The 57,671-nt window shown below is 51.0% G+C and carries 38 protein-coding genes (1 of these 38 running past the window's edge); 16 read left to right on the forward strand and 22 right to left on the reverse strand.

The features are described from left to right. Positions 1 to 282: 282 nt before the first annotated feature. Both IE054_RS16915 and IE054_RS16920 read left to right on the forward strand, forming a co-directional pair. The gene (locus IE054_RS16915) at positions 283 to 720 is read left to right on the forward strand and encodes a hypothetical protein (protein WP_189408383.1); all 438 of its coding nucleotides are present in this window, start codon (positions 283 to 285) and stop codon (positions 718 to 720) included. 296 nt (positions 721 to 1,016) lie between these two features. Continuing rightward, positions 1,017 to 1,457: a cold-shock protein gene (locus tag IE054_RS16920; protein WP_189408385.1), complete on the forward strand. Its 441-nt coding sequence runs from the start codon at positions 1,017 to 1,019 to the stop codon at positions 1,455 to 1,457. A 594-nt stretch (positions 1,458 to 2,051) separates the two neighbouring features. Here IE054_RS16920 and IE054_RS16925 read toward each other — a convergent pair. From IE054_RS16925 to IE054_RS16965, 9 genes are all read right to left on the reverse strand, one after another. Continuing rightward, positions 2,052 to 2,396, reverse strand: coding sequence for a hypothetical protein (locus tag IE054_RS16925; RefSeq protein WP_189408386.1), 345 nt, complete (start codon positions 2,394 to 2,396; stop codon positions 2,052 to 2,054). Positions 2,397 to 3,131: 735 nt separating this feature from the next. Then, entirely contained in the window at positions 3,132 to 3,731 is a 600-nt protein-coding gene (locus IE054_RS16930) for a hypothetical protein (RefSeq protein WP_189408388.1), read from the reverse strand. Positions 3,732 to 4,266: 535 nt separating this feature from the next. Further along, on the reverse strand, positions 4,267 to 5,448 hold the full coding sequence (gene prpF / locus IE054_RS16935) for a 2-methylaconitate cis-trans isomerase PrpF (RefSeq protein ID WP_189408390.1): 1,182 nt from the start codon (positions 5,446 to 5,448) through the stop codon (positions 4,267 to 4,269). A gap of 194 nt (positions 5,449 to 5,642) precedes the next feature. After that, positions 5,643 to 8,243: a Fe/S-dependent 2-methylisocitrate dehydratase AcnD gene (acnD, locus tag IE054_RS16940; RefSeq protein WP_189408391.1), complete on the reverse strand. Its 2,601-nt coding sequence runs from the start codon at positions 8,241 to 8,243 to the stop codon at positions 5,643 to 5,645. Between the two features lie 87 nt (positions 8,244 to 8,330). After that, positions 8,331 to 9,452 carry a bifunctional 2-methylcitrate synthase/citrate synthase gene (gene prpC, locus IE054_RS16945; RefSeq protein WP_189408393.1) on the reverse strand — a complete coding sequence of 374 codons (1,122 nt, stop codon included), beginning with the start codon at positions 9,450 to 9,452 and terminating at the stop codon, positions 8,331 to 8,333. Positions 9,453 to 9,494: 42 nt separating this feature from the next. Further along, a complete protein-coding gene (gene prpB / locus IE054_RS16950) occupies positions 9,495 to 10,370 on the reverse strand; it encodes a methylisocitrate lyase (protein ID WP_189408395.1) in 876 nt (291 codons plus the stop codon). Positions 10,371 to 10,391: 21 nt separating this feature from the next. Beyond that, entirely contained in the window at positions 10,392 to 11,060 is a 669-nt protein-coding gene (locus IE054_RS16955) for a GntR family transcriptional regulator (protein ID WP_189408397.1), read from the reverse strand. Positions 11,061 to 11,249: 189 nt separating this feature from the next. Further along, the gene (locus IE054_RS16960) at positions 11,250 to 13,283 is read right to left on the reverse strand and encodes a multiheme c-type cytochrome (RefSeq protein WP_189408398.1); all 2,034 of its coding nucleotides are present in this window, start codon (positions 13,281 to 13,283) and stop codon (positions 11,250 to 11,252) included. Beyond that, positions 13,280 to 16,468, reverse strand: coding sequence for an FG-GAP-like repeat-containing protein (locus IE054_RS16965; protein ID WP_189408400.1), 3,189 nt, complete (start codon positions 16,466 to 16,468; stop codon positions 13,280 to 13,282). The genes IE054_RS16960 and IE054_RS16965 overlap by 4 nt, the downstream gene beginning before the upstream one ends. Positions 16,469 to 17,177: 709 nt before the next feature. On the opposite strand from IE054_RS16965, the gene IE054_RS16970 reads away from it, so the two are divergent. From IE054_RS16970 to rnr, 8 genes are all read left to right on the forward strand, one after another. Next, positions 17,178 to 17,711 carry a hypothetical protein gene (locus tag IE054_RS16970; RefSeq protein ID WP_189408402.1) on the forward strand — a complete coding sequence of 178 codons (534 nt, stop codon included), beginning with the start codon at positions 17,178 to 17,180 and terminating at the stop codon, positions 17,709 to 17,711. 323 nt (positions 17,712 to 18,034) lie between these two features. After that, positions 18,035 to 21,679, forward strand: coding sequence for a carboxypeptidase regulatory-like domain-containing protein (locus tag IE054_RS16975; protein WP_189408403.1), 3,645 nt, complete (start codon positions 18,035 to 18,037; stop codon positions 21,677 to 21,679). Positions 21,680 to 21,696: 17 nt separating this feature from the next. Next, positions 21,697 to 22,890 (forward strand): hypothetical protein, encoded by a 1,194-nt coding sequence (locus IE054_RS16980; protein ID WP_189408405.1) that lies wholly within the window; start codon positions 21,697 to 21,699, stop codon positions 22,888 to 22,890. Between the two features lie 62 nt (positions 22,891 to 22,952). After that, on the forward strand, positions 22,953 to 23,414 hold the full coding sequence (locus tag IE054_RS16985) for a DUF3592 domain-containing protein (protein ID WP_189408408.1): 462 nt from the start codon (positions 22,953 to 22,955) through the stop codon (positions 23,412 to 23,414). 17 nt (positions 23,415 to 23,431) lie between these two features. After that, positions 23,432 to 33,811, forward strand: a complete 10,380-nt coding sequence (locus IE054_RS16990) for an Ig-like domain-containing protein (protein WP_189408409.1) — start codon at positions 23,432 to 23,434, stop codon at positions 33,809 to 33,811. 8 nt (positions 33,812 to 33,819) lie between these two features. Then, a complete protein-coding gene (locus IE054_RS16995; RefSeq protein WP_189408411.1) occupies positions 33,820 to 34,203 on the forward strand; it encodes a hypothetical protein in 384 nt (127 codons plus the stop codon). Continuing rightward, complete coding sequence (locus tag IE054_RS17000) at positions 34,196 to 35,074, forward strand: thioredoxin domain-containing protein (protein WP_189408412.1); 879 nt, start codon at positions 34,196 to 34,198, stop codon at positions 35,072 to 35,074. Before IE054_RS16995 ends, IE054_RS17000 begins: the two co-directional genes overlap by 8 nt. Positions 35,075 to 35,458: 384 nt before the next feature. Next, entirely contained in the window at positions 35,459 to 37,777 is a 2,319-nt protein-coding gene (rnr, locus tag IE054_RS17005) for a ribonuclease R (RefSeq protein WP_189408413.1), read from the forward strand. Positions 37,778 to 37,899: 122 nt separating this feature from the next. Here rnr and IE054_RS17010 read toward each other — a convergent pair whose 3' ends face one another. The 5 genes from IE054_RS17010 to IE054_RS17030 all read right to left on the reverse strand — a co-directional run bounded on the left by IE054_RS17010 (position 37,900) and on the right by IE054_RS17030 (position 43,168). Next, positions 37,900 to 39,309 carry an MFS transporter gene (locus IE054_RS17010; protein WP_229805229.1) on the reverse strand — a complete coding sequence of 470 codons (1,410 nt, stop codon included), beginning with the start codon at positions 39,307 to 39,309 and terminating at the stop codon, positions 37,900 to 37,902. A 283-nt stretch (positions 39,310 to 39,592) separates the two neighbouring features. Then, positions 39,593 to 40,216 carry a BON domain-containing protein gene (locus IE054_RS17015; protein ID WP_229805231.1) on the reverse strand — a complete coding sequence of 208 codons (624 nt, stop codon included), beginning with the start codon at positions 40,214 to 40,216 and terminating at the stop codon, positions 39,593 to 39,595. Beyond that, the gene (locus IE054_RS17020; protein WP_189408414.1) at positions 40,179 to 40,775 is read right to left on the reverse strand and encodes a phosphoheptose isomerase; all 597 of its coding nucleotides are present in this window, start codon (positions 40,773 to 40,775) and stop codon (positions 40,179 to 40,181) included. Before IE054_RS17020 ends, IE054_RS17015 begins: the two co-directional genes overlap by 38 nt. A 27-nt stretch (positions 40,776 to 40,802) precedes the next feature. Beyond that, positions 40,803 to 41,147 (reverse strand): YraN family protein, encoded by a 345-nt coding sequence (locus IE054_RS17025; protein ID WP_189408415.1) that lies wholly within the window; start codon positions 41,145 to 41,147, stop codon positions 40,803 to 40,805. Between the two features lie 5 nt (positions 41,148 to 41,152). Next, positions 41,153 to 43,168, reverse strand: coding sequence for a penicillin-binding protein activator (locus IE054_RS17030; RefSeq protein WP_189408416.1), 2,016 nt, complete (start codon positions 43,166 to 43,168; stop codon positions 41,153 to 41,155). A 128-nt stretch (positions 43,169 to 43,296) separates the two neighbouring features. On the opposite strand from IE054_RS17030, the gene rsmI reads away from it, so the two are divergent. Continuing rightward, positions 43,297 to 44,139, forward strand: a complete 843-nt coding sequence (gene rsmI / locus IE054_RS17035) for a 16S rRNA (cytidine(1402)-2'-O)-methyltransferase (protein ID WP_189408436.1) — start codon at positions 43,297 to 43,299, stop codon at positions 44,137 to 44,139. A 258-nt stretch (positions 44,140 to 44,397) separates the two neighbouring features. Beyond that, on the forward strand, positions 44,398 to 44,664 hold the full coding sequence (locus IE054_RS17040) for a hypothetical protein (RefSeq protein ID WP_189408417.1): 267 nt from the start codon (positions 44,398 to 44,400) through the stop codon (positions 44,662 to 44,664). A gap of 46 nt (positions 44,665 to 44,710) precedes the next feature. Here the strand turns inward: IE054_RS17040 and nspC are convergent, their stop codons facing one another. The 4 genes from nspC to IE054_RS17060 form a co-directional block, all read right to left on the reverse strand. Further along, positions 44,711 to 45,841 carry a carboxynorspermidine decarboxylase gene (gene nspC / locus IE054_RS17045; RefSeq protein WP_189408418.1) on the reverse strand — a complete coding sequence of 377 codons (1,131 nt, stop codon included), beginning with the start codon at positions 45,839 to 45,841 and terminating at the stop codon, positions 44,711 to 44,713. Positions 45,842 to 45,856: 15 nt separating this feature from the next. Then, positions 45,857 to 47,059: a saccharopine dehydrogenase family protein gene (locus tag IE054_RS17050; protein WP_189408419.1), complete on the reverse strand. Its 1,203-nt coding sequence runs from the start codon at positions 47,057 to 47,059 to the stop codon at positions 45,857 to 45,859. Positions 47,060 to 47,197: 138 nt separating this feature from the next. Then, the gene (locus IE054_RS17055; RefSeq protein WP_189408420.1) at positions 47,198 to 47,599 is read right to left on the reverse strand and encodes a hypothetical protein; all 402 of its coding nucleotides are present in this window, start codon (positions 47,597 to 47,599) and stop codon (positions 47,198 to 47,200) included. A gap of 237 nt (positions 47,600 to 47,836) precedes the next feature. Continuing rightward, positions 47,837 to 48,745: a 1-aminocyclopropane-1-carboxylate deaminase/D-cysteine desulfhydrase gene (locus tag IE054_RS17060; RefSeq protein ID WP_189408421.1), complete on the reverse strand. Its 909-nt coding sequence runs from the start codon at positions 48,743 to 48,745 to the stop codon at positions 47,837 to 47,839. 77 nt (positions 48,746 to 48,822) lie between these two features. On the opposite strand from IE054_RS17060, the gene IE054_RS17065 reads away from it, so the two are divergent. Both IE054_RS17065 and IE054_RS17070 read left to right on the forward strand, forming a co-directional pair. Then, complete coding sequence (locus IE054_RS17065) at positions 48,823 to 49,341, forward strand: chalcone isomerase family protein (protein WP_189408422.1); 519 nt, start codon at positions 48,823 to 48,825, stop codon at positions 49,339 to 49,341. Positions 49,342 to 49,351: 10 nt separating this feature from the next. Beyond that, positions 49,352 to 49,891, forward strand: coding sequence for a DUF3833 domain-containing protein (locus IE054_RS17070; RefSeq protein ID WP_189408423.1), 540 nt, complete (start codon positions 49,352 to 49,354; stop codon positions 49,889 to 49,891). Here IE054_RS17070 and IE054_RS17075 read toward each other — a convergent pair. From IE054_RS17075 to aceK, 3 genes are all read right to left on the reverse strand, one after another. Further along, positions 49,886 to 51,262, reverse strand: a complete 1,377-nt coding sequence (locus tag IE054_RS17075; RefSeq protein ID WP_229805233.1) for a sensor histidine kinase — start codon at positions 51,260 to 51,262, stop codon at positions 49,886 to 49,888. The two genes, IE054_RS17070 and IE054_RS17075, sit on opposite strands and share 6 nt — an antisense overlap. Beyond that, complete coding sequence (locus IE054_RS17080; RefSeq protein ID WP_189408437.1) at positions 51,262 to 51,942, reverse strand: response regulator transcription factor; 681 nt, start codon at positions 51,940 to 51,942, stop codon at positions 51,262 to 51,264. The genes IE054_RS17075 and IE054_RS17080 overlap by 1 nt, the downstream gene beginning before the upstream one ends. Before the next feature lie 84 nt (positions 51,943 to 52,026). Next, the gene (gene aceK / locus IE054_RS17085; protein ID WP_189408425.1) at positions 52,027 to 53,745 is read right to left on the reverse strand and encodes a bifunctional isocitrate dehydrogenase kinase/phosphatase; all 1,719 of its coding nucleotides are present in this window, start codon (positions 53,743 to 53,745) and stop codon (positions 52,027 to 52,029) included. A 215-nt stretch (positions 53,746 to 53,960) separates the two neighbouring features. Here aceK and IE054_RS17090 point away from each other — a divergent pair, with 215 nt between their 5' ends. Then, a complete protein-coding gene (locus IE054_RS17090) occupies positions 53,961 to 54,347 on the forward strand; it encodes a response regulator (RefSeq protein WP_189408438.1) in 387 nt (128 codons plus the stop codon). Here IE054_RS17090 and IE054_RS17095 read toward each other — a convergent pair. Next, the gene (locus IE054_RS17095) at positions 54,344 to 55,030 is read right to left on the reverse strand and encodes an SDR family oxidoreductase (RefSeq protein WP_189408439.1); all 687 of its coding nucleotides are present in this window, start codon (positions 55,028 to 55,030) and stop codon (positions 54,344 to 54,346) included. The two genes, IE054_RS17090 and IE054_RS17095, sit on opposite strands and share 4 nt — an antisense overlap. A 398-nt stretch (positions 55,031 to 55,428) precedes the next feature. Between IE054_RS17095 and thrA the strand changes: the two genes are divergently transcribed. Then, positions 55,429 to 57,671 carry the 5' portion of a bifunctional aspartate kinase/homoserine dehydrogenase I gene (gene thrA, locus IE054_RS17100; RefSeq protein WP_189408426.1) on the forward strand. The gene runs 223 nt beyond the window's last position, so only the first 2,243 of its 2,466 coding nucleotides appear in the window; it begins with the start codon at positions 55,429 to 55,431; its stop codon lies off the right edge, out of view.

Here is a 57,671-nt window from a genome sequence, read left to right on the forward strand (position 1 = left end):
TATATTATTGGCTATTACAACCGACTGAGACCGCATTCATACAACGGTGGTTTAACGCCGAATGAATCGGAGAAGCGTTACTGGAATAGCTACAACGGTGTGGCCAAAATGACTTGACCACTACAGGCGATTCAAATTGCGGCCGATCCAGAGCATGAGAGTAATGCTAAAATCGCTATAGCTGAGGCTTTCATAAAATTTCATCCTTGAAGTTATCACCTGAAACGTAAGACAATACTCGTCGGAAAATCAATATAAATCAGATTACTAAGGAAAGTGCCAATGCGTTTTGCAATTATTCTGCTCTCTTTACTGGCTGCTCAGGCCTCAGCTTTTGAGTTCGCTGGATTCAAAAGCGGCTCAAGTGAAGAAGAGGTACAGGCCAAACTCGAAGCGATGGGTGCATCGAACTACAGCATTCAAACTTCATCGATTATGCCCAGTAGCCTCAAAAGCATCGACTTCAAACCTTCAGTAAGAACCTTTTTCGATCACAATGACCATCTTTACAAGATGGAATTGCAATACTCAAAAAATGATTTTGAAAATCAATTTGGTGATAATGCTGACCTCCAAATGTTTGCCGATGCGTTTGTCACTAAATACGGCGATGCCGAAATTAGCTCCAACAATCGTAAAATCACAGTAACACTTGAAGACAAGAAACTCGCTGAAGCGTTCTACAATCACAAAGTAAATGAGATGGCTGAAAAGCTTTAAGTTACACGAACGGGCAGAATATACCTCTGTTCCTTAACTGTACTAGCTGAGACCTGATCTGACAGTTACCCGGTGGGACCAAGACATATTTAATGAAGCCTCCGTGTACTTTGCAGGGAAGTCAAAGATGTGTACGCGCTCATACATGATTTTGAGCACCTTACTCTACTTTGTTGAGATGATGGTACATGCTGAAGACTGCAGTAAGCAGTTAATCTGTCAATAATGGCGGCGAAGTGGCGCTCATAGAAGACTGACAAATTAGATAATAACGACAATAGTTAGGAGTTGCATTTTTGAAAGGGACAATTAAAAGTTTTCGCCATGATAAAGGCTATGGATTTGTTCGCGCTGAATGCGGGGAGGAGTATTTCTTTCACATCTCGGGGTACTCAGGTGATCACGCATTTTTGAATTCGGGTGAGGCTGTAACTTTTTCCTTAGATAAAGATAATGAAGGCCGGTTCAGAGCTGTTCAGATGATGACTGAACGTGCGGATGTTCCAAAAGTTGCGAAAGCCGATAGTGCAACAGGAACTAGTAATGGCCTGCCATATTGTAAAAGCTGCAAGAAGAGCGTAATGCCTCGGATGGGGTTTTACAAAGGTAAACCCTATAAAGGCTACTGTCCTTACTGCGCTTCAACAGTGAAACATTATTTTATGGCAAAGCTTGGTTATTGGGTGTGGGGAGTTGTATTACTTTTGGGAGTAACGATGTTGATCGCGACATCTTGAATTGAAAGCCGGGCTGTTACCTTATCTGAATTTTAATTTGTAGTGACTCATATCCGATCTGACACATGATGAGAAAGTTTCCATTTGGCCGTACTGGCAGCAATGAGCGATAACCAGACCGTCACCACCGCGAAGGCGGTGGTCTCTTCAAGACAATCAACGGACGTTCTACGCCCGCATAAGGGGCAGTAGAAGAAGCCACTAACCCAATAAAACTATACTGCATTACAAATACAATACTATTTACGCCTACCGACACCGAATCCAGCAACAATATTGGAGTAATAGCTCCCAAAGCCAACCCCAAAATTGCGAATAACAAGCCACTTCGCCATTTTTAAAGGTTTAACTTCGAACGAATATAAATTAGCGGATAGGCAAGAGCCACAGACCAAATAAATGCTACAGGAAAAGCAAACAAGCCAAATAATATTGAAGCCCCAGAATAATCGGGGAGTGCAATAGTTATCAACGCCAATGCGAAAATTAAACTTGCATAAAAGCTTGCGATTAAGCAGTGCTTAAAATTAACTCCCTAGCAATATATAATTTAAATTATGTGGACTCTAAAAACCGCATATTAATTTTTAGGTTTTAACAACAGACGCACCCACTACTGCCGTATACGCAGTGCCTAACACCATTACGAGTACAGCATGAACAACATCTCATTATATTTAAAGATTCATCAACGTATTGTGGTATGACAGTTACTGCACCTTCACAAAGTAACACCGATAAAGATTTTAATTTTGAGGCATCACCAACTTGGCCACTCACATCTAGTTCAGGTATTTCAATTTTGACTTTATCGTCATTGAGGCTCAATAAATTTGCTTTTATAGAAACAGCTTTATCTCCCCCTTTTAATTGCGCTCCAGAAACCTCTATGTCATCAACACCATCACATACACTAATGAAAACCTTTACATCATCCATTTTTATCTCCTTGATTTAGATATATTTTTTACAGCATACTTACTTCCAACCACTAGTACTCATTACTACCACTTAAACGAAATCTATATTTAAATGATGCGGACTCTAAGAACCGCATATTAATTTTTATCATACCGGAACATTTCCCGCTATCCTTTGCCGTGACTGCGCTGGCATCACTTTTAATATTTTGTGAACCTATTTATATGCGAACAACTGTTCGCATATAAATAAATCACTATTGGCATAAAACAGCTTCACGCTGCCAAGTCATACGCTTAGGCGTTCGCAATACTGGTGAGTGAAAAATAAAGCGAATTGATGCTTTCAGCGATTCCCTCAGCGCCAGCAATACGTACGGAGCAGCCTAACAGCGTCAGAGCCTTCTTGAGACAAACAGCAGAGCGTCAGGGGGGGATATCGGACTTCCTAGTTGTGCCATTAGCAGTCGTTGGGTGCTTCTAATGGAAAGACCAAAAAGGAATAAAGTGGATCTGATCCATTTTATTTTCAGTTATCGAAAATTTTACTTTTACATATGACTCTGCACCGAGTGCCCACATTTTCTGCATTTAGTTGTAGGATTACCAACTTCAAAACCTGAACAATTGCATTTATTGCATTTAGAACCTCTCTCTATAGCTAAGGAAATACTTTGTTCTAGTTCCTTAGCTCGATCATCAGACAAGTTCATTTCTTTAATATCTTTATCAGATAAATATTTGTATTTCATAGTTACAATTCCTTATATTTTTTCAAAGTTTTCTCAACTAGCTCAATTCTATTGGTAGCCAAAAAAATTATCCCTATTTCATTAACGGATATAGTAGTTGGCTCATTTAATTGAAACTGCTCTTTTATATAATCCACGCTAAAGTAGCCACTAGCTGAATTGCAATCATTATTTATAGGATCTGCCGAGCAGAACTTCAATCTCAATGAAACTAAAAGAACCCCTGAGTCATCATCGTAGACACAACTTTTTCGCTTAAATATACCATCAGCTATTTTTTTAGGGTGCTTTTTTCCCTGCTCATGGAAGTCGAGCCTTGATATCGATGAATGAATATCTGAATCACCAACAAATGTGCCTTCTGATACACGTAGCGCAGACGAGTATTCATAATTTTCTTTGAAAGTTACAATCCAAATTTTACTTATTGATTGTCCCTTGTTGATGTTTTTATCTTCATCGCAATTTGTTTTCTCAAATAACTCTAACGTCGATTGAGATGGGAATCTAATATCTGGTTCTTTGATTGAAGGAGAGTTCGCAAAAACGAGGTTGTTATAGAAAAGCAGTAATAAAAACAAAAAGCGAGTAATAATAATCACAGTGCTCCCTCACAAAGTTTATATTAAGCTTTTGCCGCTAGGTACTATAACCTAATAGATAGTTTAAAATTTCGGATTGTCAAGAGTATAAGAAAAATACAAGCTGTATTCACCCCCTGCTCTACAGCTATCTTATAGACTAGCTCAGTTTGTTGAATTTTGAATAAATGGGGTCAGATCCACTTTAAATACCATAGTGCGGAGTACTAATCATTTAAAGAAAGGGTTGAGTAAACTAAATTTCCACTTCTTGGCTTCAGCAGAGCATCACCATTAAGGTGTTGACGATCCGCTATTCGCTCAATTTAACAGTTCACTCTGAAAATTCCTGAACGGCTGAAATACGTACTAAGGAGACCCTCGCCTGCGCGAGGGTGACGAACTGAGTTTGGTAAGCTTCAGACGTCATCGTTTGAAAGCGAAGAACGTCTTAATATGTCCATTAATTAACTAAAAACGTGCGATAAACGCCTACGGCCGGAGGCGTGATTAGCGTTCAGTCAGCCATGCTGGCTGAGTAAAAATCCGTTACAGCTTAGAAGGCATCACCGGGGACACGCACATGTCCTTCCATCAGTACCCGCGCTGAACGGCTCATCACCGCTTCTTCAATATGCCAGCGGCCATCAATCAGCTCTGCTTTGGCGCCAACCTGAAGGGTGCCCGACGGGTGACCGAATGTCACAGCACTGCGATCCTTGCCGCCAGCGGCGCGGTTTACCAGCGTATCAGGAATGGCAGCCGCCGCTGCAATAGCCACGGCGGCGGTGCCCATCATGGCATGATGCAGCTTGCCCATGGACATGGCGCGAACCAATACATCAATGTCATTGCCCAGCACATCCTTACCGCTTGAGGCCTTGTAATCGCGGGGCGGCGCGACCATTGCTACTTTCGGTGTATGCTGACGTGCGGCGGCTTCACCCACATCGCTGATAAGTCCCATCTTCACCGCCCCGTAGGCGCGGATAGCCTCAAACCGGGCCAGGGCGTCCGGGTCGCTGTTGATATCGTCCTGCAGTTCAGTACCGGTATAGCCGATGTCGGCGGCATCGATAAAAATAGTGGGGATGCCGGCATTGATCATGGTGGCGTCAAGGGTGCCAACACCGGGCACATCCAGCTTGTCGATAAGTCGACCGGTAGGGAAGATGGCACCTTCGCCGTCGGCCGGATCCTTAAACGCAATTTTTACTTCGGCGGCCGGGAAGGTGACGCCGTCCAGTTCAAAGTCACCGGTTTCCTGTACTTCACCATTGGTCATGGGCACATGGGCAATAATCGCTTTGCTGATATTTACCTGCCAGATGCGCACTTCGGCAATGCCGTTTTCCGGCAACCGGCTTTTATCCACCATGCCCTGACTGATAGCGAACGCGCCCACTGCGGCGGTCAGATTGCCACAGTTGCCGCTCCAGTCGATAAAGGGCTTATCAATAGCGACCTGACCAAACAGATAATCGACGTCGTACCCGTCCCGCTCGCTGCGATTCAGGATCACAGTTTTACTGGTGCTGGAGGTGGCACCACCCATGCCGTCGGTCTGTTTTCCATACGGGTCCGGGCTGCCAATCACACGCAGTAACAACGCGTCCCGGGCTGCGCCGGGTGTCTTCGCAGATTCTGGCAAATCGTTTAAATTGAAAAACACACCTTTACTGGTGCCGCCGCGCATGTAGGTCGCGGGTACTTTAATTTGTGGTGCATGCTGTGTCATATCTGTTTTGGTCCTATCAGATTCAATATTCTCTTTAATGTTGCTACCAACGGCAGCGATAGGGAGAGGGCGGTTTTCACTCTCCGGGCCCTCTGCCGCAGGGAGGCGGCAGCGTAGCGCCCAGGGATAGGTCCACCGCGTGCCCGGAAGGGGAAAGCGCCCCCTCCCAGCTCACTGCGAAGTGCCCACTGCAATCAGGCGTCAGCCGCTTCCTCGGCTTCCAGAAAGTCCTTGGCAAAACGTTGCAGTACGCCGCCCGCTTCGTAAATGGATACCTCTTCGCCAGTATCCAGTCGACAGGTGACCGGTACGTCCATGGTCTCGCCATTTTGCCGTGTCACTTTCAGGGTCAGGGTGGCGCCGGCCTGCGGCTCGCCTTCTACGTCGTAGGTTTCGGTGCCGTCCAATTCCAGCGTTTTACGGGTAGTGCCGGGTTTAAACTCCAGCGGCAGTACACCCATTCCAATCAGGTTGGTACGGTGAATACGCTCGAAACCTTCGGCGACAATCACTTCCACGCCGGCCAGACGCACGCCCTTGGCTGCCCAGTCGCGAGACGAGCCCTGCCCGTAATCGGCACCGGCAACAATGATCAGCGGCTGCTTGCGCTGCATGTAGGTTTCGATGGCTTCCCACATCCGTACCACTTCACCTTCGGGCTCAACACGGGCCAGTGAGCCCTGTTTAACCTCGCCGTTCTCTGTCACCATTTCGTTAAACACTTTGGGGTTCGCGAGGGTGGCGCGCTGCGCGGTAAGGTGGTCACCACGGTGAGTGGCATACGAGTTAAAGTCTTCCTCTGGCACACCCATTGTGGTCAGGTACTCGCCGGCCGCACTGCTGGCCAGAATGGCGTTAGAAGGTGACAGGTGGTCGGTAGTGATATTGTCCCCTAAAATTGCCAGCGGACGCATGCCTTTCATGGTGCGCGGCGCATCCATGGCACCCTCCCAGTAAGGCGGACGTCGAATATAGGTACTCATTTCACGCCAGTCATACAGTGGGTTGATATTACTGCCGTCATCCACCTTCAAATCGAACATTGGCTCGTACACTTTGCGGAAGTGCTCGGGCTTCACATGTTCGGCGATCATGGCATCGATTTCCTCATCGCTGGGCCATAAGTCTTTTAAGGTGACCGGGTTGCCGTCGTGATCGGTGCCCAGTACGTCTTTTTCGATATCAAAGCGAATGGTACCGGCAATCGCGTAGGCGACGACCAGCGCCGGTGAGGCCAGAAAGGCCTGCTTGGCGTAAGGGTGGATGCGTCCGTCAAAGTTACGGTTACCGCTTAACACCGCCGTGGAATATAAATCGCGGTCGATAATTTCCTGCTGAATTTTTGGATCCAGCGCGCCACTCATGCCGTTACAGGTGGTGCAGGCGAAGGCCACCACACCAAAACCTAAAGTCTCCAGTTCGGACAGCAGGTTCGACTCTTCCAGATACAGTTTAACGGCTTTGGAGCCTGGGGCCAGTGAGGATTTCACCCAGGGCTTGCGCATCAGGCCTTTTTCGTTGGCTTTTTTAGCCAGCAGTCCGGCGGCAATCACGTTGCGCGGGTTACTGGTGTTGGTGCAACTGGTAATGGCGGCGATGATGACCGCGCCGTCGGGCAGTTTGCCGTCTTCCTCCTGCCAGTCGCCTGCAATACCGCGATTGGCCAGCTCTGTAGTCGGTAAACGGGCATGCGGGTTAGAAGGTCCGGCCATGGTACGTTCAACCGCAGACAAGTCAAATTGCAGGGTGCGTTCGTATTCTGCTGACTTCAGTGAGTCAGCCCACAGACCGGTATGTTTGGCGTAGTTTTCAACCAGTTCAATCTGCTTTTCTTCACGGCCAGTGAGTTTAAGGTAATCAATGGTCTGTTCATCAATGTAGAACATCGCCGCGCTGGCACCGTACTCCGGTGTCATATTCGAGATGGTGGCACGGTCGCCTAACGTCAGGTGTGACGCGCCTTCGCCATAAAATTCGAGGTACGCCGAGACAACACGTTCTTTACGTAAAAACTCAGTCAGTGCCAGTACGATATCGGTGGCGGTAATCCCCGGTTGTGGCTTACCGGTCAGTTCAACGCCCACAATGTCAGGCAAACGCATGTAAGACGCACGTCCCAGCATCACACTTTCGGCTTCCAGACCGCCAACACCCAGTGCTATCACACCCAGCGCATCCACGTGCGGCGTGTGGCTGTCGGTGCCGACCAGAGTGTCGGGGAAGGCTACGCCGTCGCGGGCATGGATCACCGGTGACATACGTTCTAAGTTTATCTGGTGCATGATGCCGTTACCCGGCGGGATCACATCCACGTTTTTAAACGCGGTTTTGGTCCAGTTGATAAAGTGAAAGCGGTCGTCATTACGGCGGTCTTCAATGGCGCGGTTTTTCTCAAAGGCATCTTTTTCAAACCCGGCATGCTCTACCGCCAGTGAGTGGTCAACAATCAGCTGCGTGGGGACCACCGGATTGACCTTGGCGGGATCGCCGCCTTTCTCAGCAATGGCATCGCGCAGACCAGCCAGGTCAACCAGCGCGGTCTGCCCCAGAATGTCATGGCATACTACGCGGGCCGGATACCAGGGAAAATCCCGATCGCGCTTGCGAAAGATATGTTGTTCCAGTGCACCTTTAAGCTGCTCTGGCGGGCAGCGTCTGACCAGGTTCTCGGCCAGCACGCGGGAGGTATAGGGCAGGGTGTCATAGGCACCGGGTTTCATTGTATCCACAGCCTCGCGGGTATCGAAGTAATCTAGGTTACTGCCGGGCAATGGTTTACGGTAATCGAAATTCATTTAGGTCTCCTTGCACGAGGTAGGGTCAGTGCAGCCTGTCTTAGCGTGAAGCAGGCGGGGTAGGCACCCCGCCGAAAAGTCAGATAATCAACGCTCTGAAATGGGTGGAACGCTGCGCAGTTCTTCACCGGTATAGTCCGCAGAGGGGCGGATGATACGGTTGTCGGCACGTTGTTCCATCACGTGTGCGGCCCAGCCGGTCAGACGCGACATCACGAAAATTGGGGTAAACAGCTTGGTGGGAATACCCATGAAGTTATACGCGGAGGCATGGAAGAAATCGGCATTACAGAACAGTTTTTTCTCGCGCCACATGACTTCTTCACAACGCACAGATACCGGGTATAACACCTCATCGCCAACATCTTTGGCGAGTTTTTCAGACCACTGTTTGATAATTTCATTACGGGGATCAGAGTCTGAATACACAGCATGACCAAAGCCCATGATCTTCTCTTTACGCTCCAGCATGCCCATCATTTCCTGCTCGGCGTGATCCGGCGACTCAAATTTCTCAATCATAGCCATGGCCGCTTCATTGGCCCCCCCGTGCAGAGGTCCGCGCAGAGAACCAATGGCACCGGTCACGCACGAATGCATGTCAGACAGGGTCGATGCGCATACCCGCGCCGTGAAGGTAGAGGCATTAAATTCGTGTTCAGCGTACAGGATAAGCGATACATGCATAACCTGTTCGTGCAGTTCACTGGGCTTCTCGCCGTGCAGCAGGTGCAGGAAGTGGCTGCCAATAGAATCGTCGTTGGTTTCAACATCGACACGCACGCCGTCGTGGCTGAAGCGGTACCAGTAGCAAATAATACTCGGGAAGCAGGCCAGCATGCGGTCGGTGGCATCCTGTTGTTCAGAAAAGTCTTCTTCGGTTTCCAGGTTACCCAGCATTGAGCAGCCGGTACGCAGAACATCCATGGGATGCGCGTCTTTAGGAATGCGCTCAAGCACTTCTTTAAGCGCATCTGGCAGCCCCCGCAGTGAACGCAGCTTTTCTTTGTAGCTGTCCAGTTCGGCCTGGGTGGGCAGCTTACCTTTTAAAATAAGGTGCGCGACTTCTTCAAACTCACAGTTATTCGCCAGATCTTTAACATCATAGCCACGGTACGTCAGGCCCGAGCCTGATTTACCGACGGTTGATAGGGCTGTTTTACCGGCTACCTGGCCGCGCAGTCCGGCTCCACCAAGTTGTTTTGCCATGTGATTGTCTCCTGAATACGTTAAAAAGTAGGGTTGTTCGACTTAGTCTTTGTTTTTACTGAATAATTCATCGAGTTTTTGTTCGTACTCGTGATAACCAAGGTAATCGTACAGTTCCATGCGGGTTTGCATCATATCGACTACTGCCGTTTGATCGCCGTTGTCCAATATAGACTGATACACGGTTTCTGCCGCCTTGTTCATGGCGCGGAATGCACTTAACGGATAAAGCACCATGTCTGCGCCCCATTCGCCAAGCTGCTGTTTGTTCCAAAGTTCCGTTTTTCCAAACTCGGTAATGTTAGCCAGAATGGGTACATCCAGTGCTTCACGGAACGCACGGTAGTGTTCTTCGGTTTGCACTGCCTCGGCGAAGATCCCGTCAGCTCCGGCTTCTACATAGGCTTTGGCGCGCGCGATGGCGGCATCCAGTCCTTCAATACCAAAAGCATCGGTGCGGGCCATGATAAAGAAATCAGGACCGGTGCGGGCATCCACCGCCGCTTTGATGCGATCAACCATTTCATCAACTGACACCACTTCTTTGTTGGGGCGGTGACCACACCGCTTCTGCGCCACCTGATCTTCCATATGAACCGCTGCAGCACCGGCTTTCTCCATGTCTCTGACGGTTTTGGCAATGTTAAATGCGCCACCCCAGCCTGTATCGATGTCAACCAGTAACGGCAGGTCGCAGGCACTGGTGATACGCTGCACATCAGCAATAACATCGTTCAGCGAGGTCATGCCCAGATCAGGCAGGCCATACGAGGCATTGGCCACGCCGCCGCCAGACAGGTAGATCGCCTGATGACCGATGGATTTCGCCATGATCGCGGTATAGGCGTTAATGGTGCCTACGATTTGCAACGGTTTGTTGTTCGCTAACGCGTTTCTGAATTTCTTTCCTGCACTCATAATCAATGCCCTTATAGTGGTTTAAGGAGAAGGTGAACGAAGCTTGGCTTCGATATTATTTTTTGAATAAAGAATATGGCGGCGCATCAGGATTTCTGCGAGTTCCTCATCGCGATTCGCGATGGCATGCACAATGTTGCGGTGTTCGTCATAGGCACGGGTGACCCGCGGACCAGCCATGCCCAGTTGCACCCGGTACATGCGTACCAGATGGTACAGACCGTCAATCAGCACACTGATGAGATGGGCGTTTTTGCTGCCCAGCACGATACGATAGTGAAAATCTACGTCACCGGCTTCCTGATAGTAAGACTGACCGTCTTTGACTTTATTAAAATGGCTGTCGATAAGGCCCTGCAGTGAGGCAATTTCCTCATCCTGCATATTACGCGCAGCGAGCCGGGCGGCCATACCTTCCAGTGCTTCGCGTACCTGATAAAGCTGGATCAGTCCGTCCGGTGACAGGTCGACAACCCTTGCGCCGACGTTGGCACGACGTTCCACAAGATGACAACTGGCCAGACGGTTAATTGCTTCGCGGATAACCGCACGGCTGACCTCATACCTTGTCGACAATTCGGTTTCGCTTAGCTTGCTGCCAGACGCAATCAGTCCTTCAACGATATCTTTACGCAGCTGAAAGAACGTCTTATCTGCGTTGGTGACGGGTTGTTCTATACCGAGACTCATAGCCATTGAAGTGATGATTGTTGATTTAGATGTCGACAATATAGTGGTGGAATAGCGCTTCGTCAAATAAAAGACAGCTATATTGTCGACAACTGAGGCTGATGAGGCCAATGTCTTATGCAGTTGCTGCGGGAAGCGACGAGCGTGACGCTCCCTGTTTTCGGTGGCGGTTGCACCGTCGCCGCAAACCTAATAGCCCGCGATAGTGACCTCTTTACGCACCTTGACCGGAATATTGAGGCTATCCCAGGCCATATCGATGGCGGGGATCTCAATATCATGGTTGGCCAGTGCCCAGCTGGCATAGCGGTTATTCAGTTTACGGTATCGCAAACGTCCAGTGACCGTTAACGGAGTCTTCGCCCAGGCCGGTACACGGAACTCATAAGTGACAATATCAGACTCTCCGGCGGGAATAACGCGTTTGAAAGACTCACCAATACGGTTAAATAAATCATGCTTCCATACCAGCTTGCCTTGCCGGTCAACCGGCAGCGAGCGATAAAAATAGGCGCTGGGATCAACATCTCCGCCAGGCTGAATTTCACCGCTCACATACACCCTGGCACCGCTTGCGTCGGTCACCGTCAGCTCTACCCAGGCTTCGTTGATGTCGATAGTGCCGCCGGGAAAGTTATGGCCAACTCCCTGATTGGTGACAACTAGCTGGATACGGGCCAGTTCACCCAGGTAATAGAAGTATGGCGTTTCGGTGCGATCACGAATAGCTTCATCCAGAAATTGCAGGTTTTGTACCGCATCGCTGCGGTGAGGCGGTTCAATTTGCAGTCGCATTTTGTTGGTCTGCAAAAAAGCTTTGGTTGCCTCGAAGTGCTCGGTATCACCGCGCAACAAAGGTAAAAACGTCGCAGCACCAGGAAAATGGTGCGATCGCACCTGACCGTCCTTGTCCGCAGACGGATCATTAAGCGCCATCAGCGGCATATGGCAGTCCTGGCAACGGGTGTACTCAGCACTGGCAAAGTTTTCCTGATGATGCTGAGAGAACGGACCCTGCAGCCAGGCACCGTACTCATCCTGCATTTTTACCCAGCCCCAGTTGTTCATGTCGGCATCCATAAACTGTGTATGGCAACTGGCACAAACCTTAGGATCTTTGAGAATATCGTGCATCATATCGGCCTTGTGCTGGTCTGGTTTCACTTTGATCAGGCGCTGATTCAGTGCTACCAGTAGCGGATTGTCACTGTGTTCAAAAAGATAATGGCGGGCGGGAGTAAACTCGTAACTGGCCACCCCTTTGATGTGCGGCAGGTTTTTTATCCCGTGGCAACTCATGCACGAGACGCCCTGCTGATTCGACAACGTACCAGAAATTCCCCCGTGTTCGCCGCCCGGTGTCAGCTCGCCGCTGAGCAGTGCGACAGGCGCATGGCAGCCTTCACAGTACCGGGCCGCCGCAATTCCCTTATTCTCTACCAGCAGGGTAATATTTTTTACGTAGGCAGGGTCGGATGCGGCCTGCTGATGCATGGATGAAACCCACTGCTTGCCAACATCGGCATGGCAGGCCATACATTCAAAGGAATTACCCAACTGCTCAGGAGGCACAAACTTTCCATGCACGGTTTCCGTCTGACTGGGTCTGAACGGATGCGGCCCGTAGGCCTGCTGATAGGAGGCAACAACACCGTCGCTGGCCTGCGGCTGCAGGTTGCCCGGGTAAAACAGGGTAAGCAGCACCAGTACCGCGATGAAGCTCACGTTGTACAGGGAGATCCTGATGAGCATGGGTTTGGTGACACTGGGCAGCGCCCCGTAGGGCCCTTTTTTTCGCTTTTCCGGCAGATAACGAATATGCCAGTAAATATGCAGAATAAGGGCAGTCAGGAAACTAAAGGTAAAAAACAGGTGCGCATCAACAACCCAGCGCAGCGCTTCAGACTGACCTGCAACTAACAGGTGCCAGCCGCTCAGTGCACCGCCCAGATACAGGAAAAACAGTACCAGGCCGCTGGCGAGTAATCCGGCCCGCCGAAATCCCAGTGTGCGCCTGAAGTGAACCAGAAAGTAGGGCAGGGCTAACAGACTAAACGCCAGGCCACTGAACAGGTGGGCCAGTATATTCCACTGCTGCCATACGCTGTGTGAACTGAAAAAAAGAATAATGACGCCGCTGAATGTCGCCAGCAGCAGGAAAATATTCATGCCGACAGACAGTTGGCGGTCACTGCGCAGTAGCGTATCGAGCGGCGTATTCATGTGTTATCTCCCATCAGTGAGAGCAGTTGATGGTCTGGCAGTTCCATTAATTGCGCTGCTTTAAGGCGGGTATAACGGCTGTTGCCGGTGTCATTAAACACCTCAGACTGAATCGCGCGCAGGGAATCGGAAGCCAGTGGTGTGGGCAGGGCAAGTAACATATCGACGATATCACTGCCTTTGAGGTTCTCTGCATACAAAGGAATAAATTGCTCTGCAATACTCATCTCTCGGGACGCTGCCAGCTGTAAAAGGGCTTGCTTACTGGCCCAGCTCTGAGACTCGCTGTTCATGAGCTGGTTAAATATCATGCGCACTTTGATTCGAGAACTGGCAGACAGCGCATCGACGGTATCGGCATATATCCAGCGAAGCAGGGCAATGTGTGCATCGTCTGGCGTGTTATCCAGTGCTGACTGCATTCTGTTTGTGTACGGAATACCCGCATGGGTAAGGGCATTGAACAGCGGTGCGGCGAGGGGGACCAGGTTTCGGTCCAAAAGGTGTGCAACGGCCAGTGGTCGGTACTCAGCTTTAAGCAAGCTCACCGCACGGACGAGTTCTTCACTGTCGTTAGCGTCTCGCGCCCATGCCTGAGCAAGCGCCTGCACGGTCGCCCGGGACAGCGGCAGAGAGTGGGGGAAGGCCTTTAACAGCGACAGCCGTGCAGGGGCATTCCAGGCCAGTAACTCGGCTTCATAGTCAGGACGTTGTGCAGGGGAGGCCAGCGTAAGCGCAATACCCAGTCGCTTGAGCCTGATGGTATCGGATAATGTTTCAGGCACTTGCGTGACGACCGGTAACAGGTGGTTGTCCTGACTGCGTCCGGCAATGGTCAGCATTGCTGCGATCAACGGCTCATTTCGGGTTGCAAGGATGGTTTCAGCAAGTGTGGAAAAGCGTTGCTTTACCTTGTATTTAGCGATGACCAGCCCATCACTTTCGGTAAACAGATATGAAAAGAGGTTAAGCTGCCTGTGCAGTACTTCAGCGTCGATTGTATTGTCATAGTGTTCAGGAATGTAGCGCTGCGCGAGAAGACTGACATCGGCGTAACTGAGTCGCTCTAATGCTATCAGTGCGGCCGCTTTCGCTCTGCCACCAGAAAGGTGGGGCAATGTAGCAACAAGTTGTCCGGTTGCGGTTGCACTTCTTATCATGCCAAGTGCTCTGATGAGCCCGGTCTGAATATCTTCATCCGTTGTTCGCGCTAGTTTCGCGAGTAAAAAGGGCACAGCACGCTGATGCTCGGCATGCGCCAGCGCATTCATAATACATAGCTGAGCCTGCGGCGCGGCGGTGTCGTTAAGCGCGTGCAGAAGCGGTGCGACAGCAAGGTATTTGCGATGAATGACGGCTTCTTCCTGTTCATAAAAATGTGCCAGCATGCCGGCCGTGGCACACACAATTTCCGGGTCGTCAGACGCCAGAAGCGGAGTGATGCGGGCAATACTGCTTTCCATTTCACGTTGTTTCAGGTGATGCAATGCGGACAGGATCAGCGACCTGCTACTGGATGCGAGCGCATGAAAAAGCAATGTGCTGGTCTGTGGCGTGTTGGCAGGTGTCAGCCGGGCTAGCAATGTCAGGCGAGTGTCGGGGCTGGCGCGCTGCCAGATTCGATCAATGTAATAGGAGGCCAGATCATTGTTTTTTTGCAGTATCGACGCGATTTCGATCAGGGAACGCTGATCAGACGAATCAACCAGTTGCATCAGGGGGTCCTCCCCGGCAGCAATATCTGCACGCTGCGTAGTGCCATTCATGAGGTCGACGCGATGATAACGGTTAATCTCAACAGCGCCCAGGTTGACCGTTTTTTGTTTTGTGGTGATGGCGATATTGTTCACGGACTGGGCCTTTCCAAGACCGATATGCAAACGGCCATCGTCCGTACCAAAAAGGCCCGCCTGGCCGCTGAACCGCCGATATATAACCCGGTCTGGCAGCTCCACGGTAATGGTGGCATCAATCCAGCTAAGCGGCTTTTCCGGGACCAGGCCCAGCCAGTTGCCCGCTGTTTGGGGGACGCTTTTTAAAAGCCGGAAGCCGTCGTTATTATTGCCCTGCAATACTTCAAGCTGGCCGTCATTATCCAGATCCACCCGCAATGCGGTGCGACCCGAATGTGATGGTAATGCCATACTGACGGTTTGCATCGCTGAAAAGTGAGTGTTGTGCTGATTGCTAAAGACCAAATCAGACTGCGCCTGCGATATATTAGGGGCATCTGCATCGGGCATTGCGCCACCAGACGACACGTACACATCCAGGTCGCCGTCATTGTCCCAGTCGCCCGTCGTCATACCCCAGTTGTCAAAGTGAAGATTCGGTTTATCAAACCCGTCCTGATAGGTGGTATCCCGCAACTGGCTGTGCTGGTAACTTAGACTAATGCTGCGTTGTGCCCGTGGCCGGCTGAACAAATAGGATGGTCGTTCGGCGTCGCTGAAATGATCAATCAGCACCGCGCGTGAATCTGTAATATGCAGTTTTCTCAGCGCTTGTTCAGCGACCTTAAAGGTACGTCCCTGTTCGTTCAGATAGACCTGGGCTGGTGATCCAAACCCGTTCAGTACCAAAAGATCCAACCAGCCGTCATCATTAAAATCGTGCCATTGTGATGACAATGTTCTGCCTGCAGCGTCATTAATATCATCTGAGAAAGGGTGTGCTGAAAACGCAAGGTTGCCCTGATTTACCAGTAACAGGTTGGGTACAGCATCATAAAACGCAGGCTGAAAGTCGACATCCGTGACCGACTTATACCCTGACAGGGTTTCGAAGGTTCGAGCCCCTTTATTGTAATCAATGAAACGTGACAAATAGATATCGGCAAGACCGTCCTGATTAAAGTCCGCAATTGCGGCATGGGTCGTCCAGGCGCTAAGGTCTAGTCCGGAAGGTAACGCTACCTGATCGAAATGTCCGGTGCCGTCGTTGCGATATAATTGCACGCCATCGGGACCGGTTAAGACAATATCCTGGTCACGGTCGTTATCCAGATCAGCGATAGCGCACGCGGTGGCTGAGAAATGCTGATCGATCCCCGAGTCGCCGGCCTCTGGCATTAGATAGTGGCCCTGATTATTTTGCAGAATATGGTTGCCGACGACGGTATGCCACCAGGCTTTTTTACCGTAATCCCGGGTAAAGCCGCTGCCCCCCAGAATGACTATGTCCATAAAGCTGTCGCTATTTGTATCGATTATGCAGGCACCTGCAGATAAAGTTTCCTCTATAGACGTGAGGACATGAGAAGACTGGCGGTGTTCAGACCACAGGTTCCAGCGCGCGCTGATATCCCTGAACTGCATGGTGTCTGGGGTAGCTGAAAAGGAACGGGTTGTAACAACAGGCTGGTAAGGCGGCACGGTATCTTCATACGAGGGAGGTGGCCTGCCGCTTAAAAGCAGCCAGCACACTGCTGCCACGATGGCAGAGACGGGGAACCACAGGTATCGCAGCATCATCCTGATTTAAGGTTTTTCAGTGACTCATTGTCTTTTGACTATTGCACAAATTTTGTTCATCGCCAATGCAATTTAGTGATGCAGTCTGTTATTAAGGTACGCATGACACAGATGCTTAGATACTGACGAAAAATTAAACACCGGAGAAATTGCCGGACTGTAAGGTATGAAAGTTGGCTAACTGTTTGAAACAAAAAGCCAGATTTAACGTTTGTTAATAAAATGTTTCAGTGAGGGATTCGGTATCAATCTGAAAAATTGTCAGGTTTCTTTACATTTTTTCTGTTTATGACAGCGTTGAAAAATTAACTTATTGATTTTACGTATTTAAATAATAGCTGGCACAGTTCGTGTAGTGGGCTTTCTGATTGCTAAGACTGGATCACATTGGCAGATTCAGGCAACCGAAGTGGATAATATCATGGTACCAAAAATCATTCGCACGTTAGTCATAACCAGTTTGTTTTTGTTTGCCGCCAGCAGTAAGGCGGTCATTATTGAGTACGATGTCACAGATTTAGGTGGGGGCAGTTACCAGTATGATTACACGGTCATCAATGATGATCTTGTCGCCGGTGTTGAAGAATTTAGTCTCTTTTTTGATTATACGCTGTTTACAAGTTTGTCTTTGGATACCGGCCCAACAGGCTGGTTGACCTACGCATTCAATCCCGATCTCGGCTTGCCTGATGATGGTCTGTATGGGGCCTTTATTGATCTGGCCAGCCCCATTGCTTTGGGCGATATGCTCGGTGGCTTTTCGGTGGTTGCCCAGTATATCGGCGCAGGCATGCCTGGCTCGCAGTTTTTCGAAGTTTATGACATCGGCTTTAATGTCGTGGCTGCAGGCAATACGCAGCGGGCGAATACAGCGGACGTTGCCGAGCCTGGCGCGTTAGCGCTGTTGTTGCTTGGCTTAGCGGGTTTAAGCAGAGCCGTGCGTCGGCGAGTCTGAAACAAATAATCGATAAAAATAAGAGCAGGCACAATAAAGCCTGCTAAATTTATAATTGTTATGTTGACTGGTGTGGCTTACTGAATAAATAAAAAAATGTAAGCCCGCATTACCTTCCGCTTCGGAACCTTGCTGTCGAAGCACAACATATCATCCCTTACCGGCCGACATTCAGGGCCTTGTTGTACACGTTGTAAAAGAAATGCACGCGTAGTTGCCATGGGAGAGCCCGTGGGCGTTGGTGCGTGCGCATACGGTAGGACAATTTCGCAGTTATTAATTGACCAATTACGACACAATGTAACTTGCTTGGGAAGAGTGACATGCGTACTGGAAAATTACTCGTTCTCTCAATGTTCACTGCACTGTCGATGTTACTGGCGATACCCGCCATGGCCGATATCGAGGTAGATGAATTAGAGCAGACGGATTCGAGACGTATCAGCCGGTTTGTGTTTGAGTACGAGTACCTCGTACACATCACCAATACCGATGGGGATGTTGAAAATGTGACCGCTGTCATAACCTCGACCGACCCTAATACGACCATCGTGCAGGGAGAAATGAGCTTCCCGGATTTGTCGGCGGGCGCATCCGCGGTGAGTACCACGACATTCATTCTGCAACATAACCGGCGCTTCCCGTTTAATCCTGATGCGCTGGAATATGATTTTAGTTTTGATGATGTGGTGGTTGTCGGCACTGACAATGATGGGGATGGGGTAACAGTAGAGGCCGGTGATTGTGATGACAACAACCCCGATATCTACCCAGGTGCGACCGAAATTCCAAATAATGGCATTGATGAAGACTGTGTCGACGGCGACCTGATCATACCGCCATCATTCTCTGTGTTGATTACCTCGCCAGAGTCATTGATCACTGTTGGTGCGACCCCTATCGAAATCACCGGCACAGTCAGTGAAAACCAGGATGGGCCAGACAGTAACCAGACCATTCAGAACCTCGATGATGTCAGCCTTACCGTCAATGGTATCGAGGTCGACATTGTGGGCGGCACGTTTACAGCCAGTGTGGCCTTAAATGAAGGACATAACACTATTGTCGCCCGCGGCGTCAGAAACGCCGATCAGGTGACCGATACCATTTCTGTATCACTGGATCAGACCCCCCCGTTTCTCACCGTCGAGTCCCATGAAGATGGCGACGAGGTCTATGAAGACTCAGTCACGATCACCGGACTTATCAACGATATTGTACGTGGCACGGTTGAGCAGCAGCAGGCGAATGTTGAGGTAAACGGTCAGCTAGCCTCTATTTCTAACCGCAGTTACTCGGCATCAATACTGCTGAATGAAGGCGCAAATACGGTCACGGTCAGTGGTACGGATCAGGTGGGCAACTTAAGCTCTATTGAGTTTACACTGAATTATGTGGTGCCTTCTGGTCGTCGTATTGAACAGGTATCCGGGCAGACTCAGGCCGCAGAAATATTTGATGTACTTCCAGAGCCGCTGGTAGTGAACGTACTGGACGATAACCTTGATCCGGTCAGTGACGCCTCGGTGGTATTCCGCGTCATTCAGGGCTCAGGCGTAGTGGGCGTTGGGACTGAGTTCGAAGGGCGTGCCGTAGTCATCGAAACGGATGCCGACGGTATGGCAATGACGGAGTTCAGGCTCGGTGAGCGGGTAGGAACACTGAATCATAAAGTACGCGCCGCGGTTGTCGGTTACGATGATGAAGTCACATTCAGTGCCAGTGGCCTGGGCTTGCCGACCAATAAGCTCAGCGTAAACTCCGGCAATAACCAGCGCGGTGGTGTGGGCCAGGTGTTACCAGAGCCGCTGGTGGTAGTGGCGACTGATGAAGGTGCAAACGTCGTTCAGGGCGCCACCATTGAGTTTACTGTCACCAAGGGGGGCGGCACATTTACTAATGGTGAAACCAAAATTCAGAAAACCACTGACAGTGACGGTCGCGCCACAGCAGAGTTGGTGCTGGGATTCCTGCAGGGGCTGGATGCACAGCGTGTCACCGCAAAAGTCCTGAATAATCCGAATGGACTGGTTCTGACTGCTGGCTTTAGTGCTACCGGGTTTGTTGCCGCCGACCCTGGCGATACCAGCATCGTGGGTGTGGTACTGGACAATCAGGACGAACCCATCCCTGGTGTTACCGTGCGGGTTGATGGAACTACCCGTCAGGGAGTGACAGACGCAGAAGGGCGGTTTGTTGTAGAGCAGGCACCGGTAGGACCCGTGCATTTAATTGTTGACGGCTCAACCGCCAGTGTACCCGGCGAGTTTCCTACACTTGCGTACAATATCGTCACCATTTCCGGTGCCGAAAATCCTCTGTCGTCGCCTGTCTACATGGTAAAACTGAATACCGAAAATGCCGTGTATGCAGGGCCTGAAGATGCGGTACTTGAGCTTAACGACTACCCGGGCTTCAAGCTGGAAATTGCCAAAGATTCTGTCACCTTCCCCGACGGCAGCCGGGAAGGCTATGTGTCAGTGACGGCGGTTAATGCCGAGAAAGTACCAATGGCGCCACCTAACGGTATGCAGCCGCAGTTTATCGTTACGATTCAGCCAACCGGCACTTTATTTGATGCCCCAGCGCGACTGACGCTGCCGAATGTGGATGCGCATAAACCCGGGGCGCAGGTCGAAATGTACTCGTACGATCATGATCTGGAAGAATTTGTCTCGATAGGCCTTGGCACCGTTAGCGAAGATGGATCGGTGGTGCGCTCAAACCCTGGTGTAGGGGTGGTGAAAGCTGGCTGGCACTGTGGTAGTCAGCCTGGTGGCAGTGGCTGTGCGCACAACTGTCCAATTTGTCAGGATTGCGATGGTGATTGTAACTGTGTACCGATTGGCAGCGATCCGCGGGCCAGCGCACAGGATGTGGAAGGTGACTGTAAAACACCGAAGTGTCAGAACGGCAGTGTTACACAGGTGAACGATGACAGTGATGTCCCGCAAACCGGCGATGTTAAAGGCGACTGTAAAATGCCGGGTTGTGAGAACGGCTCACCAAAAGATGTGCCCGACGACAGCGACATTGCTGAGGAAGAGGCCAAGTGTAAGAAGTGTGAAAATGGTGAAACCAAAGCGGACCCCGCGAAAGAAGGCGTGAAATGTGGTGATGGCTCACCTGAGCAGGAATGCCTGATTTGTAAAGAAGGCAGCTGCACACAGCCCGATTGTGACGCAGCGGGCGAACAGGTCTCGCTGACCATTGGCGGTGAAATTGATCCTAAATCAGTACCGGGCCTGGGTAAAATCGTGTCACTGGCAGAAAAAGCCCTTAACGTCCTGCCCGTGAGCTGTACGGTGCCGGCGATTAATGTCAAAGGGTCGTATAAGCGTGGTGAAGACTGCTGTCAGGACTGCTCGAAAGATGACAAAGGCGAATATCATCAGGTAGCGGGTGCAGGTGAAATTACCAGTGACTGTGTACTGGGAAAACGTGCGCCACCGTTGGATATTGACTGGCCGATTACCGCATTTGGCTGGGGTATCCAGGTTGAAATTCAGGGCGAAGCGGAAGTAGGTATTACATTCAAACCTACGTTGTCACTGGAAGCCTCGGGCAAATACAACTTCACTTGTGAAGAAGGATGTGTCCAGGGCGAGGCAAAACTGGCCTTCCCAATATTCGGTGGCGTGTCGGCAAAAATACGCAAGGCCGAAGCAGAAGTGAAGTTTGGCAGTGTGGGTGACTGGGATGTGGTTGAAATTAACGGCCCTGAAATAACCGGTGGTTTGCAGGTTGGCGCGATCTCCGGCTCAGTAAGAGCAGGTTTTGGTGCAGCGCAGGGCTGTGACTCAGCGAACTGTAATGTAACCCTTGGTGACGGAAAACTGGTGTTTACCTTTAAGGGCGGATCTATTCAGCTATTTGATGTTGAGCGACTCACGGTCAACCTCAACGAATATATTAACTGGGAACTGGAAGTTCCATTGTGGGATGGTAAGTCAATCGACTGTAGGTAACAGCAATGAGGTATGAAATGGGTAACAAGTTGCATCTAAAATGGTTACCGGGTAATGGAATAGCGGCAATATTGCTTTTGCTGGCTTCTGCACACACCGGTGCCAGGGAAGTCTTTAGCCTGGTAGATGGAAACGATGGCAATGGCTTATGGCTAAGCGCGCAGGTGTGGCTGAATGATGATGTACCGGATGACGCGGTGGTTAAAAACGCCGTTGTCGCCAACAACCGGTTCGTTGCATTGTCGGACGCCAAACAGGTGAAGCCTGCGATGATTGCCGGTGGCAAAAGTGGCAAGGACCTGGCAAAAACGCCGGCGTTGCTGCCACTTGATGCGACAGATGTCGCCTATAAAGCATTCTGGCGCTGGGGCGACAATGCGTTGCTGGATGTAAGTTATCAGCTACCCAAGCGTCTGATACCGTGGCGCAGTGACTATCAGTGCGGCCAGACGCCGGGTTGTCAGTTACTGACTCAGCCGCAGACGCAGTTTTTTGAGTTAAGTTACTTTCAATACAAACAAAACCAGGCAAAGACCATTGCTCGTTCTGAGTTCACTAAGAAAACGCCATCCCAGTCGGCGTATCACGTGCTTTGGAGCGACCCCGATAACCGACCTGACTACTCGGGCGCAGAGGCTGCGCCCGATTCTTCCGATTTACAATGGACATTAAAGCTCTCTCCTCTCACAGCAACGCTGATCTGGAAACAAGGTGAAATTGTTGTTCAGGGTGATGATGAGAAAAAGCAGGCTCCCGCGATAGTGTCGCTTTTCTCACGCACGGTTAACCGGATGCTGGCGAAGGAACGGTTTGAACGTGGCCTGGCCGAGGAGTCCGGGCCAACCGAGCAATATGTCCAGCCCATCGCAAATAATGGCTACGGCTATTTTGTGCGTTATGTGGATGAAGGAAATGGCAAACAGCAATCGAGACGGCTGGTTTATCAGGAGCAGCTTGTTGAAATGGTAACCAACTGGCAGGAAGTAGATGTCGTTGGCAGTCTTGAACTGGCTAATCGTGGTTTCCTGTTTATTCAGCCTACTGTGCTGGTAGAGCAAGGTGATACCGCCGTACTGCAGAAATCGGCGGTTACCGTATTTGAATATCAACTGGATGGACCGTTAACCATGGAGCTTGGTGTGAAGGCAGACTGGATTGGTGCCTTGCTGTCTAATGACTACTTGTTAGAGGCGATACGGAAACAAAGTTAACGAAGTAACAAAGTAACAAAGTAACAAGTAACAAGTTAACGGGTCAGGATGTGGAGTTGTGGATGACCAATACGGCATTTTGGGGCGGAATATTTTTACTATTGGTGGCGCTGTATTTACTTAAAGGGGCCATCAGGTCGTTACAGCAGTTCGACCAGAGTGCGCACTGGCCAACGGCTAAAGGGCGCATCTTAAACAGTGAGGTAGTGCGGTATAAGGCTACCAGTAGCAGGCATGACTTCTTGGTGAGTTATGTCTACGAGGTGAAGGGTAAAGAGTACAAAAGCAATCGTGCTGCACTCTATACCATTATTCACCAGCGTGATGCCGAAGCACTGTTGGCGCGGTTTAAAGAAGGGACGGATGTTGATGTCTTTTATAACCCAGAGGCGCCGTCAGAAGCGGTATTAGTGACAGGTCACGGGACCAGTAAGAAGTACAGTGAAGTTATCCTGGCGGGTGTTGTTTTAGTAGTTGCTGTTGTCATTACGATATCTGGATTTTACGGCTGGATTGGCTCTTAATCTGATGGACATTTGCGATGAAATTTTTAACAAAGAACTGCATGCGGGGCGCACTGATTCTCTGTGCGCCGCTTGCATTCCAGGCAAGTTTATATGCACAGCAGATCGTTGAGGTCGACGAAAACTGCGTCATCAACGTACTGAACCGCACCATCAGCGTCAATGCGGATGGTGGCTGGTCGTTGCCCAATATCCCGTCGACGCAGGGAAATATTCGTGCACGCGTAACCTGTACATTAGACAATGGTGATACGGTCTCCGGTCAGACAGACTATTTCCGGGTGCAGCAAAATGGCATAACCCGGGTCGGCGACTTCGTCTTTGAAGAGACCATCATCACGCCAGAGTCGATAAGCTTTGCCGGGCAGGATTCCATTGAAATGTCGGATCTTGGCGAAGAGTTCCAGTTAAGTGTCACCGCCACCTACCCCGATGGTAGTACTGAAGATGTGTCGACCGTGTTCGACGGTATTAATTATACTGCCACCAATCCCAACGTTATCTCAATTTCCGGTAATGGTCTGGTGACCGCACGGGGAAATGGTGTCTCTCTGATTGTTGCCCGCAAAGATGGTGTACTGGCCTCACGGCTGGTCATAGTTAATACCGGCGGTGACCTGGATGGTGACGGCATTCCCGATGATATAGAAACTGCCAACGGACTCAATCCGAACGATCCTATCGACGCCCTGGAAGATCAGGACAAAGACGGCCTGTCTGCGCTTGAAGAGTATCAGCTGGGTACCGACATCAATGTTGCCGATACCGATGGTGATGGTATTGACGATGGTGAAGAGGTCATCGAAGGCGAAGACGGCTTTGTGTCCAACCCACTCTTATTTGATACTGATGGTGATGGTCTTTCGGATGGCCTGGAGATCATCGTTGGTTCTGATCCTGGCGATGGCAATGACACTAACCTTGGCGCTGCGCTGGTCAGTCTTGAGTCTACACCCGCCAGTGTCACTATGACCTTTAACGGCATAGACAGCGAGGTCAGTGCGCAACTGGCCATAATCGGTAATCTGATCGACGGTAATAGTCTTGATCTGACAGATGCCGAAGATACCAGTTATCAGTCAAGCGATTTAACGATTGTCAGCTTTGGCGCAACGCCCGGAGAGATATTTGGCGGTCAGCCTGGTAATGCCGTGGTAACGGTGTCCAATAACGGTAAGTCAGTGGATGTAAATGTCACCGTCGAGACCTTTGAAGCCGCTGCGCTGTCGGCGATTGATATTCCTGGCTACGCGAACAATGTCGATATCAGTGGCGATTATGCCTTCATTGCTGCGGGTGCAGCAGGCCTGCAGGTTGTTGATGTTGCAGACAGAGAAAATCCGCAAGTGGTGGCAGAGCTCGATACTGACGGCACCGCCATTGATATTAAAGTGCGTGGCAACCTTGCCTACATTGCCGATGGCGATGGCGGACTGAAAATTATGAATGTGTCTGATCCGCTCAATCCGGTATTGATCAGCAGTCTGCAGACTGCAGGTCTGGCGCAGGATCTATCAGTGCAGCTGAATACCCTGTATATGGCCAATGGACAGGCCGGTATCGAAATTATTGATATCAGCATTCCTGAAGCACCGGTCTCACGCGCTATTCTGAGCGGACTGGGTAATGTTAAAGGGCTGTCGGTCGAGCTTAATATGCTGGCGGTAGTGGGTGGTTCCGCACTGAGTATGGTGGATGTGAGCGATCCATTCAGTCCGATGCAGCTGGGCAGCATTAATATCGGCAGTGTTAAAGATGTCGAGCTGAGTAATGGCTATGCCCATGTGGCCGCCTATGACACCGGCTATCGGGTTGTTAATGTAACCAACCCAATGTCACCGCGTATCACGGGTGGAGACCGCGTAATTGCGCCTCGTGACGTTGCCCTGACCCGTGACTTCGCGTTCTATGCTGAGCAACTGTTCCCGAACGTGGTGGCCTTCGTTAATATCTTCGATCCGGAAGATCCGGTCTTCGCGGGCACCATTAACCTTTCGCCGTTTGGTGACTACGCGGGAACCGGTATCGCCCTGGATGCCAGCTATGCCTATATTACCGAAGAAAGCTTTGTGGTGCGCAGCGACTACGGTGTGACAGGCACAACCCGGCTGTTCATTGCACAATATCGCGATATTAACGATAACAATGGCGTACCACCAAGTGTCGAGATCACCTCGCCACCAAACGGCGCGGTTGTCGTGGAAGGCCGTCAGCTGATTGTGACTGCACAGGCACAGGACGATGTGGCGGTGGCCAATGTACGCTTTACTGTGAATGGCGCAGATGTGTTTACGGATACTGCAGCGCCGTATGCCTTCTCAATGACAGTACCAGCACCGGGTGAAGACCTGGTACTTGAGGCAACCGCGGTTGACTTAGGCAGTAATAGTACCCTGAGTGCGCCGGTCACCCTGGAAATACAGCCGGATGCGGATGGTGATGGCCTGGGCGATGACGAAGAGCTGGATACCTGGAATACCGATCCTAATAACCCTGACTCTGATGGCGACGGGCTGCTCGATGGTGAGGAAGTGTCTATTGGTTCCTCACCGACTGAGGAAGACACCGATAGCGACGGTATTGATGACGGTACTGAGGTTGCCAATGGCACCGATCCAACCAACCCTGATACTACCCCGCCAACCGTAACGCTCACTGCGCCGGCCGACGGTGAAACGGATGTGCCGGAGAATACTGCTATCAGTGTTATCTTCAGCGAACCTTTAAAAGCGCAGTCAGTGAGTGCAGGGGCATTCCGGTTAATGGCGCAAAGCGATGGCGAATTTGAAATTTCCGGTTCGTTGCAGCTTCTTTCAGGCAATACCGAAATGCTGTTCACACCCACCAACCTGATGCCGGATTACACGGTGCACGAAATTCAGGTGAGCGGCGTTCGTGACGTTGCCGGTAACCCTCTGGCTGACTTTGTGGCGACGTTTGAAACCGGCAATCTGGTTGATACCGTCAGGCCATCAGTGATTGATTCTAACCCGGCGTATAACGCCAGTGACGTACCGGTTAATTCCGCACTGGGCGTGCAGATGAGCGAACCGATTGATCCGGCGACCGTAGATAGCGGATCGTTCTGGCTGTACGACACGCTGCTCAATCAACAGGTCGGGGCCGTTGTAAGTGTGTCGGATGATAAGACGCAATTAACGCTGGTGCCTAATGCCGCGTTGCTCAACGGGCGTCGTTATTACCTGCGCCTGACCAGTGACATTGAAGATTTGTTCGGAAATACGCTGCCCAGTACCATTATTTACTTCACAACCGGCTTTGCAACTGATGCGCAGGGCCCTACCGTGGCCTACACGACAGTGAATGAAGGCGACAGTGAAGTCCCTACCAATGTGCGTATTAATGTGACCTTCGATGAAGCGATTAATCCGTTGTCGCTTTCTGAGATCCGTCTGCTGGATGCTGCAAGTGATCCGGTTCATGTTGCCCGTAGCCTGAGTAGTGATCGTCGGGTGGTAACACTCACGCCCAGCGTACCGCTGACGTCACTGAGTTTTTATGAGCTGCGCGTGAACCTGGTGCAGGATCTCGGTGGTAACCTTATGGAAGTGCCTGTTTCTATCAGCTTCTCGACTGGTGATGAAGCGGATACCACAACAGGCGTAGTGACCGCCTGGGGCATTGCCAACGGCGATACCAACGTACCGGTTAACACCCGTATTATTGCCAGAGTTAGCGAGCGAATCGATCCGACCTCTGTGCTGCTGGGCAATTCCTTGCGGCTATATGATACAGCCGCCGGTATAAATGTGCCCGGCAGTTTTGCACTAAGTGATGAAGGCACGACGCTGGAATTTATTCCTGATGAGCCGCTGGAGTCACTGCGCCTTTACTACTGGTATTTCGGTTACAGTCCTTACCTGCAGGATTTGGCAGGTAACCGTATTGCTCAAAACCAGTTCCGACAGTTCACTACGAGTGAGCAGACAGATAATACCGAACCGGCAATTGAATCAAGCAACATACTCGATGGCGATATTGCTATACCGCTGAATGGCCGGATTACTGTGAACTTCAGCGAAACGCTGAGTGCGGCGTGCCTGGCCGGTGTGACGCTTAATAACGGTGATATTGAGGTAGGCGTAAGTTTACAGAACAATGGCCGAACACTGGTTATAGAACCGGATGAAGACCTGGCCGCGAACAGCGACTATACATTGTCACTTACCGGGCTGTGTGATTACGCGGGTAATACCGTCACATCTTCACAATTATCCTTTACAACCGGCAGTGAAAGAGATACCGCCGGACCTGTATTGCAAAGCGTGTCGCCTGCAAACAGTGCGGTAGATGTGGCGCTTGATACTGATATTGTGTTGACGTTCAACGAGGACATTGCTGCTGACAGCTTTGTGAATCTGTTTAACCATCAGAACAGTATTTCTGTCCCTGGCAGCAGCGTTGTAGATGGTAATCAACTGACGTTTACCCCGGATGAGCCGTTGCGTGGAGGAACGTATCACCGGATTGAAATACGCTACAACGTAAACGACTACGTGGGTACACGTCGCTGGAACGGCGACAGCTACTTCACTACCGAAGCGCTGGAGGATCTGACGCCACCGGAAGTTGCCTTTATCTCGCCAGCGGCGGATACGGTAGACGTGCATCCTAACAGCACCGTAGTGGTGACCTTTAGCGAACCTATGAACCCCAACAGCCTGAACAGCAACAATATTGCATTGTTTGTTGACGGCAACATTACGCGACCCAGTGTATTCCGCTCATCTGACGGTAAAGAAGTAACCCTGTCTGCGTCAAAACCCTGGTCCAGCATTATCAGTGTAGTCATGACCGATAATGTTCAGGATCTGTCCGGTAATGCGCTGGCACCGTTTGTCAGTAGCTTTACCACGGGCGTTATTGATACGGATGGCGGGCGTCCGTCTGTTAGTCGCCAGTTGCCAACCAATGGCTCCAGCGAATGGTTCGATCTGGACGAGGTGGTGCTGTATATGAACGAGCCAATGGATCCAGCCAGTATCCAAAACGCCATGCATGTGACCGAGGACGGTGTACTGATTGATGATCAGGGCAGCATTGAAGTGCTGGGTGATGGCAGAACACTGCGGTTTGTGAAGGATACACCGTTTACAGAAGGCGCGTATGTGCAGGTCTTCCTGGACTCGACTGCAACTGACGATTCAGGTAACGCAGCCAACAACTATAACGGCTACTTCAGAATGGGTGTGAACGATGAGTTAATTGGCACGCGTCACTATCCGACGGCTTACCATCCAGGTAACAATCAGACCAATGTTCCTGTTAACCCAACAATTTATGTTTCATATACAGAAGAGCTGGATGAAGCGACACTGACTGCCGATACAGTGAAGCTGCAAAATGCTGATAATGGCTTTACCGATGTATCGGTCAGCATAAGCTTTGATGCGCAAACCCGGTTACTGTCAGTGATGCCGGATACCGTACTGTTGCCAGATACCCGCTACTACCTGTGGCTCTCCAGAGACATACTGGATACCGATGGTGACAGCCAATGGTCTAATTACGCTACTTACTTCTACACCTCTGCGGACGATACTGTGGATAACCGTCAACCAGTGGCGGTATCGCAAAGCCCAATTTCAGGACAGGCTGGGGTAGGTGTGAATGCCATGTACGCGGTACGCTTCGATGAAGTGATGAACCCGCTGACATTTGAATATGGCAGTGGCAACACCCGCCGATATGGTCCGCAGTTCAGTGAAGATAACCGGGTGGTCAGATACGAACGGCTGGGCACTTTACCTGAATTGTCAGAGGTAACCGAAGATGTACCGGCGATGCAGGATTTGGCGATGAACACGGTGGTAGCAGCATCTACCACATTTGAAACCGCTAACGGGCCGGATATTATTAACCCAGCGCTGGTCGACATTTCAGTGGCTAACGGGGCGACATCGGTGGCGACCAATCCGGTGATTGAGTCGGTGTACAACGAGCCGCTGGATCCAGTCAGCATTACTTCTTCTGTGCGTTTGTACGACACAGTGAGCAGAGTGAATGTACCCACTACTGTGACTCTCTCAGCCGATGGTACGCGTTTGGTCATGGTACCAACACAACCGCTGGCCGTGGGCAGAACACACTATGTCTACAAGTACGGACTGCGTGACTTAAGTGGTAACGGGTCACTAAATGTGTTCTCCCATTTTACTACCGGCTTTGAAAGCGACGTCAGTGCGCCACAGCTTGTTGATAGCAGTATCTTTGATGGTCAGAGCGAATTGCCGACTAACGCGCGCTTCCGGTTCCGTTTCGACGAGCCGCTCAACGCGCTGCAGCTTGCCGGTGTAACGCTTGAAGACAGCGTAGGCAATGTGCTGGCGACCAAAGTTGGCCTCAGTAGCGATCGTGGTACCGTGGTGATTACGCCTAAAGCGTTGCTAAGTGCGAACAGTGATTACCGGATTGTAATCAGTGAGGTCGAAGATCTGTACGGTAATCAACAGGCCAGCGACCTGGTCTTTAATTTCAGCACGGCGCACCAGGTTGACCTTCTCGCAGGGGGACTGACTTACTGGAGTATTGCCAACGGCGCAACGGATGTACCGACCAATGCCCGTATTATTGCTGGTGTCAGTGAGCGTATCGACCCGACCACTGTCATAATCAACAGTTCTCTGCGTCTGTACGACACCTTGTCTAATGTGAACGTCCCAGGTAGTTTTGAACTGCGTGATGATGGTCAGACGCTGGAGTTCATTCCTGATGAGCCACTGGCCACATCACGCCTGTATTACTGGTACTTTGGTTACAGTCCATATCTGCAGGATATGGCTGGCAACCGCATTGCACAAAACAGCTTCAGACAGTTTACGACGGGTGAGAACGCCGATAGCGCGGCACCACAAACCCTTTCCAGTAACATTCTTGACGGCATGGTGGACATCCCTGCGAATGCGGTACTGAGAATTGATCTGGATGAGCGCACCAGTGCTGCCTGTCTCTCCGACATCAGGCTGTCTGATGGTGTCAGTGATGTGGCAATCAGCGTATCGCTGGATAACGATGGTCGTCAGCTGGTGGTAACGCCTGCCGACAACATGAATGCGGCGACTACCTACACCCTGACTATTGACGGGTTGTGTGACTATGCTGGTAACACGATTGCGACGCAAACTCTGTCATTTACCATCAATGCAGGCGGAACCCGTGACACCAGTGGTCCGGTACTGCAGTCAATTGTACCGGCCAGTAATAGTGTGGACATTGCAAGGGATACGCAACTGGTACTGACCTTTAATGAACCGATTGCGGCCAATAGCTTTGTTCAACTCTATATTAATACCAACAGTGTGCTGGTGGCGGGCAGCAGTGAGGTGGATGGTAATCAACTCACTTTCACACCTGACGAGCCGCTGCTAGGTGGCACGTATCACCGTGTTGCAATTCGCTACAATGTGAGAGATTTTGTCGGTACACAGCGTTGGAATGGAGACAGCTATTTCACAACGGTCAGTGATTTTGACGTAACCCCACCGACTGTGCAGTTTATTTCACCGGTTGCAGACAGTGTGGACGTGAACCCCAATGGCGTGGTCGTTGCGACCTTCAGCGAGCCCATGGATCCTAATACTATCAACAATAGCAATATTTCATTCTTTGCTGATGGTGCAATCCTGCGGCCAAGCGTTTCGCGCTCTGGAGATGGGCGTCAGGTGACGCTTTCACTTGGAAAACCTGCCGGTGAAGTAGTAACAGTGGTGATGTCGGATGATGTCAAAGATATCTCAGGAAACCGTCTTGCGCCGTATGCCAGTAGCTTCACAACCGGCTTTGTGGACGGTGACGGTGGCCGACCCAGTGTCAGCCGACAACTGCCTTCAAATGGCTCTGGCCCATGGTTCGATCTCGACGAGGTGGTGTTGTACATGAATGAGCCAATGGATGCAGACTCCATCAGTGATGGCTTCCATATCAGTGAAAACGGCGTCCTGATTGATGACGAGGGTACCCTGGAAGTATTGGGTGACGCCCGTACTATCCGCTTCACTAAAGACACGCCGTTCACCGATGGTGCTTATGTGCAGGTGTTCTTAGATAGCCAGGCGCAGGATGATTCCGGGAATCCGGTTATCTATTATGCGGGCTACTTTACCATTGGTGTTCCGTCTGATCTTGCAGGAACGCGGCATTATCCTACCGCCTATCACCCTGGCAACAATCAGACAGATGTACCGGTTAATCCGGAAATCTACGTGCAGTATACTGAGGCGCTGGATGAATCGACCCTTACCGCGGCCAATGTAAAACTGCAGGATGCCGACAATGGGTTTACGGATGTTGCGGTGACAGTGAGTTTTGATGCAGACCAGTTACTGCTGAAAGTTGTCCCGGATGCAGCGCTTGAGCCGGATACCCGGTATTACCTGTGGCTGTCAAACGCCATTTTGGATACTGACGGAGATAACCAGTGGTCGAACTATGCCACCTACTTCTTTACATCCGTCAGCGATACACTTGATGATCGGCAGCCCACGGTTCTGGCTATGGGACCGATTGATGGCCAGCAGAATGTCGGCGTCAATACACTTTACTCAGCGCGCTTTGACGAGCCTATGAATCCGCTGACGTTCGAGACTGGCAGCGGCGTGACCCGCAGATTCAATGCGCAATTCTCCGAAGAGAACAAAGTGGTGCGGTACGAGCGCCTGGGCACCTTGCCTGAACAGTCTGACGTTACCGAAACAGTGCCGGTAATGGTGGATCTGGCGGGCAACCTGCGGGTATCTCAGCAGTCTGTATTTACCACCGGCAGTGGCCCTGACATTGTCAGCCCGGGCAGGCTGGATATCTCTGTCGCCAATGGAGCGGTAAACGTTGCACGTAACCCGGTCATTGAGTCGGCGTTCAATGAGCCACTTGATCCGACCAGTGTGACGTCATCCGTCAGACTATATGACACCGTAGATCGGGTTAACATGCCGGTCACGCTTACACTTTCCAGCGACGGTACCCGCCTGGTCATGGTGCCGGAGTCAGCGCTACCGATGAACCGGCTGATGTATGTGTACACCTATGGCTTACGTGACTTGAGCGGCAACAATGCGATCAACCTGTTCACCTCGTTCACTACCGGTGCAGAGGAAGACACCACTGAGCCTGCACTTGTCGACAGCTCAGTCACAGACGGTCAGTCTGATCTGCCGCTCAACGCACGGTTCCGCTTCCGGTTCAATGAACCGCTAAGTTCGCTGCAACTGGATGGCGTAAGCGTAGAGGACAGTGTAGGCAACAGCGTCCCAGTTTCAGTGAGCCTGAATAGCACCCGCGATACCGTGCATATTGTGCCTAAGGTGCTGCTCGATAGCCTGACTGACTACACCATCACGTTATCGGGTATTCAGGATCTCAGCGCCAATGAAAGGGCCGCAGATCTGGTGTTTACTGTGACCACCGTTGATGATGTCGACCTGTTAACCGGAGGCCTGACGTATTGGAACATCGGCAATAATGTTAGCGATGTGCCTGTCAACGCCAGAATGATTGTGGGCCTTTCCGAGCGTATTGACCCGACCACGGTAATAATCGACAGTTCGCTGCGGTTGTATGATACCGATGACGGGGTGAATGTTGCCGGTAGTTACGCGTTGTCTGACGACGGCACGCAACTTGAATTTATCCCCGACAATAATCTGGCCGCCAACCACCGACACTATTGGTATGTGGGGTACAGTCCCTATCTTCAGGACATGGCGGGTAACCGGGTTGCACAGAATCAGTTCAGGCAGTTTGTGACGGGAAGTGATGAGGACAATGCCGCGCCCTTGTTTATTAAAGGCAACATTCCGGATAGCCAGACCGATGTCCCCGTCAATGCACGCGTTCAGGCGCAGGTTAGTGATGTGCTTGGCAGCGCCTGTACAGAAGGTGTGACTCTGGTATCGGGCGGCAGTGAGGTGCCGGTAAGCCGAAGCTTATCGTCTGATCGTAAAACGATCACACTGACGCCAGTGTCGGTGCTCGACACGTCGAGCAGCTACACCATGCGCTTTACCGCTGTGTGTGACTATGCGGGCAATACGCTTGACGATGATGTACTGAGTTTTACAACGTCATCTGATTCAGATCCTGATACGTCTGGGCCTGTGCTACAGACCGTGACTCCTGAGAATAATGCGACCGGTGTCGCGCTTGATACTCAGATAGTGCTGACCTTTAATGAAGACATTGCTGAGAACAGCTTTATCGTGCTGTGGCAGGGTAGTACGCAGATCCCTGGCGCTAACGCGGTCAGTGGCAATCAACTGGTGTTTACCCCCAGCGATGACCTTGATGCAGCGACCAGCTACAGGATTGAAATACGCTATAATGTGAATGACTTTGTTGGTACGCAGCGCTGGAACAGCGACACGACCTTTACAACCCAGTGAGGTGAAACATGAAAGGCTTAATGGTACTGCTTGTTGCTGTGTTGGTTGTTGCAGCACTATGGTTGAGTAGGGATGACACAACGCCGGATTCTATTCTGCGCGATGTGAGTGATATGCCTGAAACACAGCCAGTACAGACGCCGGCTAAAGCGGCCTTTAATGTTGACGAGCAAAAAAACAGTGTTGATGCTGAAAACAGGCAGGCACAGCTGACTGCCACCAAAACACAGCTTGATGCCCTGATGCTGGCATATAATGACAACCTCAGTAATCCTGAAAAACGGAGCGAGATAAAGCGCGAAATGGATAAGTTACTGCGTGAGTACGATAAGCTGGTGTTACCGGTTGCACTGGAAAAAATGAAGCAAGAGGATACATCTCACGGTGGGTAAAATTAGCCTGATTAGGCTGGGACTTGCATGGCTGACGTTGTCAACATTGTGTGTGTATGCGCAGGAGCCGACGCAAAAGCTTATTCCGGACCCAGACACTTATGGAGACTTTCTGGTTTCTGAGTACGATGCTGCTAAGCCCAGCCTGGTGGCGTTTAAGGATCCACGCTGCCCGTATTGCGTTAATGCGCTGAAGCGCTTATACCAGCTGAGTAACTACAACGTTTATTTGTTCTGGTCGCCGATTTTAGGAGATCGCAGCCAGCGCGATGTGAATGTCTTTTTTTACTGTGATTCACCGGCGAGCCCTCAGGTCATTGAGGCGGTTACGGAGCGTCGCTCCCCAGACTGTGACGGACAATTTAACAGTGACCTGGCGAAGCGCAATGACGCCTTTGTTGCTCAGTATAATCCTACTTCTGTGCCGCAGTACTGGTTTGGCGGTCAACGTGTCGGTATCGGGCAACTTAAACTGTCGATGAGCACGGCGCAGCAGGTTGCGCTTCTTGCTGAATCCAGTACTGTGCAGATCCCCTGGCACCGTTATCCGTCCGCAGTCATCAGGACGCCTTTTCAGGATCGCTACAATATTGGCATTGTACTTAACCATTCATTGGGAGATGACCTGCAGCGGGTTTTACTAAACGAGACACAGTTTAACTGGTACGTGTTCGATAAGCAGCAGCCACTAAGTTCTCAGGAGGCAGAGTTTCGCGTGCTAACCGGTACACTTGACCACCAGGCTCCCATTGTACTGCTTGAGGGCAAACCGTTATCCGGCAAAGAACGCAAACGTGTGTTACCAGCGGCCGTTCTGAAGCTTCTTTCAGACACAACAGTAACGCAGCATCACGCTGCGACTACCGGGTAACATAACCAACACACGGCGCGTATCCCCACAATGACAATGGCTTGCCGGGACAGGGCGTTGGCGTGTGATTAATTAATGTTCGAAAGTGATTGACTCATGCGAGGATAGTCTCTACTATCGCTCGCAGCTTGAAAGAGAGCCTTATAGTTTACATCCTCCACTACGTTAGATCTTAGCTGTCCCTCGTCCTGAAGAATTTAAATTTACGTTCATTTCCCGCTATTCATGCCTCATGAAGGCAAACTTATACTTTTTATCACTCCATTTAACGAGTGACACTAGCCAACATACCTTGCCTTCGTTATTGCTGTTCTGCATTGATACACGCTTATTTTACTTAAAAATTGCAACGTTTTAGGCTACTTTTATCGAGAACGGAAATTAATGTTACCAGCTTCAAAATCCGCGTATAACGCGACAGATACCAACAAACACAGTCATCCTATTCCAAATCGCAGCTATATTTTAAGCTTGCTCAAAATGCATGATAAAGCGCTCACCCGGCGCCAGCTGGCCGAGCAAATGGCGCTTGACAGCGCTGAAGAGCAGGAGGGGTTACGTCGTCGATTGCGCGCTATGGAACGTGATGGGCAACTCAGCTTCGATCCGCGTGAAGGTTACAGCGTGCTACGTGAGGAAGATAAAATTGAAGGCCGCGTGATTGGTCACCGTGACGGCTTTGGCTTTCTGGCGCGTGATGACGGCGGCGACGATTTGTTGCTTACTCAGCGCGATATGCTGACGTTGTTTGATGGTGATCGCGTTCAGGTCCGTATTTCCGGCCTGGACAACCGGGGTCGCCAGAAAGCAGCGCTGCTTAGTGTAACGCAGCGAAATTCCGAGCATCTTGTTGGGCGTGTGTACGTGGATGGCGACAGCTTTTTTGTCAGGCCAGAGAATACGCGTATCAGTCAGGAGATTGATATCGAAGATGATCACCTGATGGGAGCAACAGAGGGCCAGTATGTCGTTGTAGCCTTATCAGGTTATCCGTGTGAACACTATCGGGCCCTGGGTAAGGTTACCGAGGTGCTTGGTGATGAACGTGCGCCGGGGATGGAAATTGATGTGGCTATTCGGACGCACGGCATTCCCAATACCTGGACAGACGAAGCCCTGACTGCTGCAAATGCGCTGGGCGATTATGTGACCGAAGCTGATAAATCACACCGAGCTGATTTACGACAGCTGCCATTTGTCACCATTGATGGTGAAGATGCCAAAGATTTTGATGATGCCGTATATTGTGAGCGAAATGGCGATGGCTGGCGTCTTTGGGTTGCGATTGCGGACGTGTCGCATTATGTCACGCCTGACAGTGTGCTGGATAAAGAAGCTCAGAAGCGGGGTACATCCGTGTACTTTCCCGGACAGGTTGTGCCCATGTTACCGGAGGTCTTGTCCAATGGGTTATGCTCTCTCAATCCGCACGTTGATCGATTGGTACTAGCCTGCGAAATGCAGATAAACCGGGCCGGCAATATGACCAGCTACCAGTTTTCAGAAGCAGTCATTCATTCACATGCCCGGCTAACCTATACTCAGACTAATCAAATGCTGAACACCAAAGGGGCTGCTGATAAACGGACTGGCCTGTGGGAGCGACGCCCACAGATCGAAGCATTGTACGAGCTATACTGTGCATTGAGCGATGCCAGAGCCAAGCGAGGCTCGGTGGATTTTGACACGCAGGAAGTGGCCTTTACGTTCAACGAAAGCCGGAAGATTGACCAGATAACGCCGGTAGAGCGCAACGACGCACACCGGCTCATTGAAGAGTGTATGTTATGTGCGAATGTGGCGACCGCTCAGTTCCTGGAAAAAATGAAACTACCTGCGCTGTATCGCAACCATCACGGCCCGCAACAGAAGAAACTAAAGAATCTGCGTGCATTTCTTGCAAGCCGGCAATTACAGCTCGCTGGTGGTTCACGCCCCACGCCAGAACACTTTGACAGACTATTAAGCAGTCTGAGCAATCGAACTGATGCGGGTGTAATCAGATCAATGATGCTGCGCTCACTCAGTCAGGCGGAGTATAGTCCTGACAATATCGGCCATTTTGGTCTGGCTTATACTGCCTATGCGCATTTTACGTCGCCAATCAGACGTTACCCTGATCTGTTAGTTCACAGAGCTATTCGTTCTGTCATTCGGGGTCAGGAAAGTGGCAGTCTGCTGCGACGGGCATTGAATGCCGTTTCTGGTCGCGGTGGTGACCCGGTTCACCGTATAGACGGTGCCCCAGCGCTGACACCACAACAAAGCTATCCGTATGGTCTTGAGGATATGAAGGCGTTGGGACAGCAGTGCTCAGCACTCTCCAGGCGAGCAGATAAAGCCAGCTGGGATGTTGAAGCGTGGCTAAAATGCGATTACATGCGTGAATTTGTCGGCGATACGTTCACCGGGACTATCATCACGGTGACGCAGTTTGGTGCATTTGTTGAGCTTGATCACTTAGGCGTGGAAGGGCTAATCCATATCAGTGCGATGAATAACGACTTTTATCATTTTGATGAGCATGCCCAGTGCCTGCGGGGTGAACGCACAAATGAGACGTTTACCGTTGGGGATACTGTCGAGGTTCAGGTCGATCAGGTCGATATGGCGCAAAGAAAAATCGCCTTTTCTTTGAGCGAACCAGACCATGGCGCGATGCGCCCGAATAAGACGCGCACCAGCAAACGTAGCAGGCAATAGTCGCTACTATGCAGCAAGCCTCTGCATACGCACACGCAATAACCTGTGCAGGTACGGGCACTGGAAGTCAGTTTGGATAACGATGCATTTATTCTGGCATCGTTTTGCGAAGGTCATGCGTATCAAGACATCTGGGATCCTGAACGCGCTTTTTTCAAAACCGCGTTACCGGCGTTGCTGGGCAATAATAAACAGTCAACCGTACTTAACAGCGCGAAAAGGGCCATGACAGCCATAGCAATCTGAAAATGGAGCTGTGCAGGATCACCTGTCGAGCCTATCAGAATACCGCTCAGCGTGACGGCCAGTGCGCCGATGGTGATCCCCAGCCCCCGATTCATTTGTGCCAGCATAGCGCCCAGTGTATTGGCGTCACGCATGTTGTTTTGCGGCACATCAGCGAAGGCCAGAGTGTTCAGTGCGGTAAGGTGAATGGAGCGGTTCATACCGCATACAAATAATAAGACGGCAATAACGACATAGGGCGTTTGCGGCGTCAACAGGCCTAATACCAGATAGCCCAGTGCTATCAATATTGCATTAGCGATCAAAAGACGTTTAAAGCCGGTTGCATTCATCAGCCAGGTCGTAGCGGGCTTCACTGCCAGATTACCGGCAAACAGCCAGAGTAAAAGTGTACCTGCTTCTATGGGGGAATATCCCAGGCCTAACTGCAGCATCAGAGGGATCAGAAAAGGTGCGCTGGCCAGCGCTATGCGAACGACAGAGCCGCCAAATAAAGTGATGCGAAAGGTTCGGTATGCAAGTGCGTCAAAGCTCAGCAATGGGGATGGTGCGCGGTGCAGGTGAAAAATCGCTGCGGCCAGCAAGCTCAGACCAGTGAGACAACACAGCGCTGCTATTACACTGGAACTTGTATGGCTGGCCAGCAGTTCAAGCCCGGTCATAAACAGCGCAAAGCCACCACCACTTAATACAAACCCCAGTGTATCGAAGCGGCCTACAGAGCCTGGCCGATTTGTCAGTAACCGGCTGGTAAAAAGTAATGCAATCAGGCCCAGTGGCACATTGATATAAAATATCCAGGGCCAGCCCCAGTGCGTCGCTATCCAGCCGCCTAGCACAGGGCCTAACAAGGGAGCGCTGAGTGCTGGCCAGGTAATTATAGCAACCAGATGCACCAGTTGTGCTTTAGGTGCGTCACGCAATACTACCAGCCGGCCTACAGGAACCATCATCGCGCCACCAATCCCCTGCAGGATCCTGGCCAGCGTAAATTCAGCGAGGCTATCACTGATACCGCACAGTACCGATGCCATCACAAACGTACAGATGGCCAGCATGAAAATACGTTTTGCACCATACTTGTCCGCAATGTAACCACTGAGTGGGATAAACAGGGTCACAGCCACCAGGTAGGCGGACACGCCGACGGAAAGGTGCGTAGCCGGTACGCCGAAATCTTTGGCGATTACGGGGATTGCCGTGGTGATAACGGTGGCATCCAGAATTTCCATGAACAGCGCCGCCGCAACCAGCAGTGCTGTGGCTGTTTGTCGTGATAATGTCATTGTCTGATTAGGGCCTGCAACGTCATTTCGGGATGATAATGCGTTTATTGAGACTAAATTTGTACATCAGAAATCAACAGGTCCCCGTTACGTCGGTGAGCACTTCATCCACTGAAGTCAGTGCCGCGGGCAACGGGAACGTGTAGCAAAATGATGCAGGATAAGAACAGGGTAGAAGTTGTAACGTCTGTGGTAGCGAAAAAGGATCAGTTTTCAGGCGTAGCGTGTGGCCCGAGGATAAGCGCAGCTACGAGCCCGGACTGTTTCGCTGTTATCACAACACCTACTGCATTATTTCAAGGGCCCGGATAACTTTGCTGACACCCTCGACATTGCGTGCCACATCCACTGCGGCTGTTGCTTCCTGATTCGACAACCTGCCCATTAAAAATACTTCGCTGTTCTGTACTATCACCTTCACCTGCATGGCCGGAATACGTTCATCGGCAAGCAGCTTGGCGCGGACCTTAGAAGCGATCCAGATATCTTTGGCCTGACGGGAAGCACTGAGAGGCTCGGCGACCCGAATCTGATTGTGGATCTTCCTTACATATTCCACCTTTTTGGCCAGAGATACCGCTTCGGCGACCAGAGGCTGGGCAGGCACCTGACCAGTGAGCAGGGCGACACCATTGTAAATATCGACCTGCAGGTTCGCCTGTTCTTTTAATGTCTCATTCCCTGACCATTGATAAGCAACCGCCGAGGAGGCATTCTGATCATCGAGCTGCGCTCCGACAGTGCGACGGTCATTAGCAACCTTGGCCGCCATTGCGCCGGCCGCGCCAACCGCGACAACACAGCCCTGAAGCGTCATAACAGCCAGCATCAGCAGTGCCAGCAAATAACTTTTAGGTGGTGTATTTACGTTAGCTGTCAGCATGGTCAGCCGGGAATAAACTGTCATCAATACATTCACATAAGTTGTGGATCACCAGCAGGTGGACTTCCTGAATACGGGCTGTGCGGTTCGACGGAACCCGAATTTCAACATCGTGTTCGCTCAAAAAGCCTGCCATTTCTCCGCCATCTTTACCGGTCAGTGCCACAATCGTCATATCCCGTGACAATGCGGCTTCCATAGCAGCAATCACATTACGCGAATTACCGCTGGTGGAAATGGCCAGCAGAATATCGCCCGACTGACCCAGCGCACGTACCTGTTTGGCAAAAATTTCATCATAGCTGTAGTCATTGGCAATCGAGGTCAGCGTCGAAGTATCTGTACTTAACGCTATCGCAGGCAGACTGGGGCGATCACGCTCGTAGCGGTTCAGCATCTCAGAAGAAAAGTGCTGGGCATCGCCTGCCGAGCCGCCGTTGCCGCAGCTTAATATTTTATTCCCGCGGATCAATGCTTCTACCATCATCATCGCCGCTTTCTCGATGGATTCCGGCAGCATCTCGGAGGCGGCTATTTTGGTTTGAATACTTTCAGTAAAATTCGCTTTAATATTATCTATCATGGAGGTGTCGTTACTTCTTAAAATTGGTTATATCATAACATTCTTTAGCCAGTTCAGAATGCCGCTTTGTATACTGATTACATCAAATCGGCTACTCACTGCTGACGGATTGTGCCCCTGGGTTACCAGATAGTGCGTAAATGCGCTGCGCAGGCGGCGTTGTTTGGCGGCAGTGACATAGTCAAGCGCATTGCCGTAATCCGCATTAGCGCGACATTTTACTTCTATACAGACCAGGGTGTCGCCATCCTGCATGACTAAATCAAGCTCACCGGAGCGCGTCCGGTAGTTGCGCGTGATTAGCTTCAGCCCTTGTCCTTCAAGGTACCTTAGTGCCTCGTCTTCGCCGGCGTTTCCCTGCCTGACAGACATTGTTGCTACTCCGTGATTATCTGAATTTCTTCATCGTTGATAATGGCCCGTGGCAGAGTTCGGGTAATAACCCCATTGTCTTTCAGCTTAAGCTCACCGGTCAGCCCCTGCGCCGAAGTTTGCGGGTACGCATGCATGTTCGCAAGGTCAGGTAGCAGGTTGTAGGCATCAACGCCAAAGGCAAACAGCCTTCTGCTTTGCGTCAGCCGGTTAGGCCAAATCTGACTGACCTGATCAGTCAGAGGCTGCCAGGGATGATCTGGCAACATCCAGGGCATGTCCAAAAAGCGCACATTTTGCAAATCCCGCCACTGATTTTTACCACTGTCATAATCCATGGAACGGGATGTAGCATAAACCGGCACCCGGGCATTGTTCGCAGGCAGCAGGCTCGCTTCCACCATCGGGTTAAGCAGTTCGGTGTGTTGAGGCGAGGCAAAAACAACAACCGCATCAATATCCTGGCGGTTGCGGGGCATGTTGTATACCTCTTCATTGATCATATATTTGATCTGCGAAATCCGGTCATTACTCTGTGCGACGTCCAGCGCACGGGTGATCCCATCCCGCAGCGAAGCACTGTCAGTAAAGCTGACCTGAGTAAGGTTGACGCGCTTGTCTGCTACTCTTCCGGCGTTCAGTTGTGCCCAGCGTTCAGTGAAGGCCGACTGCATGCGTTGATACAGGCTGGCCTGAGCACTGACTACGATTGGTGCCCGGTAACCTTTTGCATAGATGACTTCGGCTAACTGATACGCCTCATCTTCTGGTGCCAGAGCAAAAAACAGGGCCTGGCCCTGGCTTTTCTGAATACCTTCCTGTTTGCCAGTCAGAGGTTCATCCAGTAACCCGGCAGACGAATGTTGCTCTGCGTCGGCGGGATTTTCTTCCGTGTTAAGCGCCGAATCGGGCAGTAATGCCAGATTGTCTTCGCTGTCCGACGCCTGAACGGATTTCGGAAGCTGTATGGGGCGGTTGAGGGCAAGCATACTTACCCGCGGCGGAAGCAGAGGCAGCAGGGCATCGAGGGTGTCTTTGAGCAGTGGCCCCAGTACCCATTGTGCCTCGCCAATCTCTTCAATAAGCCGGGCAGGCGGTTTTCCCTGAGTATCGATAAAGCGCAGCTGTGGTAACGACGACGCCGAGGCGCTCTTAAGCTGACGGTAATAGCCTGACAATATACCTTCTTTCACCGCGTTACCGGTATTTTCGAAACGACCGGAAAGGGGTAGTAATACGACCAGTTCATCCATGTCGAGGGCGTCGATAGACGCCGGATCCCGGATCAGGACATCCAAATTTTCTGCCACCGGGTGCCCCCGGTAAACCTGACGGAACTGATCAATCGACTCACGCAGTTGTGTGGTGTTCAGGCCTTGCGTTTTGAGCAGGTCGTAGAGCACCAGATAAGGGCGTAACAGCGGAAATTGTGACGAGGCGCGGCTACGCTCACTGTCGCTGGCCAGATTTACCCAGCGCCACACATCGGCCACCGTTTCAGCCGTGGCATCATCCAGCATCAGTTTACTGTTAGCGGCATTCAGATACTGATTACTGGCAAGGTATAACTGATGCTGCAGGAGCAGCTGACGGCGCTGCCATTTTCCGTTAAGTTGTGTGGACGTTACCAGCGGTAACAATTTGTCAGGCGCGACACGCGCATCTATGTAAACCGCAGCGGTGACTAAGTTCAGCTCATCCTGCAACTGCTGGCTGACGCCGCGCTCGCGCAAGGTGTAGATAATCTGCAGGGCGCGCTTTGAATCCCCCGTGGAAATGTAGGCGTCCGCCGCATCGATCAGGTACGAATCCCTTAACAGAGGATCGCGCTGTTCCTGCCATACGGTTCGCGCCATCGCCAATTTTTGCTGCGCATCCTCAATCTCGCGGGCGGGCTGCTCAGTCACTGTTTCGACAGGCTTGGCTGTGCGCTGTGTCGGTGTTTGTTTAGCGGCACAGGCTGCAAGTACCGTGGCAATCAGGGTTACGCCCAGTAAACGGAATAAACCGGTGTTCTTCACGACTCACTTTCCTTCACACTGTTGTAGCGCCAAGTGTATATGAACACGGCGGAAAATCTATGCCTGCGCAGATAAACTGTCCGTTTGGCGTGATACACTACGCGTATCATTGTTCTGATACCTTTGTTATGACTGACTCAGCTACCCTGTATATAGTTCCGACGCCGATTGGCAATCTGGATGACATTACCCAGCGCGCAATTCAGACGCTGGCTGCTGTTGACTGGATCGCCGCTGAAGACACCCGTCACAGCCAGAAACTGTTGCAGCATTTCTCGATTTCTACGCGCACCCTGTCGTTGCATGATCACAATGAAGACAAGCGCGTGGCCATGCTCTGTCAGCGCTTGAAAGACGGTGAGTCTGTCGCACTTATCAGTGATGCCGGTACACCGCTTATCAGCGATCCTGGGTTTGTGCTGGTCAGAGCATGTCGTGAGCAAGGCATTGATGTGGTCGCCTTACCGGGCGCGTGCGCAGCAATTACCGCATTAAGTGGCTCTGGTTTACCCACCGATCGCTTTCTTTTTGAGGGTTTTCTGCCTGTAAAAGTTCAGGCGCGCAATGAGATATTACAGCGCTTGCAGGACGCAACCTGCACCACGGTTTACTACGAAGCACCGCGGCGTATCGTCGCAACATTGCAGGATATACATGTCCTGTTACCAGATCGTCACCTGGTACTGGCAAAAGAAATCAGCAAGACGTTTGAGGCTTATGTCAGCGGTAACGCTGAAGACATCCTGGCCTGGCTTGATGCCGAGCCTGCACGGCAAAAGGGCGAGTTTGTGCTGATGGTATCACCGGCTGTGAAAGACAAGCAGTCGGTTCCAGGTGAGGCATTATCACTGCTCAGTGCGCTGTGTGAGGAACTGCCTTTGAAACGGGCCGCAGCGATTGTCGCCCAGCACTATCAGCTAAAGAAAAATGCGCTGTATCAGGCCGGGTTAGCGGAGCAGGGCAGACAGTAACACTTTTATGGTGATCCCCTGGCGGCGCCTTTCCCATATTAAAGACCAGGGAAGATGCGAATAAGCCCCGAAGGGCGAGCCCTGAAGCACGCATTCGCTGCGTTAGCTTTCTTACCAAGGGATTAGCCATTGCTTGCGAAACCTGCCTTGCGACTGCGCACTTCAGGACTCGCTGAGTGATGACGGACTTATTCGCATCTTCCCTAATCCTGACAGGATTTGACGTAACGATTAATTCAGACTGGGAAAGGAGCAACAATGAAACAATCGACACTCTCAATAAAAATGGATGAGGGCAAATGGTTGGTTGATGTCTTCACCAAAAACCGTGATGACGGGATTTACGAGCTTATTGCACCCAATCAGTCTGCTGAGGTCAGCCTCGATCCCGACGATATGTACGGATTCCGGTATCATCTGACGGGAGCACCGCGCACTGCGTTTTGTATAAAGCTGGATGACACTGTCCTGGCCGAAGGCGAAGTGGATGAAAGTGGCATGAAAGAAGGCCGGGGAGTAATTTAACTCCCGTCCTGAAACAAATAAAAAGGGCAGCGCTGGCTGCCCTTTTTTATGAAAGTCGGGAACGAAAGTCCGCGTAATCAAACGCCCGTACCAGCTCGAACTCGCCGTTCTTACGCAGTATGCCAATGCCGGGATGCTGCACACCATTAAAGAAGGTGGTCTTCACCATGGTATAGTGCATCATGTCCTCAAACTGCAGTCTGTCGCCGATGGCCAGAGGGGCATCGAAGGAGTAGCGATCAATCACATCGCCAGCCAGACAGGAGTTGCCACCTAGGCGATAGGTGTGAGCCTTTTCGTCGGGCATGCCAGCATTGAGGATAGCTGGCCGGTAGGGCATTTCCAGCACATCCGGCATATGGGCAGTGGCTGAGATGTCCAGCAGTGCAATCTTGCCCTCGTTTTCGACAATATCCACCACTTCCGCAATCAGCGGTCCGGTTTGCCAGGCGACAGCCGAGCCTGGTTCAAGGATGACATCCAGGTGCGGATAGCGTGCTTTGAACTGGCTAAGTGTTTCAATGAGATGGTCAACATCATACCCTTCCCGGGTCATCAGATGCCCGCCACCCAGATTGAGCCATTTCATCTGCCCCAGCCACTGGCCAAACCGTGCTTCAATTGCCTCAAGTGTGCGCGCCGTCGCAAAGGAGTCGCATTCACACAGGTTGTGACAGTGCAAACCTTCAATACCGGTCAGATCGACACCGTCAAGCTGCGCGGAACGGATCCCCAGTCGGGAACCAGGAGCAGCCGGATCGTACAGAGGCGTTTCTGCTTCCTGATGTTCAGGATTGATCCGCAGACCCAGCGACACGCCGTCAAGATCATCTTTATAGCGCTGCCACTGCGACAGGCTGTTGAAAGACAGGTGATTCACCAGTCCTGCCAGAGCCTGAATCTCGTCCGGCTTGTAGGCTGGTGCATAGGCATGCACTTCTTTGCCCATCTCCGCCGCCAGCCTTGCTTCCCAGACTGAGCTGGCCGTCGCACCATGCAGGTAGGGCTTAATGATGTCGAAACTTGACCACATCGAAAAGCCTTTAAGTGCCAGTATGATGCGCACACCTGACGCATCCTGTACACGCTTCATCAGTGACAGGTTGTTCAGCAGCTTCTCTTCTTCAAGCACGTAGCACGGCGACGGAATATCCGTACGCCGGGTAAGATCGGTCACGGTAGCGGACTCCTGTTAACGCTTAAACGGACTCTCATCACACTCAATGACCTGCCAGGGCAGACCGTGCTGATTAAGCTGGTCCAGGAACGGATCAGGATCGAACTGTTCCATATTCCACACGCCGGGCTTCATCCAGGTACCGTTTAACATCAGCATGGAACCGATCATCGCAGGCACACCCGTGGTGTACGAGACAGCCTGTGCGCCCACTTCCTCATTGGTTTTGGCGTGGTCGCAGTTGTTGAACACAAAAATGGTTTTCTCTTTGCCGTCTTTGACACCAGTAATGTAGGTACCGATACAGGTCATGCCGGTATAACCTTCTGCCAGTGAGCCTGGGTTGGGCAGTACAGCTTTAAGGAATTCCAGCGGAACCACCTGCTGACCCTGAAATTCAATAGGATCAATGCGTGTCATCCCTACGGCCTCAAGTACGCGCAGGTGCGTCAGGTAGGCATCACCGAAGGTCATCCAGAACCGGGCGCGTTTAAGCGACGGAAAATGCTTAACCAGTGATTCCAGTTCCTCGTGATACATCAGATAGGACGCACGCACGCCGATATTCTGATAATCAAGATCTTCGCGCACACTTAACGGGTCGGTTTCTTTCCACTCGCCATTTTCCCAGAACTTGCCGCGCTGGGTAATTTCACGGATGTTGATTTCCGGGTTGAAGTTGGTCGCAAAGGCCTGGCCGTGATCGCCGCCATTGCAGTCAACAATATCCAGATAATGAATTTCATCAAAGTGGTGTTTGGCGGCATACGCAGTAAACAGGTTGGTCACGCCCGGATCAAAACCACTGCCTAACAGCGCCATGATCCCTGCGTCTTCAAATTTCTTCTGATACTCCCACTGCCAGGAATATTCAAATTTAGCCTCATCTTTAGGCTCATAATTCGCAGTATCAAGATAATGTGTCTTCGTCGCTAAGCAGGCGTCCATGATCGGCAGATCCTGATACGGCAGGGCCAGATTAATCACCAGTTCGGGCTTAACCTGATTGATCAGATCTTCCACCTCTTTGGCATTGTCGGCATCCAGGGCAAACACGCCCTTTACCCGATCCTCGCCTACTTCTTTCTGCAATGCTTCACATTTCGAGACAGTGCGGCTTGCCAGATAAATTTCGTCAAAATACTGAGGCAGACGGGCACACTTCTTTACCGTTACCGCGGCAACACCGCCGGCTCCAATAATTAACACACGAGACATAGTTTCAATCCTGCAAATGTTGTCAAATTACGTTGCGCTGAATCCTAGCAGACATCGTTAAATAGGCAAGCGCAGTCCTGCTAACAGCCGTAAAAAGTGACAGCTGGCCGAAGCTGCTAAACGGTACACCGCTAAACGCTACCCATGAATAGGCGGAGACACCACGATCTGTTCACCTACACGTTGAAACGGATACAGCAGCAATGATTCCTGGCCTGTGGGGTCAGAGGTATTAATGGCAATTGCATCAATCTGTCGATCATCATGCGTTTCCACGGAGGCGGTGTAAACCAGCACACTGTAACTGTTGGTATCGGTGGTGGTATCGATTATGCGCCATTGCAACTGTTCAATTAACTGCGCAGTATCGGTGGTTTTTGAAATTTCATCGGCAAATAAACAGCCAATGCGCCCCTCTTCGTAAATTGCCGCAAACGGATAGAATGCGCGGCTGTGCGGAAGAACAATGTCACACAGCGTCAGCGCGCGGGATACCAGCAACTGAAGCGGTTTGGGCAATGTGTCATCAAAGCGAACCATGTACTACCTCGACTTAGTGTGCATTTAGGAAGGTGTGCAGCGCTTGCGGCCAGCCAGTATATCTGGAACATAATACGGTTCCGTGTCTGCGCCTGGTGTCTTATCACCGCAACGTATCAGAGCTCTGCGCGTATACGCAGACTGGCTGTTACGTAAAACGCCTCGCCAGCCACAGATTAATGAATACCTTCCTTCTCGTGCTGTCACTATTTGTTACCGACTGAAAATGCGACTAGATCAGTATGAGCGGGCCCCTTGTAGCCCGCCGGTGTGAATAAGCAAGACGCGATGCCCCTCAGGAAACATGCCTTTGCTGATCATATGGCGGACGGCAAACAGCATTTTTCCGGAATAAACGGGCTCTGCAGGGACACTGGTTTGTGTCTCAAATGCGTCACAAAAGGCGATGAGTTCGTCAGTGTTCCTTGCATAGCCACCATGATGGTAGGCGTGCTCGATGTGCCAGTTAGCATATGGGCGGTCAAGCAAGTTACTAACCAGAGATTCAAGATACTGCTGACCTTTAAGAACCGCTATTCCCATTGCCTGCTGGTGGCCCTCAAGTGCTGAAACCAGCCCCGCCAGAGTCGCGCCACTGGCCACCGGACAAATCACGGTATCAAAGACAAGCGGTTGTTCTTTGAGGCTATGCTGAATGCCAGCAAGCGCAGATTGCTGACTGCCCCCCTCGGGGATGACCAGTGCCTGTGGCGCGTCGCCGTGCAGCGACGAGACAAAGGCAGGGTCGTGTCGCCTGCGATAGTCGGCTTTGGTCAGGTAGCGGACATCTGTTCCCCAGTGGTGCAGATCCCTGAGCATTGGTGTTGGGTGTTGCCGGTAATCACCGCGGACAAATGCAGTAAAAGGCAGTTGCAGGCGATGGCTCGCATAGCCCAGCGCATGCAAATGGTTTGAAAAGCCGCCGCCAAAGCTGATGAGTCTGGAAGGCGGCGAGGAGAGAGACAACAATGTGGGTGACAGTTTTCGCCATTTATTGCCGGATATCACCGGATGGATGAGATCATCACGTTTGATACTGATGTGTACTGCCTGCGCGCCGGGCCAGTCTGGCGTCAGCGACTGAACGGGGGAAGGGACATGCAGCTCGCGACAAAGCGCGTCGAGCCGTTCTCGAAAAGCAGACATTTCTTAATACCCTGTAATGTTTGATCGAGGCGTTATAGCGGACTGTAATAGATGTAGATTACCAGTTAGGACCTGCTATGCGAAAGATAACACTGATGCTGATGCTGTTTTCCTCACTCTGTGCGGGCGCGGTTCCACAGGCGGTCGACAAGCACGTGACTGATGCCCGCCAGGTTGGTCAGGCGATGTTTACCTATTACTTCTGGGATGTGTATGAGGCTACGCTTTATGCACCCGGGGGCAAGTGGTCGCAGGACGCGCCCTTTGCCCTGGCATTAACCTATCAGCGCGACTTTGACGGTCAGGACATCGCTGAGCGGTCGGTGAAAGAAATGCGCCGTCAGGGACTCAATGATACGCAAATGCTCTCTGAATGGGGGGACACCATGACATCACTGTTCCCCGATGTCAGTGAAGGCGATACGTTGCTTGGTGTGGCAACTGACACAGGCAGCACGCTTTTTTTTCGCGACGATACGTTGCTGGGCGAAGTGAGTGATAAAAAATTCACCTATCACTTTTTTAATATCTGGTTAGGCAGCGACACATTCGAACCTGAGCTGCGGGAACAATTACTGAATCAGGCAGGAAACTAGGAGTCACATCATGAGAAATGTAACGATAATTGCCGCACTGGCCTTTTCGCTAATGCTGACAGGGTGCACTGTGTCCGTGGATGGTGACGATTACACCACAGTATCACCGGATTTTAATATCAATGAGTTTTTTGACGGTAATGTAAAAGCCTGGGGGATCGTGCAGGACCGTTCAGGCAAAGTCATGCAACGCTTCATTGTTGATATTGACGGGCGCATGGAAAACGGCACGCTTATTCTGGATGAGTCATTTGATTACGGACTAGGGGAAGGGGTGAACTCGCGTACCTGGAAAATTCAGTCTACGGGGAATGGCACATACCGTGGTGAAGCCGGGGATATCGTCGGGACCGCGACCGGAAAGGAATTCGGCAACGCGTTTAATTTTCAATATGAAATGGATTTGCCGGTAGATGGCTCAACGTATCGGGTCACGTTTGATGACTGGTTCTGGGCATTTAATGAAAACGCAATGATGAACCGCTCTTACATCAGAAAATTTGGGCTGGTAATGGCGGAAGTCACCATATTTATGCAAAAGCAGTCATAGATCCACGGGAAAGGTGAAGGTTACGCCCAGTCCGTGGCCTTCATTTAGCGGGTCGTAGACAAACCACAGTGCTCCCTTATGTAAGCTGACAATAGCAGAAACCAGTGACAGCCCAAGGCCATTGCCTGGCGTCGTGCGACTGGACTGGGTGCGGTAAAAACGGCGTTCCAGTTCACCGGCATCTTTGTCACTCACCCCGGGCCCATTATCATTCACACTCAGCACAACGCGCGACTTAGTACTGAATAACTGCACGTCAATGCGACCACCGGAGCGGCCATATTTGACGGCGTTATCCATCACATTCGCAATCGCCTGAAAAAGCAGGTTGGGATCGGCCACCATTGTCTGAGATGTAACGCGGGAAGAGAGGGCGATATCTTTTTCCTCAGCCAGGGGCTGATACATGTCGATAACATCCTCAAGCAGCTTATTGAGTGAGACCGTGGTGAATCCCTCGCGATGACGCCGTGTTTCGAGATCACTAATGCGCAACAGACTGTTAAACATATTAAGCAGGTTGTCGGCTTCGCTGGTGGCTTTGTGACGCAAGTCCGGATCGGCAATTTGTTCAAGCGTTGAACGTAACCGCGAGAGCGGCGTGCGTAAATCATGAGCAATGTTATCGGTGACAGCCTTAATGTTGTCTACGCCTTGCTCAATTTTGTCCAGCATGCGGTTAAACACCACAGCCAGCTGGCTTAAATCATCCCAGGAACTGTCGATTTCCAGCCGCTCTTTCAGGCTGCCGGTACGAATAATGCTGTCCGCCGTTTCTGACATCCGGTTTATTCGCTTGACCACATAAAAGGCCACCGCAAAACTTAGTACTCCGGTCAGACACAGAAAGCCAACAAACACCCAGCTGAAGGTTTTGCCAAACCACTGTGCGCTGTAAATTTCGTCGATATTGCGACCCACCAGCATGTGCAGATCATCAAGGTAAATATGTGTAAGCAGAACATCCTGCGGGTGGTTTATGTTTTTGTTAAACGGTGCGGTAGTAATGGTATGTAAGGGCAGTTCACGGCGCAGCAGCGTATGGGTCTTACCGTTTATGTCTGGGATCCGCGTCAGGTTGCCCGCCAGGATTTGACCATCCTGAGTCGACAGGGCTAACAATCCCCGGTACTGTGGATTAGCCAGTCGTTCTGCAATGGCACGTGTCACCGCTGCGCGGCTGCCGTGCCGGTATAGTTGCTCAAATGCAAAGGTTTCAGATGAGATAGCCGCACGGGCTTCCCGGTCAAAAATATCGCTGCTGGCCAGACGCCAGAAATAGATAATAAATATCGTGGCAGCGGCTGCCAGCGTAGTTAAAATCACACCCACCCGAAAACTTGAGCTTCGGGTGAAAGTGCCAATTGCCATCACGGGAGTGGATCCGCAATGCGGTAACCGGTTCCCCGTACGGTCTCAATCAATGGCACATTAAAGGTTTTATCGACTTTCTGACGCAGTCGGCTGATATGAACATCGATGACATTGGTCTGTGGATCAAAATGGTAATTCCAGACGTGCTCAAGCAGCATGCTACGGGTAACAATTTTGCCACGGTGGCGCAGCAAGCATTCCAGTAACTGAAACTCTTTTGACTGCAGTTCAATTTCAGTGTCACCACGGGTGACTTTTCGGTTCAGTAAGTCCAGCGTCAAATCACCTACGTGGATGTGGGTGGTGGTATCCGCGTCGGCCTGACGCGCGCCCAGTCCTTCTACCCGGGCGAGTAATTCTTCAAAGGCAAAGGGCTTAGTGAGGTAATCATTCGCGCCAGTGCGCAGCCCTTTCACTTTATCCTCGACCTGACCTTTGGCACTGAGTAACAGCACCGGCGTGGAAATTTTTTCGTTACGAAGCTGCTCCAGTACACTGAAGCCATCCCGTGACGGCAGCATGATGTCGAGAATAATAACATCATGGCGCTGCGCCATCGCTTCATACATGCCGGCTTCACCATCATTAAACACATGGCAGTTGTGGCCTGCCTTTTCCAGCCCCTGCTGAATATGGGAACCGACTGTAGGGTCGTCTTCTATCAGTAAAACATTAATTGCCATCACATCATCTGCCATGAATATGGTTACTGCGTTATTGTATTAGTGCGATTTTTTTATACCCTTTGCAGAAAAAAGCGATCACTTTCGCTCAAAGCGCATGGCCGGATTATACGGTGTAAAATTCTGGACTTCGCCACGTGCGGTGATCTGCTGCACGTTTTTCCAGTAGTCAGGGCTCATAATGTCACCGTGCAGCGTTTTGAGTAGCTGCTTGAACGGTTTTTTACCGACAATAAAGTGTTCGAACTGCTCCGGAAAAACATCGTTCGGAGCGACGGACATCGTGTCGATGGCATAGGGGTCGTCCGACTGCGGCAGCGAGCGAAAATTACGTTCACTCATCAGACAAATTTCATCATAATCATAAAAGATGACGCGGCCATGGCGAGTGATGCCAAAGTTCTTGTGCAACATGTCGCCGGGGAAGATATTCGCCAGTGCAATCTGTTTGATGCAAAGACCCAGTTCGTTAATTGCATTTTTAATTTTGTTTTCGTCGGTTTCCTGCTCCAGGAACAAATTCAGCGGCGTCATTTTACGTTCGATATACAGGTGCCTGATGATCAGTTCATCCTCGGTGAAAACCAGGCTGGATGCACAGGTCGCTTCTAATTCACTGATAAGTTCCGGGCTAAGGCGTGATAGTGGCAGACGAAAATTGACATACTCATGGGTGTCTGCCATACGGCCAACCCGATCAGACATTTTCACCAGCCGGTAGCGGTCTTTCACATGCTCCCGTGTGATTTTTTTGCTCTCAGCAAATTCGTCCTTAATTATTTTAAAAACAACACCGTATGAAGGCAGATGAAAGACCATCATGACCAGGCCACGTATCCCGGGAGCGGCTTCGAAATGGTCGTCTGACTGGTCAAGGTGTTGCAGAAAGTTTCGGTAGAAGACTGTCTTACCATGTTTGTAATGGCCTAGTGCCATATACAGTTCAAAATGCTTTTTGTTAGGCAGCAGTTCCTGCAAGAACGCGGCAAGTTCAGCAGGATACTGGGTATCGGCCATGAAATAACTGCGCGCGAAGCCGAATACCACACTCAAATCTTTACGGTCGGTGAGCAGGGCGTCAACAAATAAGGCATGCTGATCATTAATTCGCAGTGGAATGACAAACGGCAGGGTTTCATCGGGCATGCAAATCCGGCCAATAATATAGGCGGCTTTGCCTCTGAAAAACGTCGGCTGGAGTATTTCTACCGCGGTGACACTGGCCAGCTGTTCGCGGGTCAGACGTTTGCGTAGTGCCGTTTCCAGGTTGTCCAGGTCGCGCTGGTAATCTTCAAACGGAACATTATAACGGTATACACGAAAAATGGACTCGTACATCTGGCGGACCGTGGTAGTAACGTCAAAGCTGTGTATGACTTTCTGCCGGTCCTGACCTGGCAGGTAGCAGCGGCTGGGAAGCACAAACATGACACAGTTATCAATTTTGCGGTGTTTAAAAATTCGGCCTATGACCGAATTATAAAAGGTTTCTGCCAGTTCAAACTGTGGGTGACCCTCCAGCAGCCGTGTATACACCTTTTTCATTTCTGACCAGAATGTGTCCTCCATCTTGTGCACGTCGGTGAGCTGGTATATTTCCGCTACCGCATCTGACAGGCTCTGTTCATAAATGGTAATGCGCTCTTTAGAAGCGCTTTGTGTCTCTTTCCATAATCCCTGTTCAAAGCGCTGTTGCGCTCCACGGGTAATCCGACTGAACCAACGGTAACTTTTATCGAAGTTACTGATAATAAGAAAGGCTGTTTTTCTGGCAAGATCGTGCTCACCCACGTTCATCGCTCCGTAGTGGACAGACCCTTATTTCTAGCATAATCTGCTACGGCCTGTTGATCTTTAATGCAAAATTTACAGCAAAGGTTAGCAAGCCATGGAATAACGGGGGGTCTGCCTGTCACCTGACATGGTGACCTGAGACGTTGAATGTGCGATGCAAGGAAGCCCTGCAGCGCAGCGGAGATGGCGTTATCGCCTTCTACATCATTGAGGTAAACGTGAGTTTTAACGTACTGATTTGTGATGATTCTGCGATGGCCAGGAAAATGGCCAAACGCGCGCTACCGAGCGGATTTTCTGCGTCCATGACAGAGGCCGCAAACGGCTTGGACGCGCTTGACGTTATCAGTAGCCAGCCAATCGATTTACTGCTGCTGGATCTGACCATGCCGGTGCTGGACGGTATTGGCGTACTGGAAGAGTTGCGTCGTCGCCAGCAAAAGGTGTTTGTTATCGTAGTATCAGGCGATGTTCAGCCGGTAATGCGTCAGCGAGTGGTTGAACTGGGGGCCCTGGCGTTTCTGCCTAAGCCGGTGAGTGCCAGCACGCTTTGTGACGTGCTGGAGCAATACGGTTTTTCCCGCTACAGTGCGGTGGTTAATTAACCCGTATAGGTTGGCATCATATAGACCTCCCGGATATTGGTCCGGTGAGGCGCAGCAATCGCATGGGATACCGCATCTGCCACATCCTCGGGCTGAATTTTGGTGTCTTTGGGCTCATCGAAAAAGGGGGTGTTAACAACACCCGGGCAGATCGTAGTACAACGTCCTTTCCATGCTTCCATCTCTTCAGCCAGATTCTGACCAAAGCCATAAGCAAACCATTTGCTGGCGCCGTAGATTGAGCCTTTAATCGGGCGACGGCCCGCGGCCGAACTGGTCAGCAGAAAGTGTCCTTCTGTTTTACGCAGATGAGGCAGCGTTGCTTTTGCGGTATACAGCAGCGCTTTGACATTAATATCGATAAGCGCGTCCCACTCCTCTACGTTACCGTCTTCGGTGCCGGGTGTTGACACACCGGTGCCAGCATTGGCAAACGCCGCATCCAGCCTGCCATAGTGAGCGACCGTTTTTTCGACCACGTGGCACTGGGCCTGATAGTCGGTGGCATCAGCAGGGAAGGCGACAGCGTTGTCGGCACCCAATTCGGAAACCAGTTCACTTAGTTTATCCTCGCGACGGGCAGTGAGCGCCACTTTGTGACCGTCGGCAACCAGCTTTTTGGCCGAAGCGGCACCAATGCCACTGGAGGCGCCGGTAATAAGGATCACTTTTTCAGTCATAATAAACTCCATTGAAGAATTAATGCATAGGTTGCAATCTTTCTGGTGAATTATACCCATAAGGGCAGGGATCCGATCTACGTGAGCGATGAGCGTATCGCAAGTTGCAGTGAGGCGGCAGGGCCTGTTATCTCAGAATGAGAAACGGTAATTTATAATATTTCACTGAGTGAAACAGAGTGTGCGAGAATATGCAGTTGACAGTTAGACGTCTATACGGCAAATTTAAGCCATGAAACAGAAAATGATGATTCGCACCACCGGCATGATGATTACCACCTCACAGAGGGCGGTCGCTGGTTAGTGCTTAACGCAAATTCCAGAGAAACCCGCCCTCACCAGGAGCGGGTTTTTTTTTACCGATTGCCAGGCGGTGAACCGGGCATAAAAAGGAGCAGCATATGAAGGTCTTAAAGTTTGGAGGCTCGTCACTCGCCGACGCCGAGCGCTATCTTAGGGTTGCCGACATTAGTCTGGACACTCACAAGACTGAAGGTGCGGCGGTGGTACTGTCAGCGCCAAAGGGGGTTACCAACGCGCTGTCGCTGCTGTGTGAGCAGGCGGCAGGCGGCGAGGATTATTCGCCGCTGTTTGAGAAACTGGATATGACCGTGCAGGGCATTGCCAATGCGCTGCATGAGTCCGTGTCGGGTTTTCCTCATGATGAGGTCGTGGCGTTTATTCGTGCACAATTAAGCCGGCTGAAAGAGCAGCTTGATGGTATAAAATTACTGGGCGTTGCTCCTGATCCAGTGAGTGCCGGGATCTTAAGTATCGGTGAATACATTTCCGTTACCCTGTTTGCCGCCGTGCTGCGTGGCAAAGGTATTAAAAACCGGGTGATTGACCCGGTCAACTATCTGCTGGCCGAGGGCAACTACTTAGACAGCATCGCGGATGTGGCGCTGAGTAAAGCGCGTTTTTCCGATGTACCTGCCGATGGTAGTGAACTTCTGGTGATGCCGGGCTTTGTAGCTGCAAACGAAAAAGGTGAAAAAGTCACGCTGGGACGCAATGGTTCAGACTACTCAGCCGCGGTGCTGGCTGCCTGTGTTGATGCAACCTGCTGTGAAATATGGACCGACGTTGACGGGGTATATAACGCTGATCCCAACCAGGTAGAAGGTGCAGTGTTACTGGATAAACTGACCTACCAGGAGGCCATGGAGCTGTCCTACTTCGGCGCGAAAGTGTTGCATCCCAAAACTATCGGGCCAATCGCCCAGCATCACATTCCCTGCCTTATCAGAAATACCCTGAATCCGTCGGCACCGGGCACCCTTATCAGTAATCAGGCCAGTGATATCTGGACGTCGGTGAAAGGCATTTCGCAGCTTGAAGACATCACCATGTTCAACGTTGCCGGACCGGGCCTTAAGGGCATGGTGGGTATGGCCAGTCGTGTTTTTGAGGTGATGTCGAATGCCAATATTTCTATCAGCCTCATTACCCAGTCATCGTCTGAGTATTCCATCAGCTTTTGTATTCAAAGCCAGGATGCGCGCCAGGCGCTTAATCTGCTGGAAGATGCCTTCGCGCTGGAACTGCAAAATCAGCTGCTGGATCCCATTGAAGTGAGACACGAGCTTGCCATTGTTACGCTGGTAGGGGACGGCATGCGCCATGCGAAGGGGCTGGCTGCCCGTTTCTTTGGTTCACTGGCACAGGCCAGAGTGAATAACGTGGCCATCGCCCAGGGGTCGTCAGAGCGTTCAATTTCTACGGTTATCGAAGCCAAGCGCGCCAGGAAAGCGGTACGGGTTATTCATCAGAATTTTTTCTCAGATCGCCATACCATTGATGTATTTCTGGTGGGGTGTGGCAATGTCGGTACCGAACTGTTAAGCCAGATTGCCCGTCAGCAGCCGGCGTTGCTTAAGCGTAACGTGCAGTTGCGGGTATACGGAATAGCCAACAGCCGGCAGTGCTTACTGGACAGCCAGAGTATTGATGTCAGCGGCGACTGGCGCAGTGCGTTAAGTGAGGCCAGTGAGCCTTTTTCCGTCGACCGTCTGCAGGCATTTGTGAATGATAACAGCCTGGTTAATCCGGTGATCGTAGACTGTACCAGTCACGAAGTGATTGCCGAGCAATATGTGGCCATGATGGAGCAGGGCTTTCATGTGGTTACGCCAAACAAAAAAGCCAATACCGGCTCGCTGGGTTACTACCGGCAGTTGCAGCGTACCGCGCTGATGACCAACCGCCAGTACCTTTATGAAACAACAGTTGGGGCGGGTCTGCCGGTTATCGATAACCTGCAGAAGCTATTCAGTGCCGGCGATGTGCTGCATCGCTTTGAGGGCATTTTATCCGGCAGCCTGTCGTATGTATTTGGCAAGCTGGACGAAGGGATGAGTTTATCACAAGCCACAGCGACCGCGCGCGAGAATGGCTATACTGAGCCCGATCCGCGCGATGATTTAAGTGGTATGGATGTTGCCCGAAAACTGCTGATTATGGCGCGTGAAGCCGACCTTGAACTGGAGTTGTCAGACATAGAAATCGAGTCTGTATTACCCGATGGTTTTGCGTCAGACTGCGATGTCGAGACGTTTATGGCGCAGCTTCCTGAGCTCGACCAGGACTTTGCTGAACGTGTGGAAAAAGCGAAAGCTGATGGCAAGGTGCTGCGCTACATTGG

It is taken from the genome of Alteromonas halophila, from assembly GCF_014651815.1.
Lineage (GTDB): Bacteria > Pseudomonadota > Gammaproteobacteria > Enterobacterales > Alteromonadaceae > Alteromonas > Alteromonas halophila.

Bases quoted from the DNA above. Each gene is read 5' to 3' on its own strand.
- prpC (WP_189408393.1), bottom strand. From the start codon at position 9,452: ATGGCAAAACAACTTGGTGGAGCCGGACTGCGCGGCCAGGTAGCCGGT.
- IE054_RS17055 (WP_189408420.1), bottom strand. From the start codon at position 47,599: ATGGTTCGCTTTGATGACACATTGCCCAAACCGCTTCAGTTGCTGGTA.
- IE054_RS16925 (WP_189408386.1), bottom strand. From the start codon at position 2,396: ATGGATGATGTAAAGGTTTTCATTAGTGTATGTGATGGTGTTGATGAC.
- prpB (WP_189408395.1), bottom strand. From the start codon at position 10,370: ATGAGTGCAGGAAAGAAATTCAGAAACGCGTTAGCGAACAACAAACCG.
- acnD (WP_189408391.1), bottom strand. From the start codon at position 8,243: ATGAATTTCGATTACCGTAAACCATTGCCCGGCAGTAACCTAGATTAC.
- IE054_RS17020 (WP_189408414.1), bottom strand. From the start codon at position 40,775: ATGATAGATAATATTAAAGCGAATTTTACTGAAAGTATTCAAACCAAA.
- IE054_RS17015 (WP_229805231.1), bottom strand. From the start codon at position 40,216: ATGACAGTTTATTCCCGGCTGACCATGCTGACAGCTAACGTAAATACA.
- IE054_RS17065 (WP_189408422.1), top strand. From the start codon at position 48,823: ATGCGAAAGATAACACTGATGCTGATGCTGTTTTCCTCACTCTGTGCG.
- aceK (WP_189408425.1), bottom strand. From the start codon at position 53,745: ATGAACGTGGGTGAGCACGATCTTGCCAGAAAAACAGCCTTTCTTATT.
- IE054_RS16970 (WP_189408402.1), top strand. From the start codon at position 17,178: ATGGTACCAAAAATCATTCGCACGTTAGTCATAACCAGTTTGTTTTTG.
- rsmI (WP_189408436.1), top strand. From the start codon at position 43,297: ATGACTGACTCAGCTACCCTGTATATAGTTCCGACGCCGATTGGCAAT.
- IE054_RS16915 (WP_189408383.1), top strand. From the start codon at position 283: ATGCGTTTTGCAATTATTCTGCTCTCTTTACTGGCTGCTCAGGCCTCA.
- IE054_RS16995 (WP_189408411.1), top strand. From the start codon at position 33,820: ATGAAAGGCTTAATGGTACTGCTTGTTGCTGTGTTGGTTGTTGCAGCA.
- IE054_RS16980 (WP_189408405.1), top strand. From the start codon at position 21,697: ATGGGTAACAAGTTGCATCTAAAATGGTTACCGGGTAATGGAATAGCG.
- IE054_RS17070 (WP_189408423.1), top strand. From the start codon at position 49,352: ATGAGAAATGTAACGATAATTGCCGCACTGGCCTTTTCGCTAATGCTG.
- IE054_RS16975 (WP_189408403.1), top strand. From the start codon at position 18,035: ATGCGTACTGGAAAATTACTCGTTCTCTCAATGTTCACTGCACTGTCG.
- IE054_RS16965 (WP_189408400.1), bottom strand. From the start codon at position 16,468: ATGGACATAGTCATTCTGGGGGGCAGCGGCTTTACCCGGGATTACGGT.
- IE054_RS16990 (WP_189408409.1), top strand. From the start codon at position 23,432: ATGAAATTTTTAACAAAGAACTGCATGCGGGGCGCACTGATTCTCTGT.
- IE054_RS17060 (WP_189408421.1), bottom strand. From the start codon at position 48,745: ATGTCTGCTTTTCGAGAACGGCTCGACGCGCTTTGTCGCGAGCTGCAT.
- IE054_RS17025 (WP_189408415.1), bottom strand. From the start codon at position 41,147: ATGTCTGTCAGGCAGGGAAACGCCGGCGAAGACGAGGCACTAAGGTAC.
- IE054_RS16985 (WP_189408408.1), top strand. From the start codon at position 22,953: ATGACCAATACGGCATTTTGGGGCGGAATATTTTTACTATTGGTGGCG.
- rnr (WP_189408413.1), top strand. From the start codon at position 35,459: ATGTTACCAGCTTCAAAATCCGCGTATAACGCGACAGATACCAACAAA.
- IE054_RS16960 (WP_189408398.1), bottom strand. From the start codon at position 13,283: ATGAATACGCCGCTCGATACGCTACTGCGCAGTGACCGCCAACTGTCT.
- IE054_RS17075 (WP_229805233.1), bottom strand. From the start codon at position 51,262: ATGGCAATTGGCACTTTCACCCGAAGCTCAAGTTTTCGGGTGGGTGTG.
- IE054_RS17050 (WP_189408419.1), bottom strand. From the start codon at position 47,059: ATGTCTCGTGTGTTAATTATTGGAGCCGGCGGTGTTGCCGCGGTAACG.
- IE054_RS16955 (WP_189408397.1), bottom strand. From the start codon at position 11,060: ATGAGTCTCGGTATAGAACAACCCGTCACCAACGCAGATAAGACGTTC.
- IE054_RS17010 (WP_229805229.1), bottom strand. From the start codon at position 39,309: ATGACATTATCACGACAAACAGCCACAGCACTGCTGGTTGCGGCGGCG.
- prpF (WP_189408390.1), bottom strand. From the start codon at position 5,448: ATGACACAGCATGCACCACAAATTAAAGTACCCGCGACCTACATGCGC.
- IE054_RS17040 (WP_189408417.1), top strand. From the start codon at position 44,398: ATGAAACAATCGACACTCTCAATAAAAATGGATGAGGGCAAATGGTTG.